At 63.6% G+C, this 56904-nt stretch carries 50 protein-coding genes (1 of these 50 only partly in view); 22 read left to right on the forward strand and 28 right to left on the reverse strand.

Annotation, left to right across the window (positions count from 1 at the left end):
- Entirely contained in the window at positions 1 to 339 is a 339-nt protein-coding gene (locus CUJ90_RS33000) for a hypothetical protein (RefSeq protein WP_114163597.1), read from the forward strand.
- A 114-nt stretch (positions 340 to 453) separates the two neighbouring features.
- Here CUJ90_RS33000 and CUJ90_RS18420 read toward each other — a convergent pair whose 3' ends face one another.
- A complete protein-coding gene (locus CUJ90_RS18420) occupies positions 454 to 1455 on the reverse strand; it encodes an aldo/keto reductase (RefSeq protein WP_114163598.1) in 1002 nt (333 codons plus the stop codon).
- A 235-nt stretch (positions 1456 to 1690) separates the two neighbouring features.
- Between CUJ90_RS18420 and CUJ90_RS18425 the strand changes: the two genes are divergently transcribed.
- Positions 1691 to 2638 carry a LysR family transcriptional regulator gene (locus tag CUJ90_RS18425; protein ID WP_114163599.1) on the forward strand — a complete coding sequence of 316 codons (948 nt, stop codon included), beginning with the start codon at positions 1691 to 1693 and terminating at the stop codon, positions 2636 to 2638.
- Positions 2639 to 2761: 123 nt separating this feature from the next.
- Here CUJ90_RS18425 and CUJ90_RS18430 read toward each other — a convergent pair whose 3' ends face one another.
- On the reverse strand, positions 2762 to 3922 hold the full coding sequence (locus tag CUJ90_RS18430; protein WP_114163600.1) for a porin: 1161 nt from the start codon (positions 3920 to 3922) through the stop codon (positions 2762 to 2764).
- A gap of 509 nt (positions 3923 to 4431) precedes the next feature.
- On the opposite strand from CUJ90_RS18430, the gene CUJ90_RS18435 reads away from it, so the two are divergent.
- Both CUJ90_RS18435 and CUJ90_RS18440 read left to right on the forward strand, forming a co-directional pair.
- Positions 4432 to 5541 (forward strand): OpgC domain-containing protein, encoded by a 1110-nt coding sequence (locus tag CUJ90_RS18435; RefSeq protein ID WP_114163601.1) that lies wholly within the window; start codon positions 4432 to 4434, stop codon positions 5539 to 5541.
- Positions 5542 to 5613: 72 nt separating this feature from the next.
- On the forward strand, positions 5614 to 6489 hold the full coding sequence (locus CUJ90_RS18440; RefSeq protein ID WP_114163602.1) for an alpha/beta hydrolase: 876 nt from the start codon (positions 5614 to 5616) through the stop codon (positions 6487 to 6489).
- A 78-nt stretch (positions 6490 to 6567) separates the two neighbouring features.
- Here the strand turns inward: CUJ90_RS18440 and CUJ90_RS18445 are convergent, their stop codons facing one another.
- The gene (locus CUJ90_RS18445) at positions 6568 to 7695 is read right to left on the reverse strand and encodes an AI-2E family transporter (RefSeq protein WP_114163603.1); all 1128 of its coding nucleotides are present in this window, start codon (positions 7693 to 7695) and stop codon (positions 6568 to 6570) included.
- A 347-nt stretch (positions 7696 to 8042) separates the two neighbouring features.
- On the opposite strand from CUJ90_RS18445, the gene CUJ90_RS18450 reads away from it, so the two are divergent.
- Both CUJ90_RS18450 and CUJ90_RS18455 read left to right on the forward strand, forming a co-directional pair.
- Positions 8043 to 8327, forward strand: a complete 285-nt coding sequence (locus tag CUJ90_RS18450; protein WP_073431656.1) for a DUF3331 domain-containing protein — start codon at positions 8043 to 8045, stop codon at positions 8325 to 8327.
- A 257-nt stretch (positions 8328 to 8584) separates the two neighbouring features.
- Positions 8585 to 11155, forward strand: a complete 2571-nt coding sequence (locus CUJ90_RS18455) for an adenosylcobalamin-dependent ribonucleoside-diphosphate reductase (RefSeq protein WP_114163604.1) — start codon at positions 8585 to 8587, stop codon at positions 11153 to 11155.
- A gap of 15 nt (positions 11156 to 11170) precedes the next feature.
- Here CUJ90_RS18455 and CUJ90_RS18460 read toward each other — a convergent pair whose 3' ends face one another.
- Complete coding sequence (locus CUJ90_RS18460; RefSeq protein WP_114163605.1) at positions 11171 to 12103, reverse strand: 2-hydroxyacid dehydrogenase; 933 nt, start codon at positions 12101 to 12103, stop codon at positions 11171 to 11173.
- Between the two features lie 266 nt (positions 12104 to 12369).
- On the opposite strand from CUJ90_RS18460, the gene CUJ90_RS18465 reads away from it, so the two are divergent.
- Positions 12370 to 13848: a sensor domain-containing diguanylate cyclase gene (locus CUJ90_RS18465; RefSeq protein ID WP_114163606.1), complete on the forward strand. Its 1479-nt coding sequence runs from the start codon at positions 12370 to 12372 to the stop codon at positions 13846 to 13848.
- 24 nt (positions 13849 to 13872) lie between these two features.
- Here CUJ90_RS18465 and CUJ90_RS18470 read toward each other — a convergent pair whose 3' ends face one another.
- Together CUJ90_RS18470 and CUJ90_RS18475 are read right to left on the reverse strand one after the other, a co-directional pair.
- Positions 13873 to 14196, reverse strand: a complete 324-nt coding sequence (locus CUJ90_RS18470) for a VOC family protein (protein WP_114163607.1) — start codon at positions 14194 to 14196, stop codon at positions 13873 to 13875.
- Positions 14193 to 14414: a hypothetical protein gene (locus CUJ90_RS18475; protein WP_114163608.1), complete on the reverse strand. Its 222-nt coding sequence runs from the start codon at positions 14412 to 14414 to the stop codon at positions 14193 to 14195. Before CUJ90_RS18475 ends, CUJ90_RS18470 begins: the two co-directional genes overlap by 4 nt.
- Between CUJ90_RS18475 and CUJ90_RS18480 the strand changes: the two genes are divergently transcribed.
- Positions 14413 to 14754 (forward strand): zinc ribbon domain-containing protein YjdM, encoded by a 342-nt coding sequence (locus tag CUJ90_RS18480; RefSeq protein ID WP_073431645.1) that lies wholly within the window; start codon positions 14413 to 14415, stop codon positions 14752 to 14754. The genes CUJ90_RS18475 and CUJ90_RS18480 overlap by 2 nt on opposite strands.
- 75 nt (positions 14755 to 14829) lie before the next feature.
- Here CUJ90_RS18480 and CUJ90_RS18485 read toward each other — a convergent pair whose 3' ends face one another.
- Both CUJ90_RS18485 and CUJ90_RS18490 read right to left on the reverse strand, forming a co-directional pair.
- Positions 14830 to 16230, reverse strand: a complete 1401-nt coding sequence (locus CUJ90_RS18485) for a heavy metal sensor histidine kinase (RefSeq protein ID WP_114163609.1) — start codon at positions 16228 to 16230, stop codon at positions 14830 to 14832.
- Positions 16227 to 16898: a heavy metal response regulator transcription factor gene (locus CUJ90_RS18490; RefSeq protein ID WP_073431647.1), complete on the reverse strand. Its 672-nt coding sequence runs from the start codon at positions 16896 to 16898 to the stop codon at positions 16227 to 16229. Before CUJ90_RS18490 ends, CUJ90_RS18485 begins: the two co-directional genes overlap by 4 nt.
- Before the next feature lie 196 nt (positions 16899 to 17094).
- On the opposite strand from CUJ90_RS18490, the gene CUJ90_RS18495 reads away from it, so the two are divergent.
- From CUJ90_RS18495 to CUJ90_RS18505, 3 genes are all read left to right on the forward strand, one after another.
- Positions 17095 to 17724 (forward strand): hypothetical protein, encoded by a 630-nt coding sequence (locus CUJ90_RS18495; protein WP_073431648.1) that lies wholly within the window; start codon positions 17095 to 17097, stop codon positions 17722 to 17724.
- Positions 17725 to 17819: 95 nt separating this feature from the next.
- Positions 17820 to 18452: a cytochrome b/b6 domain-containing protein gene (locus CUJ90_RS18500; RefSeq protein ID WP_114164652.1), complete on the forward strand. Its 633-nt coding sequence runs from the start codon at positions 17820 to 17822 to the stop codon at positions 18450 to 18452.
- Positions 18449 to 19222, forward strand: a complete 774-nt coding sequence (locus CUJ90_RS18505; protein ID WP_073431649.1) for a molybdopterin-dependent oxidoreductase — start codon at positions 18449 to 18451, stop codon at positions 19220 to 19222. Before CUJ90_RS18500 ends, CUJ90_RS18505 begins: the two co-directional genes overlap by 4 nt.
- Before the next feature lie 22 nt (positions 19223 to 19244).
- Here CUJ90_RS18505 and CUJ90_RS18510 read toward each other — a convergent pair whose 3' ends face one another.
- Positions 19245 to 20213: an AraC family transcriptional regulator gene (locus CUJ90_RS18510; protein ID WP_073431658.1), complete on the reverse strand. Its 969-nt coding sequence runs from the start codon at positions 20211 to 20213 to the stop codon at positions 19245 to 19247.
- Positions 20214 to 20535: 322 nt separating this feature from the next.
- Here CUJ90_RS18510 and CUJ90_RS18515 point away from each other — a divergent pair, with 322 nt between their 5' ends.
- A complete protein-coding gene (locus tag CUJ90_RS18515; protein WP_073431650.1) occupies positions 20536 to 21588 on the forward strand; it encodes an NAD(P)-dependent alcohol dehydrogenase in 1053 nt (350 codons plus the stop codon).
- Positions 21589 to 21716: 128 nt separating this feature from the next.
- Here the strand turns inward: CUJ90_RS18515 and CUJ90_RS18520 are convergent, their stop codons facing one another.
- Together CUJ90_RS18520 and CUJ90_RS18525 are read right to left on the reverse strand one after the other, a co-directional pair.
- Positions 21717 to 22955, reverse strand: coding sequence for an IS4 family transposase (locus tag CUJ90_RS18520; protein ID WP_342346033.1), 1239 nt, complete (start codon positions 22953 to 22955; stop codon positions 21717 to 21719).
- Between the two features lie 619 nt (positions 22956 to 23574).
- Complete coding sequence (locus tag CUJ90_RS18525; RefSeq protein ID WP_342346033.1) at positions 23575 to 24813, reverse strand: IS4 family transposase; 1239 nt, start codon at positions 24811 to 24813, stop codon at positions 23575 to 23577.
- Between the two features lie 221 nt (positions 24814 to 25034).
- Here CUJ90_RS18525 and CUJ90_RS18530 point away from each other — a divergent pair, with 221 nt between their 5' ends.
- Positions 25035 to 25991 (forward strand): LysR family transcriptional regulator, encoded by a 957-nt coding sequence (locus CUJ90_RS18530; protein ID WP_073430938.1) that lies wholly within the window; start codon positions 25035 to 25037, stop codon positions 25989 to 25991.
- Between the two features lie 42 nt (positions 25992 to 26033).
- On the opposite strand, the gene CUJ90_RS18535 is transcribed toward CUJ90_RS18530, so the two are convergent.
- Together CUJ90_RS18535 and CUJ90_RS18540 are read right to left on the reverse strand one after the other, a co-directional pair.
- A complete protein-coding gene (locus tag CUJ90_RS18535; protein ID WP_114163610.1) occupies positions 26034 to 27179 on the reverse strand; it encodes a nucleoside hydrolase in 1146 nt (381 codons plus the stop codon).
- 181 nt (positions 27180 to 27360) lie between these two features.
- The gene (locus CUJ90_RS18540) at positions 27361 to 28299 is read right to left on the reverse strand and encodes a hypothetical protein (protein WP_114163611.1); all 939 of its coding nucleotides are present in this window, start codon (positions 28297 to 28299) and stop codon (positions 27361 to 27363) included.
- 125 nt (positions 28300 to 28424) lie between these two features.
- On the opposite strand from CUJ90_RS18540, the gene CUJ90_RS18545 reads away from it, so the two are divergent.
- The 4 genes from CUJ90_RS18545 to CUJ90_RS18560 all read left to right on the forward strand — a co-directional run bounded on the left by CUJ90_RS18545 (position 28425) and on the right by CUJ90_RS18560 (position 35341).
- On the forward strand, positions 28425 to 29270 hold the full coding sequence (locus CUJ90_RS18545; protein ID WP_167449681.1) for a M15 family metallopeptidase: 846 nt from the start codon (positions 28425 to 28427) through the stop codon (positions 29268 to 29270).
- Between the two features lie 257 nt (positions 29271 to 29527).
- Entirely contained in the window at positions 29528 to 33394 is a 3867-nt protein-coding gene (gene tssM, locus CUJ90_RS18550) for a type VI secretion system membrane subunit TssM (protein ID WP_114163613.1), read from the forward strand.
- Positions 33391 to 34383, forward strand: a complete 993-nt coding sequence (gene tagF, locus CUJ90_RS18555) for a type VI secretion system-associated protein TagF (protein WP_114163614.1) — start codon at positions 33391 to 33393, stop codon at positions 34381 to 34383. Before tssM ends, tagF begins: the two co-directional genes overlap by 4 nt.
- A 4-nt stretch (positions 34384 to 34387) precedes the next feature.
- Complete coding sequence (locus tag CUJ90_RS18560; protein WP_114163615.1) at positions 34388 to 35341, forward strand: OmpA family protein; 954 nt, start codon at positions 34388 to 34390, stop codon at positions 35339 to 35341.
- Positions 35342 to 35436: 95 nt separating this feature from the next.
- Here the strand turns inward: CUJ90_RS18560 and tssA are convergent, their stop codons facing one another.
- The 9 genes from tssA to CUJ90_RS18605 form a co-directional block, all read right to left on the reverse strand.
- Entirely contained in the window at positions 35437 to 36543 is a 1107-nt protein-coding gene (gene tssA / locus CUJ90_RS18565) for a type VI secretion system protein TssA (protein ID WP_083086227.1), read from the reverse strand.
- Between the two features lie 72 nt (positions 36544 to 36615).
- Complete coding sequence (gene tssH, locus CUJ90_RS18570; RefSeq protein WP_114163616.1) at positions 36616 to 39291, reverse strand: type VI secretion system ATPase TssH; 2676 nt, start codon at positions 39289 to 39291, stop codon at positions 36616 to 36618.
- Positions 39292 to 39325: 34 nt separating this feature from the next.
- A complete protein-coding gene (gene tssG / locus CUJ90_RS18575) occupies positions 39326 to 40420 on the reverse strand; it encodes a type VI secretion system baseplate subunit TssG (protein ID WP_114163617.1) in 1095 nt (364 codons plus the stop codon).
- Positions 40384 to 42222: a type VI secretion system baseplate subunit TssF gene (gene tssF / locus CUJ90_RS18580; protein ID WP_114163618.1), complete on the reverse strand. Its 1839-nt coding sequence runs from the start codon at positions 42220 to 42222 to the stop codon at positions 40384 to 40386. Before tssF ends, tssG begins: the two co-directional genes overlap by 37 nt.
- 154 nt (positions 42223 to 42376) lie before the next feature.
- Complete coding sequence (gene tssE, locus CUJ90_RS18585; protein WP_114163619.1) at positions 42377 to 42856, reverse strand: type VI secretion system baseplate subunit TssE; 480 nt, start codon at positions 42854 to 42856, stop codon at positions 42377 to 42379.
- Between the two features lie 88 nt (positions 42857 to 42944).
- On the reverse strand, positions 42945 to 43448 hold the full coding sequence (locus CUJ90_RS18590; protein WP_073430926.1) for an Hcp family type VI secretion system effector: 504 nt from the start codon (positions 43446 to 43448) through the stop codon (positions 42945 to 42947).
- Positions 43449 to 43520: 72 nt separating this feature from the next.
- Positions 43521 to 45011: a type VI secretion system contractile sheath large subunit gene (gene tssC / locus CUJ90_RS18595; protein ID WP_073430925.1), complete on the reverse strand. Its 1491-nt coding sequence runs from the start codon at positions 45009 to 45011 to the stop codon at positions 43521 to 43523.
- Between the two features lie 14 nt (positions 45012 to 45025).
- On the reverse strand, positions 45026 to 45574 hold the full coding sequence (tssB, locus tag CUJ90_RS18600; protein ID WP_073430924.1) for a type VI secretion system contractile sheath small subunit: 549 nt from the start codon (positions 45572 to 45574) through the stop codon (positions 45026 to 45028).
- Between the two features lie 37 nt (positions 45575 to 45611).
- A complete protein-coding gene (locus tag CUJ90_RS18605; protein WP_083086234.1) occupies positions 45612 to 46298 on the reverse strand; it encodes a tetratricopeptide repeat protein in 687 nt (228 codons plus the stop codon).
- Positions 46299 to 46682: 384 nt separating this feature from the next.
- Between CUJ90_RS18605 and tssJ the strand changes: the two genes are divergently transcribed.
- From tssJ to icmH, 3 genes are all read left to right on the forward strand, one after another.
- Positions 46683 to 47309, forward strand: coding sequence for a type VI secretion system lipoprotein TssJ (tssJ, locus tag CUJ90_RS18610; protein WP_073430945.1), 627 nt, complete (start codon positions 46683 to 46685; stop codon positions 47307 to 47309).
- 109 nt (positions 47310 to 47418) lie between these two features.
- Positions 47419 to 48765, forward strand: a complete 1347-nt coding sequence (tssK, locus tag CUJ90_RS18615) for a type VI secretion system baseplate subunit TssK (RefSeq protein WP_073430922.1) — start codon at positions 47419 to 47421, stop codon at positions 48763 to 48765.
- On the forward strand, positions 48762 to 49541 hold the full coding sequence (gene icmH / locus CUJ90_RS18620; RefSeq protein ID WP_073430921.1) for a type IVB secretion system protein IcmH/DotU: 780 nt from the start codon (positions 48762 to 48764) through the stop codon (positions 49539 to 49541). Before tssK ends, icmH begins: the two co-directional genes overlap by 4 nt.
- Positions 49542 to 49642: 101 nt before the next feature.
- Here the strand turns inward: icmH and zwf are convergent, their stop codons facing one another.
- From zwf to CUJ90_RS18650, 6 genes are all read right to left on the reverse strand, one after another.
- Positions 49643 to 51124 (reverse strand): glucose-6-phosphate dehydrogenase, encoded by a 1482-nt coding sequence (zwf, locus tag CUJ90_RS18625; RefSeq protein ID WP_073430920.1) that lies wholly within the window; start codon positions 51122 to 51124, stop codon positions 49643 to 49645.
- 227 nt (positions 51125 to 51351) lie between these two features.
- Positions 51352 to 52287: a bifunctional Delta(1)-pyrroline-2-carboxylate/Delta(1)-piperideine-2-carboxylate reductase gene (gene lhpI / locus CUJ90_RS18630; RefSeq protein ID WP_114163621.1), complete on the reverse strand. Its 936-nt coding sequence runs from the start codon at positions 52285 to 52287 to the stop codon at positions 51352 to 51354.
- Between the two features lie 90 nt (positions 52288 to 52377).
- Positions 52378 to 53484: a potassium channel family protein gene (locus CUJ90_RS18635; RefSeq protein ID WP_073430944.1), complete on the reverse strand. Its 1107-nt coding sequence runs from the start codon at positions 53482 to 53484 to the stop codon at positions 52378 to 52380.
- Positions 53485 to 53601: 117 nt separating this feature from the next.
- On the reverse strand, positions 53602 to 53856 hold the full coding sequence (locus CUJ90_RS18640) for a hypothetical protein (protein WP_073430918.1): 255 nt from the start codon (positions 53854 to 53856) through the stop codon (positions 53602 to 53604).
- A gap of 107 nt (positions 53857 to 53963) precedes the next feature.
- The gene (locus CUJ90_RS18645) at positions 53964 to 54602 is read right to left on the reverse strand and encodes a C39 family peptidase (protein ID WP_114164653.1); all 639 of its coding nucleotides are present in this window, start codon (positions 54600 to 54602) and stop codon (positions 53964 to 53966) included.
- 20 nt (positions 54603 to 54622) lie between these two features.
- Positions 54623 to 55963 carry an NAD(P)/FAD-dependent oxidoreductase gene (locus tag CUJ90_RS18650; protein ID WP_114163622.1) on the reverse strand — a complete coding sequence of 447 codons (1341 nt, stop codon included), beginning with the start codon at positions 55961 to 55963 and terminating at the stop codon, positions 54623 to 54625.
- Between the two features lie 341 nt (positions 55964 to 56304).
- Here CUJ90_RS18650 and CUJ90_RS18660 point away from each other — a divergent pair, with 341 nt between their 5' ends.
- Together CUJ90_RS18660 and CUJ90_RS18665 are read left to right on the forward strand one after the other, a co-directional pair.
- The gene (locus tag CUJ90_RS18660) at positions 56305 to 56559 is read left to right on the forward strand and encodes a helix-turn-helix domain-containing protein (protein ID WP_073430916.1); all 255 of its coding nucleotides are present in this window, start codon (positions 56305 to 56307) and stop codon (positions 56557 to 56559) included.
- A gap of 2 nt (positions 56560 to 56561) precedes the next feature.
- Positions 56562 to 56904, forward strand: partial view of a type II toxin-antitoxin system HipA family toxin gene (locus CUJ90_RS18665; protein ID WP_114163624.1) — the 5' portion only. 998 nt of this gene lie beyond the right edge of the window; the window shows 343 of its 1341 coding nt (coding positions 1–343); its start codon is at positions 56562 to 56564; its stop codon lies beyond the right edge, outside the window.

The raw sequence follows: 56904 nt of genomic DNA on the forward strand, positions 1-56904 counted from the left end.
ATGGACTCTCTCAGTTCAGCAAATAGATTCGTAAGTGGTTTTTTCTTCGGGACCCTGGTCGCCGCCGTGATTATGGTGCTGCTATGCAATGCAGGCGAGCTTTCTCCATTTTTTCCTTTTGTCGCCAAACTGCATGCGTTGGAACAGATCGTGTTGACCGCACTGCTTTCCATCGTCATCCTGGATGCGAAGCCGCTGGCCTTTAAAACCGTTTGGCGTGAGCGCCGTTCAGCCTTCGTACTCGACGAGGATTTGAGCGCCACGCTGAGCGGCCGAACCTTCGGCATTCCGGCCGGCATACTCGTTGGCATTCTGTTTCAGCACTACCTCATGAACTGAAAGCGACTACGTCGTCCGATATTCGTTAATCACAAAAACGCGCCTTGGGAATCGGTTTCCCAAGGCGCGTTTTCATTCCCGCGTTTCAACCCGGTCGCTCGATCGATTATTCGATCAATGCCCGCCGCGCTCGCTGTCCAGATGCGCCATTTGCACCTCGTTATAACGCGTGCCGGCCACGGCTTCCGGCGGAATGGCGGCGTCGATCAGCGCCAGTTCGTCGGCGCTCAACTTCAACGCCGTGGCGGCGAGCGCGTCGGTCAACTGCGCGCGGCGGCGCGCGCCGACGAGCGGCACGATGTCGTCGCCGCGTGACAACGCCCAGGCCACCGCGAGTTGCGCCGGGTTCGCGTTGCGCGCTTCGGCAAGCGTGCGCAAGGTGTCGACGAGCGCGAGATTGCGCTCCAGGTTCTCGCCCTGAAACCGCGGGCTGACGCTGCGGAAATCCTTCTGCGCGCCGCGCTCTTTCGACCACTTGCCGCTCAGCAACCCACGCGAGAGCACACCGTAGGCGGTAATCCCGATGCCGAGTTCGCGGCACACGGGCAAGATGCCGGCTTCGATCCCGCGCGACATCAGCGAGTATTCGATTTGCAGATCCGCGATCGGCGCGACCGCTCGCGCGCGGCGCAGCGTGTCCGCACCCACTTCCGAGAGCCCGATGTGGCGCACGTAGCCTTCCTTCACGAGATCGGCGATCGCGCCGACGGTGTCCTCGACCGGCACGGACGGGTCGAGTCGCGCCGGCCGGTAAATGTCGATATAGTCGGTGCCGAGCCGCCGCAGCGAATAGGCGAGGAAGTTGCGCACGGCCTGTGGCCGGGCGTCGTAGCCGATCCAGTTGCCCGCCGGATCGCGCAACGCGCCGAATTTCACGCTGACCGCCACGTTCTCGCGCTGGCGCCCTTGCAGCGCGTCGCGGATCAGCATTTCGTTGTGGCCCATGCCGTAGAAGTCGCCGGTGTCGAGCAGCGTGATGCCGGCGTCGAGCGCCGAATGAAGCGTGGCGATGCTTTCGTCGCGGTCGGCCGGGCCGTACAGATCGGACATGCCCATGCAGCCGAGGCCGATGGCGGAGACTCGCGGGCCCTGGCGGCCCAGTTGACGTGTGTTCATTGCGTGCGTTCCCAAGGTCGGTTGATCCGGTTGAGGAAGGTGGCGAGGCGGTCGAACGGTTACCGGGTTCGGTGCGCGGCTCGCCATGCTCGAAGGGCATTCTGCGCCTTGCCAACACGCGGATAAAGGCATGGCCGTCAATCAGATTGGTCGGCGGCGCCTAACAATCCATGCCATCGATTGGCAATCAAAACCCGAACCAACGCGGTTGACTATTTGACGGAGAGCAGTATCGATGGATCACTTGCAGGCCATGAGAATCTTTGCCCGCGTCGCGCAGTTGCGCAGTTTCACCAAGGCCGCCGAGCAGATGCAGTTGCCGCGCCCGAGCGTCAGCGGCGCGATCCAGTATCTCGAGACGCACTTGCGGGTGCGGCTTCTCCAGCGCACCACCCGGCGCGTCGCGCTCACGCCCGAAGGCGCCGCCTATCATGAGCGCTGCATGCAGGTGCTGGCCGATATCGACGACGCCGAAGCGCTGTTCGCCGACGTCGCCGCCGGCCCGCGCGGCGTGGTGCGCGTCGATCTGCCGGAGCGGTTGGCCTTGCACGTGGTGATACCCGCGCTGCCCGCCTTTTTCGCGCGCTACCCCGACATTCGCGTCGTGCTGAGCGCGACCGACCGCATGATCGATCTGATCGAGGAAGGCGTCGATTGCGCGGTGCGCGTCGGCAATCTCGGCGACACGACGCTGGTGGCGCGGCGCATCGGCGAGTTCGAGCAGCTCAATTGCGCTTCGCGCGGCTACATCGAAAAGCATGGCTTGCCGCGCACGCCGGCCGACCTGCCCGATCATCTCGCCGTCGGTTTCTTTTCCAGCCGCACCGGGCGCGATCTCGATTGGGAATACGAGGAGCACGGCGAGCTCAAGACGCTGGTGATGCGCAGCGCCGTCTCCGTCAATAGCGCGCATGCCTATATCGGCTGCTGCCTCGCGGGTCTCGGCTTGATGCAGGGGCCGATCGGCAAGGGCGAGGCGCCGCTCCTCGAAAGCGGCGAACTCGTCGAAGTGCTGAAGGACTGGAAGGCGCCGCCGCTGCCGGTGTCGGTGGTGTTTCCGCATGGGCGTCATCTGGCGCCGCGCGTGCGGATTTTCGTCGGCTGGATCGCGCAACTGATCGCCGCCACCACGCCGGCCGCCACCGCGCCTGCAAGAAAACGGACGCGCCAAACCGCGAAGTGAAACGACGCGGCGAACGGCCGAATGAGAGCGGCCGAATAAGAACGGCCGAATGAAGCAGCGAAGTCAAGCGACCAGGTCAAGCGCGCAAACAAAGCAGCCCAGCGAAGCGGCCAGGCAGCGCCACTAAAACTTATGCCGGATCGCCGCCCGCACCACGACCTGCCTCGACGTGGACGACGGCGCCTGGGTGCCGGGCGTGAAGGCTTCATCCAGGATCGAATAGGTGGGGTCGCCGGTCACCTGCTGATACTCGCCCTGAATGTAGACGTCGGTGCGTTTCGACAGGTTGTAGTCCGCCATCAAGCCGAACGAGTGAATCTTCGGCTTCACGCCGCCATTCGAGGCGTCGTAGTTTTCCATCGTGTACACGTACTGCGCGCCGACGAACAGCATCGGCGAGATCTGATACTTGCCGTTCACCTCGAAGTTCTGATACTTCAGCGAGTTCAGCAGGACGCCCGGCGGTGCGAGCGGCGTCACGCCGAGGTAGCCGTTGCCGGTTGGGTCGAGATATTTCGAGTTGGTGTAGACGAAGCCCGCCGTGGCCGGGCCGAACGTATAGGTGATGCCGCCGCCGAACACCCGCATGCGCGCCGCGATGAAACTGGCGTCGTTCGCCGTGATCGCGCCGTTCGCGCCGTTGCCGGGATGGTTGGCCTGCATCCAGGCGGCCGTCACGAGCAGGCCGCCATACGCGTACTGGCCGCCGACACTGTACGCGCGGTTGTTCGCGAAGTTCGTGTCGTTGCTGAAGCTGTAGGTGCCGCCGAACTGGAAGCCGGAAATCGACGGACTGGTGTACTTGACCGTGTTGTCGAGGCGAAACGAGTTATCGGTGTTGTCGTTGTCGTAGGGGTGCGAGAACAGCAGGCCGGCCCAACTGCCGTTGGCCGTGGTCTGAGCCAGATAATCGACCACCGAATCGTACTGGCGGCCGAACATCAATGCGCCGTAGCGCTCGGCGCTCAAGCCGACGAAGGCCTGGCGGCCGAACATCCGGCCACCTTGATTGAGCCGCCCCGAACTCACGTCGAAACCGTTTTCCAGCTGGAAGATCGCTTTCAGGCCGCCGCCCAGTTCCTCGGCGCCTTTCAGGCCCCAGCGGCTGCCTTGCGCGTAGCCGCTCGTGAGCTCGTAGACGTGCCCGCGGCCGGCATTGTTGGTGTAATTGATGCCTTCGTCGAGAACGCCGTACAGCGTGACGCTCGTCTGAGCCGACGCCGACGCGGCGAAAGTGGCGGACACAGCGGTGGAGACAGCCAGCGCGAACACTTGCTTGTTCATGAATATCTCCCAGCACACGAGGAATGGGAAACCTCGACCCGACCGCTTATGTTTTAACGCCTCGCCACGCTTTCCCAAGATTTCCTGGACCCGGCGTTTTCGGGAAATCGTCACACGCCTTTAGCCGGCCGTCCATCGGCTGTCGCTCCCGCATCTCAAAACGTTGCTAAATCTCCACTGCGTGCGACGGCCGCTTTTTTCATCGCGAGTATTGGAGTAGACGGCGGGGCCAGGCGGCACCTCATGACCCCGGACGCGGCGCGGCTCCGTCGTATTTGTCAGAAAGCAATATAATCCACGGTCTTTGCGGCGCCGCAGCGGAACTCCGGCGCCGCCGAACGGGTCACTTCAAAGCCCTTGCAACCGACCTGGCCGAGCCGGCCGGTTGAAAGCGGCGACGCGGGTCACGCATCCGCCGCACCACCCAATCCAATTTCAAAAAGCCTTGTGAGACGCCTGCCGCGCTGGACTAGCGCGCCGTCGCACGGGGCTGCTTTTGGCGCCAAATAATGCAAAAGTCGCAATCCCGCCTGATCGAGCTTGATTTCTTCCGCGGACTGGTCCTTCTGATCATCGTCGTCGACCACATCGGCGGGAGCATTCTGTCGCGCATCACGCTGCACGCCTACGCGTTGTGCGATGCCGCCGAAATCTTCGTGTTCCTCGGCGGCTTCGCCACCGCCACGGCCTACGCCGCACTCGCCGCGCGGCGCAACGAGGCCACCGCGCGCAGCCGCTTCTTGCGCCGGGCGCTCGAAATCTATCGCGCATTTCTCGTCACCGCCGGGTTGATGCTGCTGGTCAGCGCGGTGCTGAGCGCGTTCAGCATCGACGGACCGAATCTCGCCACCACCGACCTCGACGATCTGATGGACGCCCCCGCCGCCGCGCTGCGCGACATCCTGCTGTTCCGGCGCCAACCCTATCTGGCTTCCGTGCTGCCGATGTATGCGTTCTTCGCGCTGCTGGTTCCCATGATCCTGCCGCTCGCGCGCAGCAAGCCCTGGCTGCTGCTGGCCGGCAGCGTCGCGCTGTGGGCGGGCGCGCCCGCCATCGGCGCTTATCTGCCCGCCGCACCCGACATGCACTGGGATTTCAACCCGTTCGCCTGGCAACTGCTGTTCGTGCTCGGCGTGCTGGCGCGCTGCCAGCCGGTCTATCAGCGGATGAGCGAGCACCGCCTGGGCTGGCTCGTCAGCGTGCTGGCGTTCGCCGTCGTGATGGCCGCCGCTTACTACAAGCTCTTTATCGAGCGCGAGCCGCTCGATGCCAGCTTCAAGCAGAATCTCTCCTATCTGCGCGCGGTCAATTTCCTCGCGATCGCGTGGCTGGTCGCGAATCTGATCCAGTTGGGCTGGGCGAGGAAACTCGCTCAATGGTGGCCGTGGGTTGGCGTGATCGGCCGCAAGGGGCTGCTGTGCTTTGTCGCCGGCGCCGTGATCTCGCTGGTGGTCGATTCGGTGCTGTATGCGGCGACCGACGGCTATCTGAACTACCCGCTCGGCCTGATCGCGGACGCCTGCGCGCTTGGCGCGCTGTTCGCGGTTGCCCTGGCGACCGAACCGCTCAAGCGCTTCGCCGCCCGTCTTGTCAGCATGCGCCTGGGCATCGCACCCTGAGCGCTGCCCGGCTGGGCGACAGTGATAGCATGACGGCCGCGCGCGACTTGCGCGGCGGCCTCCTACTCTGACATGCGCGCATTCCTACATTCCGCACTCCTTGTGCTGTGCGCCGCCGCCGGCGCGCCGACGGCTCTCGCCAGCACCGTCGTCAGCCGAAGCTTCCACTCCAGCGCGCTCGGCCGGGACTGGGCTTACACCATCTATCTGCCTACCGGCTATCGCGCAGACGCCGCCCGTATCCCGGTGCTCTACCTCCTGCACGGCAACAACGGCGACGCCAACGACTGGATCACGCAAGGCCGCCTGCAAACCACCGCGGACACGCTGATCGAGCACAAGGACATGCCGCCGGTGGCGATCGTGATGCCGCAAGGCGGCACGGACTGGTACGTCGACCGCAAGGAGAAGATGGAGACCGCGTTCTTCGACGATCTGCTGCCCGAGATCGAAACGCACTACGCGGTCTCCACACAGCGTGGCGCACGGATGATAGGCGGCGTATCGATGGGCGGCTTCGGCGCGTTGCGCTACGCGATGACGCAACCCGAGCGCTTTTGCGGCGCGCTGCTGCTCAGCCCCGCGATCTATGCGAACGAGCCGCCGCGCGGTTCGGCCGCGCGCCGCGTCGGCGTGTTCGGCGAGCGGCAGTTCGATCCGCGGGTGTGGCATGAACTCAATTATCCGGCGCAATGGGAGCGCTACCTGAGCGGGCCGTATCGCGTGCCGATGTTCATCGCCGCCGGCGACGACGACCTCACGATCCAGGCCGAGGCTTCATCGCTGTACACGCACCTTCGGATGGCGGGCAATCCGGCGGCGCTGCGCATCATCGACGGCGGGCACACATGGGATGTGTGGCGCGCGCTGCTGCCGGCCGCGCTGAAATACACGCTCGGCTGCGTGAAACCGCCCGCGGACGACCATCCGTCGAATCAGCGGCCCTGATCACGCGCGAGCCTCGCGCCCTGTTCCCGCTCTTTTCCGTTTCGTGCCCAAAACCAGCGCCTGAAATCGGCGCGCTGGCTATTGCACGAACTCGGTCCACAACACCATCAGCACGGTCATGAGCGCGGGCCCGATGAACAGCCCGAGCAAACCGAACGTCTCCGCGCCGCCGAGAATGCCGAACAGCACCAGCAGGAACGGCAGGCGCGTCGAATTGCCGATCAGCACCGGCCGCACGAAATGCTCCGCGACGAACACCACGACGGACCCGAACACCACCAACCCGACCGCCCCGGCCACCGAGCCTTGTGAAAACAGCCACAAGGCCGCGAGCCCAAAGGTGATGGGCGCGCAGAACGGCAACATCGCGGCGATCGCGGTGATGAGCGCGAGCAACGCGACATGCGGCAAGCCCGTGACGAAATAGGCGACGCCCAGCAACGCGCCCTCGCCCAGTCCGACCACCACCAATCCCGACACCGTGCCGCGCACCGCCGCGGCCATGCGTTGCACGAGCAGCGCGCCGTCGTCGCCGAAAGCGCGCCGCACGCCTTTGATCAACGAGCCCGACAAGCGCGGCCCCGCCTGAAAAATCACGAACAGCGTGACCAGCATGAACGCGAACACCATCACCGCGTGCACCGCGCGTGCGCCGAAATGGCGGCCCAGCGTCATCACCGTGGTGCTGTGCAGACCCTTCATCGCTGCGGAGTCGCGCAGCGGTTGAGCCAGATTGGCCTGCCACCATGCCGATATCGGGTGCACGCCGAACGGCAGACGCTGAATGAAATCCGGCATCGCAATGCCGTTTTCCTGCGCGAACCTGAACCACTCGTTGACGTCGTGCGCCTCGCGCAACGCCTGGGCGATGCCGATGCCGATCGGCAACACCACCAGCAATGCGATCGCGAGCGTCAGCGCCGCGGCGATCAGCGTCGTGCGGCCGGTGAACCAGCGGCTACCCTCGACCTTGCGCAACAGCGGCCACAGCGCGATCGCAATCACGCCGGCCCACGCGACCACCGCGATGAAATCGCGCACGACCCACAACGCCAGCAGCACGAGTCCGACATAAAGCACGAGTGAGGCCGGCTTCTGCTTTTTCACGCTAGCAGGCGGCGACGGCGAGTCGGGCGATTCGGGCGATCCAGGCGTTTGCGGCGCTTCGGGAGAAACGGCCGGCCGGACGGGTGGGCGTGAAATCATGTGAACTCGTTGGTTATGCGGCGGGTGTGCGCGAGCCGACCGGAAAAATACAAACCCATTACACTGGCGTCGCGCGGTCGCTCATCGCTAAACCACATCTTAAAGGAAGCGCCGCAGCCCTTTACAGGCGGGCGTTTTCGTCTCACGGGGAACAACACTGCGTTGCAAAAAATCGCCCTATCCGAAATTCATATTGGATATCCCTCGCGAAGCCCCGCCATTTCGAGACAGTCGGAATGTCAAGTTTCATTGTTGCTGTTTGGAGAACAGTGTTTCAACGGCGGCACAATGGCTATCGCACGCCCACGGGACTACATTCGGCACACCACAATACGGAGCCGATGATGATGACCCTGGAGTCCATCCCCCTTGACGGTACCAATGGCGTACGCATCGAGATTCTCGAGCGCTCCGACACGACGGTGGTGATCCGTTGGGTCGAACCGGGGCGATGTCATTATGGCGAGCAACGGTGGCGGCGCAGATCCGCGCATACGTCCGGCACGTGCGCGGTGACGCGGCGCAAGATTCGCCGCGGCGACGCGGTGTTCAAGCCGGCCGAACGGCCCGCGCCTTCGAACGCTTCCGCGATGATCTGCGCCGAAGTGTTCTGCGAACTCGCCGAGGCTTGACGCGTTAGTCTTGTCGCCGATCGTTTTGGCCCGTTCGTTTGCCCCGTTTATCCCAGGCGCCCTGCGCAACCGGGCGCACCGCTCGACCCGCCGCGCGCCGCGGGTGAAAAACTCCCCCCGATTGCAGCCCTTCGCCACGTGCGTTAAGGTGGTTCCACATTGCGCCAGGTCATTTGTCCGCCGCATGCACGGCGCTATAGTGACCCGCATTTCCACCACCTCGCCGTGCCCGTCACGGCGCCGTTTGAGGGCATGACATGGCAGAAGACACGCCGGATACCCGCGCGCCGGCCGCATCCCCCGCTGCGCTGGTTGCACCGCAACAGTTCTCCCTCGACGTCCTGATCGAAAAATACGCGAAAGGCGACGAGCAATCCGCCGACGACGTCTACCAGCGTGTCGCCCACGGCGTGGCGCAGGCCGAACCGGAAGCGCTGCGCGAATCGGTGGAAGCCCTTTTTGCCGACAATCTGCGGCACGGCGCGCTCGGCGCCGGGCGCATCATGAGCGCGGCGGGCACCGGCATCGCCGCCACGCTCATCAATTGCTTCGTGCAGCCGGTCGGCGACGCGATTCAAGGCGTCGACGACCAGGGCCTGCCCGGCATCTACGTCGCCTTGCTGCAAGCCGCCGAAACCATGCGGCGCGGCGGCGGAGTCGGCTACAACTTTTCCGCGATCCGGCCCAAGGGCGCGCGCGTTCGCACCACCAGTTCGTCGGCATCCGGTCCGTGCAGCTATATGGACGTGTTCGATGCGTCGTGCCGCACCGTCGAAAGCGCGGGCTCGCGGCGCGGCGCGCAGATGGCCGTGCTCGATTGCAACCACCCCGATCTGCTGGAGTTCATCGAGGCGAAGCATTCGAAAGGCCGCTGGAACAATTTCAACGTTTCGGTCGGCGTCACCGACGAATTCATGCGCGCCGTCGAGGAAGACCAGCCCTGGCAACTCGTTCATCGCGCCGAGCCGTCGCCGGCGCTGCGCGCGGCGGGCGATGTGCGGCAGCGCGAGGACGGCTTGTGGGTCTACAGCGAACGCCCGGCCCGCGAGATCTGGGATCGCATCATGCGCTCCACTTACGACGTCGCGGAGCCCGGCATCGTGTTCATTTCGCGCATGAACGAGGACAACAATCTGCGCGCCGTCGAAACGATCCGCGCCACCAACCCGTGCGGCGAACAACCGCTGCCCGCCTATGGCTGTTGCAATCTCGGACCGCTGAACCTCACGCGTTTCGTGATCGATCCGTTCGCGCAAATCAAAGGCCGCAAGCCTTCCTTCGACTGGGACGGGCTCGCCCAACGCACTCGCACGCAGGTCCGCTTTCTCGACAACGTGCTCGACGTCACGCTCTGGCCGCTGCCGCAGCAATACGACGAGTCGCGCGCCAAGCGGCGCATCGGCGTCGGCTTCACGGGCCTGGGCGACACGCTCGTGATGCTCGGCTTGCGCTACAACTCGCAGGAGGGCCGCGACTTCGCGGTGCGCATCGCGCAACTGATGCGCGACGAGGCCTATCGCGCGTCGGCGGACCTGGCGCGCGAGCGCGGCGCGTTTCCGCTATTCGACGCCAAGCGCTATCTGGAACCGGGCACCTTCGCCTCGCGCCTGCCCGACGACATCCAGCAGGCGATTCGCCGCGACGGCATCCGCAACAGCCATCTGCTGTCGATCGCGCCGACCGGCACCGTGAGCCTCGCGTTCGCGGACAACGCGTCGAACGGCATCGAACCCGCGTTCTCGTGGACCTATACGCGCATGAAGGTCATGGCCGACGGCAGCCGCGAATCGTTCGACGTGGAGGACTACGCGTATCGCCTCTATCGCGAACTGGGCGGCGACGTCAAAAAGCTGCCGGACTATTTCGTCAGCGCGCTGGAAATGTCGGCGCGCGACCACCTCGACATGATGGCCGCCGTGCAGCCCTACGTGGACACGTCGATCTCGAAGACGGTGAACGTGCCCGCCGACTATCCGTTCGACGCGTTCGAAAGCCTCTACTTCGACGCATGGAAAAGCGGTCTCAAGGGACTCGCCACTTACCGGCCGAACGAAACGCTCGGCGCGGTATTGAGCGTCAGCCCGCCGCAAGCGGACGACACGCTGGCCGAGTCCGACCTCGATCCGCTGCGCATCGCAATCGACCATCGTCCGAAGGGTGAATTGCCGGCGATCATCGAGAAGGTCGAGTATCTGACCCAGGCCGGGAAAAAATCGCTGTACGTCGCGGTCTCGTTCATCGAGGTCACGGGGCGTCTCGGCGGCGAAGACGTCACGATCGAGCGTCCGATCGAGTTCTTCATTCCGACCGGCCAGCGCGACGAATCGCAGCAATGGATCACGGCGACCATGCGTTCGCTGTCGCTCGCCGCGCGCGGCGGTTTTGTCGCGCGCAACCTGCAGGATATGCGCAAGGTATCGTGGGATCGTGGCCAGGTGCGGCTCGGTGAAGTGCAGCGGCTCGACGGCCACCGCACGCCGCGCTGGCACGATTCGGAAGTCGCCGCGCTCGCGTTTGCGATCCAGCAGATCCTGCACCGGCGCGGCTTTCTCGATGCCGAGGGCAATCAGGTGCCCTCGCGCATGCTGGCGCGCTTGCCGCGTGGGCAAATGAAGGCGGAGACGGCTTTGTCGGCGGATTTCGGCATTCGCCCGCATCCCGGCGAAGCCGACGCGGCCGCATTGACCGCGTTGACCCAGGAGGGCGGCGGGCAAGGCCTGCACACCATGCTCGGGCGCAAATGCGGCTCTTGCGGCGCGAACGCGGTGATTCGTAAAGACGGCTGCGATTTCTGTACCGCGTGCGGGGAAGTCGGCGCATGCGGATAAGCGTGCCGCGCGCTTTCAGATCGGCGTCAGCACGGCCTTGCCCGCAAAATGCCGCGTGGCGTTGGCCAGAAAGTTATCGACGGAAGCCGTGATCGCCTCCGGCGAACGGCCGCCGACATGCGGCGTCAGCACCACGTTGCGCAACGTCAGCAAAGCCTCGGGCGGGTGCGGTTCGCTCTCGTAGACATCGAGCGCGGCGCCGGCAATCGTCTGTGCGACGAGCGCCTGCGCCAGCGCGGCGGTGTCGAGCACGCTGCCGCGCGACACGTTGACCACGAAACCGTTCGGCCCGAGCGCCTCGAACACCGGCTTGCCGATCAGATGATGCGTGCCCGCGCCCCCCGGCGTCGCCACCACCAGAAAATCGCTCCATCGCGCGAGCGCCACCACGCTGTCGAAGTAGCGCCGCGCCGAGCCTTCACGCGGCTTACGGTTGTGATACGCGATATCCATATCGAACCCTGCGCCGCGCCGCGCGACCTTTTCACCGATGTTGCCCAGCCCGACGATGCCGAGCCGCTTGCCCGACACGTTCGGCTGCATCGGCAGCGTGTCGCGCCAGATGCCGTCGCGCGTGGCCCGATCGAGTTGCGGCACGTCGCGCACGATCGCGAGCAGCAGCGCGAACGCGTGATCGGCCACGCAATGGTCGTTGGTGCCCGCGCCGTTGACGAGCACGATGCCGCGCGAGCGGGCATGGTCGACGGCAAGGTTTTCGTAGCCGGCGCCAAGCGCGCTGATCAATTCCAGTTGCGGCATCCGGTCGATTTCGGCGGCCGTCAGCCCGGTCGTGCCATTGGTCAGCACGGCGCGGATCGTATCGCCGCGCGCGGCGATCGCGGCGGAGCGCCGGGTGGAATCGGGCGCGTAGACGACGTCGAAAGCGGCCTCGACACTCGCGCGGCTCGCGTCGTTCAGATGAATCAGAATCAACAGGGATGGCTTCATGGCGGCGCTTTTTCTTAACGGCATGGGCGAAGGGCATGTGGAACAAGCATGCGACCAGCGAGTGTAGCAAGGCGCTAAAAAGCGCGTTGAGCCCAACGCGCTACCGCGGCGCGAGACATGTTTGAAGGCATGTTTAAAGTCCACTGTGGCGCAACCGTCGTATTGCCCGCTCCAACAGCGCAAAAAAAGGATTCACGCTCCCGCTTTGTTTTCAGCCGACGCCGAACCCGCCTTAAAATAGCGGCAATTCCGATCCCGAGGCTCTCATGCTGGATACATTCCCGCGCGACCCCGCGTCCGCCAACGACGACTCCGAGATGTTCGAACTCGCGCCCGTTTCGCTCTGGCTCGAAGACTTCAGCGGCGTGCGCGCGTTGTTCGACGCATGGCGAGCCGAGGGCGTGACCGATCTGCGCGCGCACTTCGCCGCCGATCCGAGCCGCGTCGCGGACTGCGCGCACAGCATTCGCATCGTCAAGGTCAATCAGAAAACGCTGACGCAATTCGAGGCCGCCGATTTCGACGCGCTCAACACCAATCTCGCCTCGGTGTTCCGCGACGACATGCTCAAGACCCATCTCGAAGAGCTGTGCCAGTTATGGGCGGGTCAATCGCAATTCACGAGCCAGACGGTCAACTACACGCTCGGCGGCCGGCGGCTCGACGTGTTGCTCAAGGGCGCCGTGCTGCCCGGCCACGAAGCGCGCTGGGACCGCGTGCTGGTCTCGGTCGAGGACATCACGGAGCTGGAAGGCGCGCGGCATCGCGTGACGGTTGCCGAACAGTACGTGCGCGGGCTGTTCGAACATTCGCCGGTGTCGCTGTGGGTGGAAGATTTCAGCGCGGTCAAGCGTCTGCTCGACGATGCCCGCGCAGCCGGCATTTCCGATTTTCGCGTGTTCACCGACGTGCATCCCGAGTTTGTCGAACGCTGCATGCAGGAAATCCACGTGCTCGACGTGAATCAGCACACGCTCGACATGTTCGCGGCGCCAGACAAAAAGACGCTGCTGTCGCGGCTGGCCGACGTCTTTCGCGACGACATGCGCCCACACTTTCGCGAGCAGTTGCTCGACCTGTGGGACGGCAATCTGTTCCAGCATCGCGAAGTGCTCAACTATTCGCTCGACGGCAGCGAGGTGCACGTGCATTTGCAGTTCTCGGTGCTGCCGGGGCACGAAAAGAACTGGGACCTGGTGCTGGTGGCGCTCACCGACATCACGGCGCGCAAGAAAGCCGAGGCCTACCTGGAATTCCTCGGCAAGCACGACGTGCTGACCAAGCTCAGCAACCGCTCGTTCTACGTGGACGAGCTGAACCGGCTCGAACGCAAGGGTCCGTGGCCGGTGACGATCATCATGGCCGATCTGAACGGCCTGAAACGCGTGAACGATCAGCTCGGCCACGCGGCGGGCGATGCACTGCTGCGGCGCGCGGGCGAAGTGCTCGCGAAAGCCATGGAGCCGCCCTTTCACGCCGCACGCATCGGCGGAGACGAGTTCGCGATCCTGATGCCCGACACCGACGAGCGCGGCGCCGCCGCGATGATCGACGCGATCCGCCAGTTGGTCGAGATGAACAACCAGTTTTATCCGGGCTCGCTATTGAGCTTTTCGATGGGCGCGGCGACGTGCCAGCGCGGCGACCGGCTCGAAGCTGGCGTGCAGCGTGCCGACCTGTTGATGTACGAGGAGAAGCGCCTGCACTACGCGAATCAGCCGGCAGCCGACGCGCGCGGCGGTTGATCTCCTGGCGCGTCGAAGCCCGGCTCAGCCCTTGTCGGTGCGTACCGCCTCGCCATAAGTGCTGACGATCCGCCGGTCCTGTTCGTCGGCCGAAAACCACTCCCATTCGAGCCCGTTGACGTCCTTGCTGCTCGAATAGCCCTCTACCGCGTCGTCCTCGAAACCGAGGTGCCGCAGTGTTCCTGCTTTGTCCGGCATTGGGTTGATCGAAAAATTCAGCAGATCGGTGCGCCACATCGCGTAACGGCCGGGCACGACGGCCGTGGGCGGCTGCGCGAGGCGGCGGCTGTAATCGTCGATCGAAGCGTCGAGATCGGCCACGGCGAGGGCGATATGGAAACGTTTCACAGCGGTTCTCCCAAGTGTGCGATGAAGTGCCCTGCATCGTATCCGCCGCCCGCCGCGGCAACCAGTTGCGCGATCATTCCGGTATCCGCATTACCTGTTTGCGCAACGGCGGCGCCCTGCCCGCAGGCCTCGTGACCGCGGGCCGCCCGGCGCGCGTCGGCTATACTCGCGGCCTTGGACATCACCCGCGGCGATCCGCGATCCGGAAACAACATCATGTCGACAATTCCCGCCTGCCCGCAATGCGCGATGGAAAACACTTACCCGGACGGCGAGAACTACGTCTGCCCGGATTGCGCGCACGAGTGGCCGATGAACGCCGCCGCGTCCGCTGACGACAGCGACGAACGCGTCGTGAAGGACGCCAACGGCAACCCGCTCGCCGACGGCGACGCCGTGGTGCTGATCAAGGACCTGAAAGTGAAAGGCTCGTCGATCACGCTGAAAATGGGCACCAAGGTGAAGAGCATTCGCCTCGTCGGCGGCGATCACGAAGTGGACTGCAAGATGGACGCGGGCAGCTTCATGCTGAAAGCCGCGTATCTGAAGAAGGTTTGAAGAAGGTTTGAAGAAGGTCTGAAGCGGCGGCTCTGAAATTCGAACCGCCGTCGCGCGCGCTGGCGCAGCCCCGCATCACGCGCGCGGAAAATGCAATTCGAAGCGCACTACACCGGGCACCGGACACACCACGCGCGCCGTGCCGCCATGCAGATGCATGATCGCCCTGACGATCGCGAGCCCCAGTCCGCTCGATTCGGTGAACTCGCTGCGCGCCGCATCCGCGCGATAGAAGCGATCGAACAGACGGTTTAGCTGCGATTGCGGAATCGGCTCGCCGTCGTTTTCGACCACCACGGTTGCGCCCTTTTCGTCCTCCATGCCGCGCAAGCGTATGACCGTATCGCACGCGCCATAACGCACCGCGTTGACGACCAGATTGTTGATCGCGCGGCGGCATAGCATCGGGTCGACCGCTGCCGCGCCTTCAGCAACCACTTCGAAGCGCATGCCGCGCTCGTCGGCGAGTCCTTCGAAATAGTCCGCGATTCGGGTGAGTTCGCCGCGCAAATCGACCGGCTCGCGTTCGATGCACAGCGCCGCATGATCCGCATGCGCAAGAAACAGAATGTTCTCCGCGATGTGGCTCAAGCGGTTCAGTTCCTCCAGATTCGATTCGAGTACCTGCTGATATTCCTCCGGCTCGCGCGGCTTGGCGAGCGTCACCTGGCTCTGCCCGATCAATGCGCCAACGGGCGTGCGAATCTCATGCGCCAGGTCGGCGGAGAACTGCGACAGGCGCTGATAGCCGTCGGCAAGACGGTCGAGCATCGCGTTGAACGCTTGCGTGAGCTGGCGCAATTCGACCGGCGCCGCCTCGCTGTCGAGCCGCACGGACAGACTCGCCGGACTGATCTGCGCCGCTCGCGTGGCGATCTCGCGCACCGGCCGCAACGCGCGGCGCAGCACGCAGTAAGCGAGCAGCGTCGCGGCCAGCATGCCGATCAGCGTGGCCAGCAGGATGCGATCGCGATACGCGGCCAGCATGCGCACTTCCTGAGTCATCGGGTGCGCGGCGATCACCTCGACTTCGGTGCCGTCCTCGCGCGCTCTCGCGCTAGCGATCGCCCAATGCACGGGCACGCCGTCCGGCAAACGGGTCTGCCGGATGTCCGCGAAGGTCGGCAAGCGGCCGCCTTTTGCGGCTTGCAACGCGGGCACCGCCACGTTCGCCGGATTCACGTCGATAAACGGCGGCTCGCCTGGGCGGCGAAACAGCAGCACGTCCTGCTCCGCGCCGAGCATGGTCTCGAACAATAAAGGCCGGCTCTTCAGATCGCTGACCGAATACAGATCGTGCACGATGCGGCTGAAATGCTCGACGCGCCCGCTGAGCACCACGTCGGCGCGACGCTGCAGCGACAGTTCGGCCGAGCGATAGAAATACGCGCCGAGCGCGCCGATCACCACGCACGCGATCAACGCGAACAGCAGCGTGGTGCGAACCGTCAACGAACGCTCGGTCCAGAGTTTCATGAGCCGTCGCCAAACGTGTAGCCAATACTGCGCACGGTATGAATCAGCTTCTTTTCGAACGGATGGTCCACTTTCGCGCGCAGCCGCTTGATCGCCACGTCGACCACATTGGTGTCGCTGTCGAAATTCATGTCCCACACTTCCGAGGCGATCTGCGTGCGCGACAGCGCCTCGCCCTGGCGCCGCACCAGCAGATGCAGCAGCATGAATTCCTTGTTGGTCAGGGGAATCTCGATGCCTTCGCGCGTCACCTTGCGGCGCAGAACGTCGAGCTTCAGGTCGGCGATCTCGAACACGTCGCGCTCGCGGATCACGCCGCGGCGCAGCAGCGTGCGGATGCGCAACACGAGTTCGGTAAACGAAAAGGGCTTGACGAGATAATCGTCCGCGCCGAGTTCGAGGCCGCGAATGCGATCGCTCACGTGATCGCGCGCGGTCAGGAAAATGACCGGCAGATCGCGCCGCGCGCGCAGTGTGCGCATGATTTCCCAGCCGTCGATGCCCGGCAGCATCACGTCGAGCACCACGAGATCGTAAGCGTGCTCCAGCGCCATGTGCAAACCATCCGTGCCGGTGCGCGCGAGATCGACCGCGTAGCCGCTTTCACGCAGACCTTTTTTCAGGTAGTCGCCGGTTTTCGGGTCGTCTTCGATGACGAGAATGCTCATGACGCTTGGCGCTCCAACTCGGACTTGCGTTCGGGCTTCAATGTGCGTTTTCGCTGAAGCCCAGGACGTGGATATGCCGGCCATTCTACGTGGCCGCGGCGCGCCGTTCATTACGTTTTTGTCATTCATATGTCATTCCGCGGAGCCGATCGCGCGCTTAATCTGGGCGTTATCGTTCACCACCTGGAGCCGATCCATGAACATCGTTTCAGCGCGCATGCTGCGCGCCTTCATCGCCCCCGCACTCGCCGCCGCCCTGCTCGCCACGGGAACCGCCGCCCATGCGCAGAACGCCATGCCCACCGGCGTGCGCGGCACGGTGACCTCGCTCACGGGCGATCTGCTGAAGGTGCATACGCGCGACGGCAAGGACGTCGACGTGAAGTTGCCCAAGGACACACCGATTCGCGGCGTCACGATCGCGGACGTGAACGACATCAAAGCGGACAGCTATGTCGGCACCGCTGCGATCCCGCAACCCGACGGCACGCTGAAAGCGCTCGAAGTGCACGTGTTTCCGCCGAGCATGCGCGGCGCCGGCGAAGGCTTTCGCCCCTGGGATCTCGGCTCGAACAGCACGATGACGAACGGCACGGTCGGCTCGCTCGTGGTCAGCAACGGCCGCACGATCACCGTCAAGTACAAGGACGGCGAGAAGAAGATCGTGATTCCGCAGGATGTGCCCATCGTCAGCCTGCAACCGGGCGACCGCTCCTTGCTGGTGCCGGGCGCGAAGGTCGTGCTGTTCGCACACAAGGAAGCCGACGGCACGATGGCGGCGAACTTCATCTCGGCAGGCGTGCATGGCGTGACGCCGCCGATGTAATACGGCGCCTGTTCAGCCTTGCCTCGGCTACGCCGGCGGTCGCGTTGTTCGGCAACGCGGCTTTCCCGCTCCCTATTCGTCTCATGATGCCCGCCATGACTGAAGCCAAAGCGCGCCTGGTCGTTCACCCGCTCGTCGTCCGCATCACGCACTGGATCAATGCGTTTGCGATGGTCTGCATGGTGATGAGCGGCTGGGCGATCTATAACGCGTCGCCCATTTTCCCGTTCAGGTTTCCCGTCTGGGCGACGGTGGGCGGCTGGCTCGGCGGGTCGATTGCATGGCATTTCGCGGCCATGTGGCTGCTGTGCGCGAACGGCTTGCTGTATCTCGCGTACGGCATCGGACGTGGGCATTTTCGCCGCAAGCTGTTGCCGGTCCGTCCGCGCGATGTCGTGCACGATGCGGCATTAGCGCTGCGATTCAAGCTGCCGCACGATACCGGCCAATACAACGCGGTGCAGCGCGCGCTCTATCTGCTCGTGTTGTTCCTCGGCGTGGTGCTGGTCGCGTCGGGATTGTCGATCTGGAAACCGGTGCAGTTCTCGTGGCTCACCGCGGTGCTCGGCGGCTTCGATTTCGCGCGGCGGGTGCACTTCGTCGCGATGGCGGGCGTGGTCGGTTTCGTCGTCGTGCATCTGGCGCTGGTGCTGCTGGTGCCGCGCACTTTGCCGCCGATGTTGACCGGTCGCGCGAGACATTGCGCACAAGAAGGAGATCGCGCATGAGCGCATCCAAACCCACCGACGCGGACAAACCCCGCATCGTCCTCGCGGATCACCAGCCGCAAATCGAGCGCCTGCAGCGGCGTCTGTTCTTGCGTTCGTCACTGTCGATCGGCGCGCTCGCGATGCTCTCGGGCTGCAACATGCAGGACGGCGATTCGGTCGACAAGGTGCTGTGGGCGATGTCGCGCTGGAACGATCGCGTGCAGGGCTGGCTATTCGACCGCAACAAGCTCGCGCCGACCTACGCGGCGAGCGAGATCACCGACCCGTTTCCGTTCAACGCGTTCTATCCCGAGTTCGACGCGCCGGACATCGACGGCTCGACGTATCGGCTGGAAGTGTCGGGCCTCGTGTCCGACAAGCGCACGTGGAATCTCGATCAACTGCGCGCATTGCCGCAGACTTCGCAGATCACGCGCCATATCTGCATAGAAGGATGGAGCGCGATCGGCCAATGGCGCGGCGTGCCGTTTCGCACGTTTCTGGAACGCGTCGGCGCCGATCTGAGCGCCCGCTATGTCGGCTTCAAATGCGCGGATCGGTATTACTCGAGCCTCGACATGGCGACCGCGCTGCATCCGCAAACACAGCTCACGCTCGATTTCCGCGACGCGCCGCTGCCCGCGAAATACGGCTATCCGCTCAAGCTGCGCGTGCCGACCAAACTCGGCTTCAAGAATCCGAAGCATATCGCCGCGATCTTCGTCACCAACACGAACCCCGGCGGCTATTGGGAAGATCAGGGCTACAACTGGTTCAGCGGTTTATAGCGTTCGCCGCGGGAATGAACGCTTATACGGCCGTCACGTAACGCGCGACCGGCTTCACCACGCGCGGCGTCGGGGCATCGTAGATGGTGCGCATGCGCTTGACCTCATCGACCGGGCTCAGGCCGAACAGCCGCTTGAACTCGCGGCTGAATTGCGACGCGCTTTCATAACCGACGCGCGCCGCGGCCGCGCCCGCATTCAAACCGTCCTGCACCATCAGCAAACGCGCGTGATGCAAACGCGTGGTCTTCACGTATTGCATCGGCGAGGTGGACGTCACCGCCTTGAACTGCGCATGAAACACCGCGAGGCTCATGCCTGCCTCGGAGGCGAGCGTATCGACGTCGAGTTGCCCGTGGTAGTCCGCATGAATGCGTCGCAGTGCCTTCGCGATACGGCCGAAGTGATTCTGATGCGTGAGCGCCGCGCGAATCGCATCGCCCTGCTCGCCGGTCAGCACGCGATAACAGATTTCGCGGACCACGCCGGGCGCGAGTATGCGCGCGTCGAGCGGCGAAGCCAACGCATCCATCAGACGCTGCACCGCATTGCACAGCGCCGGGTCGAGCGGCGTCGAATAAATGCCGGCCGGTTCGTTTCGCGTGGCGCCTTGGGTTTCGTTCAGCGCCATCAGCAACTCGGCCACCATGGTCAGATCGACGCGCACCGAGATCGCGAGAAACGGCGCTTCCGGACTGGCCTCGGTCTCGCATTCGAACGGCAGCGGCACCGAAAGCACGAGGTACTGTTGCGCGTCGTACTGAAACACCTGGTCGCCGAGATAACCGCGCTTGCGGCCCTGACAGACGATCACGATGCTCGGCTCGTACATCACCGGCATGCGCGGCAGCGGATGATTCGCGCGCATCAGGTTGACGCCTTCGAGACTCGTGCGGGTGAAGCCCGGATTGGGCGCGAGCACATCGAACAATTCGATCAGACGCTGCTGGGCGGCATCGGCCGAAAGGGGTTCTACTGAGGGAGCTGGCATGACGGTATAGTGACGTGCAAGAGAATAATGCTTGAAATCTAGCATCAAACGGACTACCGCGCTCCTTGTCAGGAGTTTTAGGCAAATCTTCAAGACATTCAGGTATTCCCCGCCTCGTGCCCGGCTTCTATCATGGGAACCCTGCCGGATCACTTTTCTCCGCGCTGCGCCGGGCCCGGTTGTCGATTCACTGCTTCGGCGAATTCGGCAGCCCTGCCGGCGCCGTGATCCCGGTTCATCACAAGGTTCGGCCGCATCGGCGACGCGCGTCGCCCATCGCCGGCGGCCTTGCGACATCACCACCCCTTTGCTGGAGCTACTCATGAGCACGACGTATGCCTATGCAGCGACCGACGCCACCGCGCCGCTCGCCCCATTCGAATTCCAGCGCCGCGCACTGCGCGCCCACGACGTGCAGATGGAAGTACTGTTTTGCGGCGTGTGCCATTCCGATTTGCACCAGGCGCGCAATGAATGGAAGAACACGGTGTTCCCGGTCGTGCCGGGCCATGAGATCGTCGGCCGCGTGACTGCCGTTGGCCCGGACGTGACGAAGTACAAGGTAGGCGATCTGGTCGGCGTGGGCTGCCTTGTCGATTCGTGCCGCACGTGCGCGAGTTGCGAGGAAGGACTCGAGCAGTACTGCGAGAACGGTTTTGTCGGCACCTACAACGGTGTGGACCGTGTGGACGGCCAGATCACTTACGGCGGTTATTCGACGCAACTCGTCGTCGACGAGGAATTCACGCTGCGCGTGCCGGACAATCTCGACCCGGCGGGTGTCGCGCCGTTGCTGTGCGCGGGCATCACGACGTACTCGCCGCTGCGCACGTGGGGCGCTGGTCCTGGCAAGAAGGTCGGCATTGTGGGCCTCGGCGGTTTGGGCCACATGGGCGTGAAGCTCGCACGCGCGATGGGCGCACATGTGGTGTTGTTCACGACTTCGCCGTCGAAGATCGAGGATGCGAAGCGGCTCGGCGCGCATGAAGTGGTGATCTCGAAGAATCAGGAAGAGATGGAAGCGCATTTGAACAGCTTCGATTTGATTCTGAATACCGTTGCCGCGCAGCACGATCTGAATCCGTTTTTGAATCTGCTGAAGCGGGATGGGACCATGACGTTGGTCGGTGCGCCCGAGCACGATCATCCGTCGCCGCAGGTGTTCAATCTGATTTTCAAGCGTCGGCGTTTGGCCGGGTCGCTGATTGGCGGTATTGCCGAGACGCAGGAGATGCTGGATTTCTGCGGCGAGCACGGGATCACTTCTGATATCGAGGTGATTCCCATGCAGGGGATTAATGAGGCTTATGAACGGATGCTTAAGAGCGATGTTAAGTATCGGTTTGTTGTCGATCTGGATTCCTTGCGGAAGTGAGTGTTTTTTTGGCCTGCGCGGCGCTTTGGGTTGTGCTGCTTGGTGCCGTTGGCCTTTCCTTGTGGTCTTAGTGGTCTATTAGTGTTGCCCCTGTGCGGGGCAATGCTCTCAACTTAAGCCCCGCTGCATCAAGCGAGTTTGTACGCGAGATGGAAGTGGGGCTTGGCTTTTCTGGGTGGTCTTGGATAGGAGCGTGAGGGCTGTATCCGGCATCGGGTCTGGTGGATCATTTCCAGCACACCGGCGAGGCCGTCCAGACAGCGCTGGATGCGCAGAAGACACGCGCCGAGGATGGGCTTGAGTGCGCCCAGTGCATACACCCGGTTAGGACGGCTGGCATGTCTGTCGTCGTGCGGCGCATCGAGATCGCTGAGCAGTGTGCACAGGTTGTCGGCGAGGATTTTTGCGCCGAAGTCCTGCTGTAACGCCAGGTAATCGAGGCCTGTGACGGCTTCCAGCCGCAGCCGGTGCTTGAGTCGTTTGAATGCTTCCTCGACCCGCCAGCGCTGGTGATAGAGCGCGCCGAACGATGCCGCCGGATAACGCCCGCCATCGAGCAGCGAGGTCATCAGCACACGCACGCGACCGCCCGGCGTGACGTCGCGGATCAGGCGCACAGTCGTGGGCGTACGCGCCAGTTCATAGGCGCGGGCATCCGGTTCGCTGGGCGCTTCCAGTGTCACCACATGCTCGGCTTTACCGCTGCGGGTAAAGGCGCTGACGCATTTCCAGTTACGCGCATCGACGCGCATGCAGAACGGGATTTCGCGCTGTGCGAGCGCCGCCACCATCGCGTTGCCGATATAGCCGCGATCGAGCAGCAGCAGGTCGGTATGCGGTTGCAGTACATCGAGGGCTTCGAACAGCATCTGCCGCTCGCCGCCGTCGGCGGGATGAAGTGCAGCGTGCAGGGTCAGTTCGGAACCCGGCAGGAACAGCGCAAACGCGTAGTGATCGGCGCGCAGTTCATGGCCGCGACGCGTGCCCACACGCAGGCGGCTACCGTCAGCGGCGACCAGCCTCAGGCCGTGCCAGCGCATCGAATCGATATGGGGTTGGGCCAGCGAGATCAGGCGGGCGCGGGCCAGTTCGAACAGTTCGGCAGACACTCCCCGTCGCGCCTTGCTGAAGGCCTGTGCGCTGACAGCGCGGGTGCGCCCGCCGCTGCTTCCCAGTGCGCCGAATAGCGCGTCAAGTTCGGCCTGCACACTGGCGCACATGCCGGACATCATCAGCGCGGCCATGCGCGGCAAGGTCAGTGTGCGATTGCGGGTAAAGGCAGTGGGAGAACGACGCACGCGATCGGCGAGCGCCGGATCGAGCAGGAAATCGGAGAACTCAGCCAGAAGCCGCGAGGACGCTGGTATTTGAGTTCATATCGTTGATTTATCAGTGAGTTATGCGATGAAGTTTACAGGGGCAATGCCTCGTTTACAAGCTCTTTGAGGCTTAAGTTGAGAGCATTGCTGTGCGGGGCGGCACCTACTTTTCTTTGCCGGCCGCAAAGAAAAGTAGGCAAAAGAAAGCGGCTCACACCGCTAATTCTGAAGCGGGTCCCTCGCTCGGAGGGGGCAGTGGCACATCTGGAATCCGTGCACTCGCACACTCCGCATCAGTGACAAAGCCATCATCAGTTCCCACTCCGCACTGCGTGCGTCGCGGATGGGTCTGCCGGGGAAAACAGCGAAAACAGCGGTCATTCTCGCGCCGTGGGGGCCGTCGGCTTCGCCTCGGCGACACGCCGTAAACGAAGGGGGAAGTACCGCTTCGGCGCGCGCAGCGCCGCCGGAAGTACGACTGCCTTGTCACTCGCGCGGAATGCGCGAGAGCACCGATTCCAGATGCACCACTACCTCCTCCAAGCGAGGGACCCGTTTAAGAGTTAGCGGTGTGAGCCGCTTTCTTTTGCCTACTTTTCTTTGCGGCCGGCAAAGAAAAGTAGATGCCGCCCCGCACAGCAATGCTCTCAACTTAAGCCCCGCTGCATCAAGCGAGTTTGTACGCGAGATGGAAGTGGGGCTTGGCTTTTCTGGGTGGTCTTGGATAGGAGCGTGAGGGCTGTATCCGGCATCGGGTCTGGTGGATCATTTCCAGCACACCGGCGAGGCCGTCCAGACAGCGCTGGATGCGCAGAAGACACGCGCCGAGGATGGGCTTGAGTGCGCCCAGTGCATACACCCGGTTAGGACGGCTGGCATGTCTGTCGTCGTGCGGCGCATCGAGATCGCTGAGCAGTGTGCACAGGTTGTCGGCGAGGATTTTTGCGCCGAAGTCCTGCTGTAACGCCAGGTAATCGAGGCCTGTGACGGCTTCCAGCCGCAGCCGGTGCTTGAGTCGTTTGAATGCTTCCTCGACCCGCCAGCGCTGGTGATAGAGCGCGCCGAACGATGCCGCCGGATAACGCCCGCCATCGAGCAGCGAGGTCATCAGCACACGCACGCGACCGCCCGGCGTGACGTCGCGGATCAGGCGCACAGTCGTGGGCGTACGCGCCAGTTCATAGGCGCGGGCATCCGGTTCGCTGGGCGCTTCCAGTGTCACCACATGCTCGGCTTTACCGCTGCGGGTAAAGGCGCTGACGCATTTCCAGTTACGCGCATCGACGCGCATGCAGAACGGGATTTCGCGCTGTGCGAGCGCCGCCACCATCGCGTTGCCGATATAGCCGCGATCGAGCAGCAGCAGGTCGGTATGCGGTTGCAGTACATCGAGGGCTTCGAACAGCATCTGCCGCTCGCCGCCGTCGGCGGGATGAAGTGCAGCGTGCAGGGTCAGTTCGGAACCCGGCAGGAACAGCGCAAACGCGTAGTGATCGGCGCGCAGTTCATGGCCGCGACGCGTGCCCACACGCAGGCGGCTACCGTCAGCGGCGACCAGCCTCAGGCCGTGCCAGCGCATCGAATCGATATGGGGTTGGGCCAGCGAGATCAGGCGGGCGCGGGCCAGTTCGAACAGTTCGGCAGACACTCCCCGTCGCGCCTTGCTGAAGGCCTGTGCGCTGACAGCGCGGGTGCGCCCGCCGCTGCTTCCCAGTGCGCCGAATAGCGCGTCAAGTTCGGCCTGCACACTGGCGCACATGCCGGACATCATCAGCGCGGCCATGCGCGGCAAGGTCAGTGTGCGATTGCGGGTAAAGGCAGTGGGAGAACGACGCACGCGATCGGCGAGCGCCGGATCGAGCAGGAAATCGGAGAACTCAGCCAGAAGCCGCGAGGACGCTGGTATTTGAGTTCATATCGTTGATTTATCAGTGAGTTATGCGATGAAGTTTACAGGGGCAATGCCTCGTTTACAAGCTCTTTGAGGCTTAAGTTGAGAGCATTGCCCCGCACAGGGGCAACGCCAATAGACCACTAAGACCACAAGGAAAGGCCAAAACCCAAGGCAACCAACGAATAGCGCCGCACAGGCAAAAAAAACCAAACACCTAACACCAGGAGCCCACCATGATCGACAGAATAACCGCCATGCGCACATTCATCCGAATCGTGGACACCAACAGCTTCACCCGCGCAGCGGAGTCATTAAACATCCCGCGCGCGACGGCGACCACCATCGTCCAGAATCTGGAAGCCCTGCTCGGCACGGCGCTCCTCGCCCGCACGACGCGGCGTCTGAGCGTCACCCCAGAAGGCGCGGCCTACTACGAGCGCTGCGCGCAAATCCTCGCCGACATCGACGACATGGAAGCGAGCATCCGCCACGCAACCGACAACCTCACAGGCCGTCTGCGCATCGAAATGCCCAACGCGGTCGCGAACGCCATCGTGCTGCCGGCACTCGACGACTTCCACACGCGTTACCCGAATCTCGATCTCGCCATCGGCATCAGCCCCCGCACAGTGGACCTGATCTCGGACGCAATCGACTGCAGCATCCAGCTAGGCGAATTGCCCGATTCGAATCTGGTCGCGCGGCAGTTGGGAACCCTCGAACACGTGACCTGCGCGAGCCCTGCCTATCTGGAGCGCCACGGCACACCCACCGATCTGGACGATCTGCGCGGACATCTCGCGGTCAATTGCATGTCGCCGCATAACGGTCGCGAAGTCGACTTCGACTTCGAGGTGAACGGCGAGGCGCAAACGGTCAAGGTGAGCGGCTTCGTCAAGGTCAGCGACGAACAGGCCTATCTCACCTGCGGACTGCAAGGTCTCGGCCTGATTCAGCCGGCGCGGATCGCCGCGCAACCGTACCTGGATTCGGGACTGCTGCGCGAAGTACTGCCGCAATGGAAACCCGTGCCGATGCCGGTCTCGGTCGCGTTCGTGAAGAACCGCCGCGTGTCGCCGCGCGTGCGCGCGTTCGTCGACTGGCTCGCGGAGTTGTTCGAGAAAACGGAGCACGTCGATCAGGATCTCTCGCGCGTGCGTCAGTTGTTGCGCGGCCTGCATCCCGCCTGAGGCGGTTTCGTGCAGACCGTTCGCAACGCCGCGACAGGTGCGTCAGTTCCGTAGTGTGACCGGCACCGGCCGCGTCAGCAGATCGACGTAGAAGTTGAAAAAGTTCGGATTGTCGAAGCGTTTGACGATCGTCATCTTTTGCAAACCCGCCGGCGGCGAACTCGTGTAACCCGTGGACTTGCCGTCATTGGCGCCGAAACTCGTGTCCACGTCCAACCACTCCTCCACTGTCTGCGTCGCGAACGACGGGCGCATCAGATACGCGAGCGTCAGCGTGTCCCAGATGTTCGTCGTGTAATTCGGGTTGGTCTCGAAACCGTTCTTGCCGTCGAAGCCGTAACCGTTCAACGTTTTGAACAACTGCGTGATGATGGTCTGCTTCGTGGGATCGTGCGCGACACGATCGTAAAGCGCCTTGTCCATCTTGACGGTATCCGTCACGTCGAGCGGAATCACCACCTGCTTGATCGGCAAACGCAACACGGTTTTCGCCGCTTCGGGATCGAACCACCAGTTGAATTCCGCTGTCGGCGTGGTGTTGCCCGGCACGTCGATCGCCCCGCCCATGTAGACGATCTGCTTGATCAGCGGAATGATCTCCGGATGCTGGCGGGTGGCGAGCGCGATATTGGTCAGCGGCCCGATCGCCAGGATCGTCACCTGACCGGGATACTGCTTGACCGAATCGACGATGAAATCCACCGCGCTTTTGCCCTGCACTTTCGTATGCGTGGCGAAGCCGTCCGGCGGCGCGACGAGGTCGCTATCCGATTGCGGCTCGGGTGTGCCCCATGCGCCGAGATAACCGTCGCCGCCGGGGAATTGCGCCAGTTCAGCCTGAATGGTCGGGAAGTCATGCGACAAAGCGCGGTTGGCGCCGGCGTACACGCCGATCTGATTTTCAACGCCGAGGCGCTCGACGGATTTTAACGCATCCGCCACACCCTGCTTCAACCATTGATTGCCGGAGACGACCGTAATGCCGAGTACTTTCAGCGAACCTTGCGCCTGCAATTGCGCGGCCATCACGCCGAGCTGACCGTCGTCGCTCAGTGTGTTGTAGTCGCTGTCGATAATGACCTTGGGAGGGTCGGCGGGCAGATTGAGATGACCGCCGCCACATGCCGAGATGGACAAGACGGTCGCCACGGTTGCCAGCCATGTCGATGCCAGGAGAAGTCGCTTCACTGATGCCTCCTTGTTTTAGCGCTGTGCTGCGCTGCCGGAATGAGGAGGCCATCATAGGCGCAAAACTAGCGAAGCAGAATCATCATGTTCGCGGCGTGATTCGTGGAATCAGCGTGGCGATAAGACGGCAGGCGTCATCGTGCTGCTCGACGCGCTGCCTCGCCGTGAAGGCGATCTGAAATCAAGGCTGACGAGCCTGTGCCGACGAGCCGGGGCACGCGGGGTCTTTACCCCAATGACCATCGCACACGCGCCAGCGGCACAACTGGTCTTCGAAAAAGCCGCGCTGCCCGCACTCTTTCACGCGCTCGGCGAGCTTCGCGTTGCCGGGCGCAGCCGATGCGCTGACCTTGGTGGCCGTGTTGCCGCCGGCCGCCTTCGCGTCCGCCGGTTTGGTCCGCGCAACGAGCGCCGCCAACAGATCCGCATCCGAATCGTCTTTCGAAGCGCTACCGCTGCGTGATTTCTTCGACTGCGCGACCGTGCCCGATGTGCTCTCGCGATGATTGCTCGTACTCGCCGCCGCGCTTTCCTTCTTGCCGTGGGCCGCCGTCTCGTGCTTCGCGTTGCTGGCGACAGCCGTGGCGTTCTTGCCGTGCTTCGCCGCCGGCACGCTGGCGGCGGAGGCTGCCGATGCCGATGCAACCAATGCCGACGCGCTGCTCGGTTCCGCACCCTCGGCGAGCGCGCGGGACAAGCGGTTTTCGTCGCTGCTAGCGGGCGTTGCGGCGGACGCCGCCGCGGCTTTGCCGTCGCTATCGTCGGCCACGATCGTCGCCGCTTGCGACGACGCCGCAGCCGGCGCCTCGACCTTCGCGACGACTGGCGGCGCACCGCTCGCGGCGGCGGCCGCTTTCTCGACGTTGGCCGGCGTGGCCGAAGCCAACGACGCGCTTTGCGTGCGCTGCTGCATATGCCACGCGGCCCAGCCGCCAGCCGCGATCACCAGCAAGGCAACCAGCACGAGCGGCGTTTTCGACCGGCGTGGATTATCCGTAGGCGGCGCGACGCGGCCTTCGAGGTTCGCGAGAATTCGCGAACCATTGCCATCGGCGCCTTTAGCCTTATCGGATAACAGGCTGGGCGGGGCTTTGGAATTCGAACTTTCCGGCGCACTCATTCACTGTCTCATTGAATCCTGGATTATTTCGCCGTGATAATACCGTTCCGGCTCGTCTTCGAGCAGGCCTGATTCTAAGAGCAAGCATTACAAAATACAATTGTTTCCAATTTCCGGGGTCGCCTTTGATTGCCGTAGTACTTCTCGCCTATTTCGCCGTTGCCGTCGTAATCGCCGCAATGCTGCTATTGCCGCCGGTGCGTGCCTATTTATTAGGCGCGGCACTCGCTATTCATGGCCGCGTTATGCGCGGGGCATCGCGTCGCGCAACGCGCGCTCGTGGTCAATTAGTACGCTCGGCAAAAATTTCGCAATCGACCGTAGTCGATATGCAAAACTTACTGGCAAAGCGGCGCTTGCTGATTTTTACCACCGCGGGTATTCTTGCGACGCCGCCATTGGTGGCATTGGCATTACGCGGCCGGCAATTATTCCAATTCGATGACACCGCACGGGTTCCGGACGAGAAAATTGCTGCGTTATTGAACGGCGAACAGCTCGTGCCCCCGCCGCCGCTGCCTCCCGAGGTATTCGCAACGCGGGAAGTCGAGCAGATTCGGCCCGCGCTAAAAGACGCGAGCCGCGACTGGAATTTGCTCGATGCCGATTTCAGAACGCGTTTATTGCTCGTTTACAAAATCATGCACGAGCAGTACGGGTACGAAATGGCTTTGCTGGAAGGTTATCGCAGTCCGGAGCGGCAAAACCGGCTCGCGCAAATGGGGGGCAACGTCACCAATGCCGCAGCATTCCAGAGCTATCACCAATACGGCCTTGCCGCGGACAACGCGTTTTTGCGCGAAGGCAAGCTCGTCATTTCAGAAAAAGATCCCTGGGCCATGCGCGGCTATCAGTTATACGGACAGACGGCCGAACAGGTCGGGCTGACATGGGGCGGCCGCTGGAAATTGATGGATCTCGGGCACGTCGAATATCACAAACCGGGCTTCGTCCTCGGGCGTGGTCATTAAGGCGAAGCAGGTAATAAAGAAGGTTAAAAGGGTTGACAATGGGGCGTTCAATCAATTTCTCTGGCGAAGAGCGGCAATTCCGCGAGCATATCGGCATTGGGCCATCCGTGATCGGCAGCGGTCAGTGTCGATTTGACAATTCAGCCTTTTTCGCTGTCACCTGAAAATGCTTTCGCTTTATTTCAAATGCCATACGCGCGCCGCGCTGCCTGCCACACCACGCGCCACAACACATCTCATCAAGACCTGAACGGCCTATGCGACGCATTCTCAACGTGTTGACCCACACACGCACGCTCTCGATCATCGGCTTGCTCGCGCTCGCTGCTGTTTTATTCATCGGCGCGGATACCTTGCAGATCGACCCGATGTGGCCTGCGATCGCACTCGGCGCGATCGTCGCGCTGTGGCTGCTGGTGTGGGCGGTGCGCCGCCTGCGCGCGCGCCGCGCGAACAACAAGCTCGGCGAAATGCTCGAACAGCAGGCCGAGAAGCAGGCGGAAAGCGGCCCCGCGCCCACGCCCGCGCGCCAGGCCGAACTCGACGTGCTGCGCACGCGCCTCGTCGACGCGGTCAAGACCATCAAGACCTCGAAGATCGGTCAGGTTTCGGGCGGCTCGGCGCTGTACGAGTTGCCGTGGTACATCGTGATCGGCAATCCCGCCGCGGGCAAGAGCAGCGCGGTGCTGAACTCCGGCTTGCAGTTCCCGTTCGCCGACAAGAACAACGCGGTCATCCACGGCATTGGCGGCACGCGCAATTGCGACTGGTTCTTCACGACCGAAGGCATTCTGCTCGACACCGCCGGCCGCTATTCGGTGCACGAGGAAGACCGCACGGAGTGGCTCGGCTTTCTCGGCCTGCTCAAACGCTTCCGGCCGAAGGCGCCGATCAACGGCATCATCGTCACGGCCAGCATTGCCGAACTGACCAGCAGCAAGCCCGAGTTCGCGATCAACCTCGCGAAGAACCTGCGCCAGCGCGTGCAGGAGTTGACCGAGAAGCTCGAAGTGTTCGCGCCGGTGTACGTGATGTTCACCAAGGCCGATCTGATTACCGGCTTCACCGAGTTTTTCAGCGGCAGCGACCGCCATGAATACGACCGCGTGTGGGGCGCCACCCTGCCCTACGAGCCGGATGAGAAGCGCGACGTGGTCGGCCTGTTCGACGACCACTTCGAAGAACTGTACGACGGCCTGAAAGAGATCAGCGTCGCGCAGATGTCGATCAATCGCGGCAACAAGCTCTCGCCGGGACAGTTGAGTTTCCCGCTCGAATTCTCGACTATCAAGCCCGCGTTGCGCGCGTTTCTCGCCACGCTGTTCGAAACGAACCCGTTCCAGTACAAGCCGATTTTCCGGGGCTTCTATTTCACCAGCGCGTTGCAGGAAGGCGAAACCAATAGCGCCGCCGCCACGCGCATCGCCAACCGCTTCGGCCTCTCCGCCGAGAGCCTGCCCAAGCCGCACAGCGCGTTCTCGAAGAACGGCTTCTTCCTGCGCGACCTGTTCTCCAAAGTGATCTTCGCCGACCGGCAGACGGTCAGGCAATTCGCCAGCCCCGCGAAAACGCGCATGCGCTATGCGACGTTCTTCGGCTTCGTCGCGGTGCTCGCGTTGGCGCTCGGCGGCTGGACATGGTCGACGATCGGCAATCAGCAACTCGCCGACAACGTCAAGGCCGACCTCGACAACGTCGTGCGTTTGCAGCAGAACCGCAACGACCTGCAATCGCGCCTGCAGGCCATGGACATTCTGGAAGACCGCATCGACCAGCTCGAACAGTTCCGCCGCGACAAGCCGCTGGCCGTTTCGCTCGGGCTGTATCAGGGCGATCGGCTCGAACAGCATCTGCTCACCGAGTATTACAACGGCGTGCGCCAGATCCTGCTCGCGCCGGTCTCACAGAATCTCGCGTCGTTCCTGAAGGACGTCAACGCGCATCCCGATCAGCTCGCGCCGCTGAACCGCACGCCCGATGCCGCCGCGATTCCGGTGTCCGCGCACACGGCGATGGCGACCAACAGCCAGGGCGGACTCTATAGCGATGCGTCGCCGACCAACGTCGAGGACGCCTACAACGCGCTCAAGACCTACCTGATGCTGAGCGACAAGCGCCACGCGGAAACGGCTCACCTGACCGACCAGGTGGCGCGCTTCTGGCGCGGCTGGCTCGAAACGAATCGCGGCAACATGCCTCGCGACGAGATGATCCGCAGCGCCGAGCGCATGATCACGTTCTACCTGTCGCGCGTGTCGGACAACGACTGGCCGATGATCGACCAGAACCTCGGCCTCGTCGATCAAACGCGCGAGAACCTGCGCCGCGTGGTGCGCGGCATGCCGGCCCGTCAGCGCGTCTACGAGGAAATCAAGGCGCGCGCGTCGACCCGTTTCGCGCCGATGACGATCGCGCGCATCGTCGGCGAGAACAACACCGGGCTGGTGGCGGGCAGCTATGCGATCCCCGGCACCTTCACGCGTGAGGCGTGGTTCCAGTACGTGCAGCCCGCGATTCGCGACGCCGCCACCAAGGAATTGCAGGCGAAGGACTGGGTGCTCAACACTTCCGCGCACGACGATCTGACGTTGGAAGGCAGCCCCGAGCAGATCCAGAAAGCACTGGTCACGATGTACAAGACCGAGTACGCGATGCACTGGCAGAAGTTCATGCAGGGCATTGCCGTGCAGAGCTTCGGCAGCTTCGGCCAGGCCGTGGATGCGATGAACCGCCTGGGCGATCCGCAGGACTCGCCGATCCGCAAGGTGCTGCAAACCGCCTACGACCAAACCTCGTGGGACAACCCGTCGCTCTTCAATGCGAATCTGAAGCGCGCGCAAAGCGGCGTCACGAGTTGGGTCAAGCAATGGTTCTCGCGCGCGCCGACCGGCCAGTTGAACGCGAACATCGACATCAACGGCAATCCGGTCGAAATGCCGATGGGTCCGATCGGCCAGGAGTTCTCGGCACTCGGCCGTATCGTGGTGAGCGGCGACAACGGCTCGATGCTCAAGGGCTACATGGATACGCTCTCGAAGGTCCGCACGCGCTTTAACGTCATCAAGAATCAGGGCGATCCGGGACCGGGCGCGCGTCAGTTGATGCAGCAGACGCTCGACGGCAACGGCTCCGAGCTGGCCGATTCGCTGAAGTACGTCGACGAGCAGATGCTCACGGGCCTCACCGATTCGCAACGCAAGGCGCTGCGCCCGCTGCTGGTGCGTCCGCTGATAGCCGCGTATTCGGTGGTGATCCAGCCGGCCAGCGTCGAAGTCAACAAGGTGTGGAATGCGCAGGTCTATCAGACCTTCCAGGGATCGCTCGCGAACAAGTACCCGTTCGCGGGCGATGCGAAGGTCGAGGCCGGCGCCGGCGAGATCGCCCAGGTGTTCGGACCGGACGGCGCGATCGCCAAGTTCGTCGGCACCACGCTCGGACCGCTCGCGGTGCGCCGCGGCGATACCCTCACCGCTCGCACGTGGGGCGACATGGGTCTCGCGCTCACGCCCGACTTCACCAACGGCTTCGCGCGCTGGGTGGCGCCGCTCGCCGGCGGCGCGGCCTCGACCGGCCAAAGCTCGTCCGAACCGCAGACCGTGTTCCAGATCCTGCCGCAGCCGAGCAGCGGCACCACGGAATACACGCTCGCGATCGACGGTCAGCAGATGCGCTACCGCAACACGCCGCCGCAGTGGACCAACTTCGTGTGGCCGAATCCGTCGGGTTCGCCAGGCGCGACGCTTAGCGCCACCACGTTCGACGGCCGCACGCTGCAACTCGTCAACGAGCCGGGCCGCTACGGTCTGGAGAAGCTGATCAACTCGGCGCAGCGCAAGCGTCGTCCGGACGGCACCTTCGATCTGTCGTGGACGCAAGGCAACGTGACGGTGGCGGTCAGCATGCGCATCATCAGCACGTCGCAGGCATCGAGCGGCGGCGATGCGCCGCAGCAACAGAGCCTGCGCGGCTTGCGGCTGCCGTCCTCGGTGGCGGACGTGGGCTCCGCAGCCAACCCGGTCAATGCAACGGCAGCGGGCGGCGCGCCCGCAACCGCGCCGGCTTCGCCGACGGCTCGGCCGGCCACGGCCGCCGCCGCGGTTTCGAACACAGGGGGTGCGCAATGACGCAAACCGTGCAGGCGCAGATCGCCTACTTCGGCAAGATTCCGTCGCGCGGCGACTTTGTCAAAAGCGCGCATAACCCGCAATTGCTGGCCACGCTCGACCGCTGGATCGCCGAGGCCATGGAATTGCTGAGCGACGATCCGCGCTGGAAGATCGTCTACGAAAACGCCAAGCCCATGCACTTCGCGTTCCTCGGTTCGCGCAGCAAGCTGGCGATTGCCGGGCACATGGTGGCGAGTCACGACCAGTCGTCGCGGCGCTTTCCGTTTCTGGCCGCGACCGCGCTGGAAGTCGAAAAGCCGCTGACCTTCCTCGCGCACAGTCCGCTCGCGTTCGCGCGGCTGTGGTCGCGGGTCGCCTCGCAGATGAAGCCGCTGCTCGGCGCGAGCGAGCCGCCCGGCGCGTTGCAGGCGCTCGGGGAAACGCAGGTGGCGATCGAAATCGGCGGCGGTCCCGACAATCCGCACGACGGTACCTTCAACGATTTCGTCGAGCACCAGACGCTCGCCGGCCTCGAACAGATGCTGCTCGCGAGCGGTCATCCGGTGCGCTTGCGCGGCGCGATGCTGGCGCTCGGCTCGCTGCTGCGTCCGGTCATGCAAAGCGGCTCGTCGCATCTCGAACGCGGGCTCACGTTGCCGTTGCCGAACGATCCGTTTTATCGCAGTCTCGTCGCCGCATTCTGGCTCGAACTGATCGCGCCGTTCGTCTCGCAGGCGGATTTCGAACTGGCGATTTTCATCGGCACGATCGCCGAGCGCGAGCGGCTCATCATCGGCTTTAACGGCGCCTCGGCCAAAACGCTGCACAGCGTGGTCGATCCGCAGGCGTATGCGGCACACAACATCGATATCGACGATCCCGAGTGGATCGACGAACACGCACAGAACGATCATGGCATCAGCAAGCTCGTCAGTTACCTCGACCAACCGCAACTGTCGCTGCGCGTCAGCATCGACACGTTCCGCGAAGCATTCACGGGAGCGTGACACGATGCTGATTAAACACACTCGCATGGCCGCGCTGCTCACGGGTCTCATGATCGGCGGTCTCGCCCATGCCGACAATGACGGCCCGGCGCGCGTCACGCCGGTCGACAACAGCGGCGTGTCGATTCGCACCACGGTCCTGCCGGCGTCGTCGGCGGCTGCCGGAACTGCCGGCCCCGCCGTGAACACAGCCGGGCTCGCCAGCGGCACGACCGGTGCGGGCACCGGCGCGGTCACCGCCGCCCCGCCGCCCGCCAATGCAGCGCCCGGCCAGGTGGTGGTGGGCGGCAAGGTGCCGGATGAAGCAACCAAGTCCGCCGTGCTGACCAAGCTGCGCGACACGTATGGCACGGCGAACGTGGTCGATCAGATCGAGGTGGCGGACGTGGCGACGCCGCCGAACTGGTCCGCCAACGTGCAAAAACTAATTGGCCCGCAGTTGAAGCAGATCAGCAAGGGGCAATTGAAGATCGACGGCACGCAGATCGACGTGAAGGGCGAAGTGCACAACGAATCGCAGCGGCAGCAGCTCGCGAGCGACATGGCGAATGCGCTGAATCCAACCTATACGATCAAGAACGGCTTGCGCGTGAGCGCGTCCGAACAAGGTCTGCTCGATCAGACGCTCGCGAACCGCACGATCGAATTCGAAACCGGCAGCGCGACGCTCACGCCGCAAGGCCGCGCCATTCTCGATCAGATGGCCGCGGTGCTGTTGAAAATGACCACGAAAATGGTGGCGATCATCGGCCACACCGACAACTCGGGCAACCGCACGTCGAACATCGCGCTGAGCCAGGCGCGCGCGGATGCGGTGAAGGGTTATCTGGTCGCCAAGGGCTTGCCGCCGCAGCAAATGACCACAACCGGCGTCGGCCCGGACCAACCGATTGCATCGAACGATACGAGCGATGGGCGCGCACGCAACCGGCGCATCGAGTTTCGCGCGGGGTCGTGAGTCGTTGCTTGCGCGCCTCCGCGCCGCCGCGCATGAAAAAAGCCTGGCTTCCTTGAAAATCGAAGCCAGGCTTTTTTGTTTCCCTTGTTGATGCTTTAGCTTTTCTCGTCGGGCTTCACGCCCAGCAGCTCGCGAATATGGGCGAGCGATCCGTCGTCTTTCACCACCGTCGAGAGCCATTGATGCAAGGGCATGTCCGCGCACTCGGCGGCCTTCTCGGCGAAATAGGCGGCCGGATTGTGCGGCTCGGTGCCGCGAAAGAATTTCGCCACCGCGCGCAACTGCGCAACCGCTTGCGCACGGCTCTGGATTCCTGCAATCGACGTGGTCGGCATGGTCGTCAACACGGGTTCCTCGCGTTGCGCGGCGGTCTTGAAGGTGGGCTCGGCGCGTTCGAGCTCGTTGGGCGTGGAGGCTTTCGGCGTAGGCGCCGCTTCCACGCCCACGCCCAGGTCGCGGGCGAAGCGTTCGGCCAGACGGTAGACGCTTTCATACGCGTCCTTCACCTGGCGAAAGCTCGGCGCGGAATCGGCGGCACGGCGATCGAGCTCCTGTTCGAGCGCGAGCATCGCCGCTTCGAACGCTTTGAGGTCGACCAGCAGCGTCGAATAAAACGCCGGCGGCGTGCTGCGCTTCGATGCCTCGATCTGCTCGATCGAAGGCTTGCCGCGCGCGATGTCGTCGGCGTGATCCGGATCGCGCTTGACGGCTTGCGCGACATGCGTGGCCACGTCCCAGTCGATCGTGCTATACGAGTTGCCTTGCGACGACGTGAGCGGCATCGCGCGCAGCAGATCGCCGGTGCGGCCCACCAGCCACGCGACGTTGCCGAGACGGTACTCGGTGTCGTCGCCTTCCGGCAGCGGATGCACGTGGTCCCAGTACTTTTCGCACAGCCCCGTCAGCAACGCATAGCCTTGCGTGAGACCGGTGACGCCTTCCTCGATGGCAAGCGCTTCCGTGAGCCATACGGCGAGCCGCAAATCCTTGGTCTGCGTTTGCAGCAGACTGCTCGATCGTTCGACCACGAACGGCCAGTCCGCCTCCTTGATGTCCGTGACCCATTCGCCCTGATCCAGCGACGGGTCCTCGAAACGGCGCGCGTGCTGGATCGCGTCGAAGTCGGCGGAGAAAAGCAGATCGTCGCCGCAGGGCGAGGTTTCGCTGATCGGAGCCAGCAGCGTAGTCAGATTAGTCGGCATGGCAGAAAGCGATAAGTATCCGGTACGGCGTTAAAACAGATCGACTGGCGAACGACGCGTCGACGCGCCGCCTCACACAACCACGTATTCGAATTCGCCCGCTTCGCTCGCGCGCACCGAAATACGTTCGAGCGCGGCGCCGTTCGCGATGCGCTCCAGCACCTGCTGCGCGACTTCGGGCAACAGCGTGCCGTTCAGAATGTGATCGACGTTGCGCGCGCCGGAATCCACCTCGGTGCAACGCGCGAGCACCGCGTCGACCAGCGACTCGTCCCACTCGAACACCGCCTTATGGTTCGACTCGATGCGGCGGCGAATCCGCTCCAGCTTCAGCTCGATGATTTCCGCGAGCACGTCATCGGAAATCGGATAGTACGGCACCACTTTCATGCGGCCGAGAAACGCCGGCTTGAATGCCTTGTAGAGCTGCGGGCGCAACGCTTCCGCGAGTTCGTCGGCGCTCGGCAGTTCTTCGGCGCTCCTGTTCAGGCACGCCTGCATCACCGCTTGCGAGCCGACATTCGAGGTCAGAATGATCAACGTATTGCGGAAGTCGATCTCGCGGCCCTCGGCGTCGTCCATCGTGCCCTTGTCGAACACCTGGAAGAACATTTCGAGCACGTCGGGATGCGCCTTTTCGACTTCGTCGAGCAGCACGACCGAGTACGGATTGCGCCGCACCGCTTCGGTCAGCACGCCGCCCTCGCCGTAGCCGACGTAGCCCGGCGGCGAGCCTTTCAGGCCCGATACGCTGTGCGCTTCCTGATACTCGCTCATGTTGATCGTGACCATCTTGCGTTCGCCGCCGTACAGCACGTCGGCAAGCGCGAGCGCGGTTTCGGTCTTGCCGACCCCCGATGGCCCGACGAACATGAACACACCGCGCGGCTTGTTCGGGTCTTCGAGATTCGCGCTCGCGGTGCGCACGCGTTGCGCGATCGCATCGAGCGCATGGTCCTGGCCGATCACGCGCGCGCTCAATAGCGGTTGCAGGTTCAGCACGGTCTGGATTTCGTCCTTGACCATGCGCCCGAGCGGGATGCCGGTCCACGACGCGACGATTTCAGCGACCACGTGGCCGTCGACCTGCAACGGCACCATCGGCTGACCGCCTTGCAACGCGTGCAATTCGGCCACGCGCGTGGCGAGCGTTTCGCGCGCCTGCTGCGCTTTTTCGGCTTGCGCGGCAGCGGCGCTGCTCACACGCGCCGCGTCGATTTCCGCGCGCAGGCCGACGATCTCCGTGACGAGCGCGCGCTCCTTGTCGTAGCGCGCTTCGTCTTCGGCGAGATCCTTGAGGTCTTGTTCCCGTTCGCTGCCCAGTTCCGCGAGCCGCTCGTCGTGCAGCGCGCCGCTCGCCACTTCGCGCTCCAGCGCGGCGATTTCAGCGTCGATACGTTCGAGGCGCTTTTTCGTGTCGTCGATCGCAGCCGGAGTCGAGCTATGCGCCAGCGCGACTTTCGCGCAGGCGGTGTCGAGCACGCTGATCGCCTTATCCGGCAGTTGCCGGCCGCTGATGTAGCGATGCGACAGGCGCACCGCTTCCGTGATCGCGTCGTCGAGCACGCGGACGTTGAAGTGTTTTTCCATCAACGCCGCCATGCCGCGCAGCATCGAGGCGGCGAGCGTTTCGCCCGGCTCCTCGATCTTCACGACCTGGAAACGCCGCGCCAATGCCGCGTCTTTCTCGAAGTACTTCTTGTACTCGCTCCACGTGGTCGCCGCTATGGTGCGCAATTCGCCGCGCGCCAACGCGGGCTTCAGCAGGTTCGCCGCATCGTTCTGCCCGGCCTGGCCGCCGGCGCCGATGATCGTGTGCGCTTCGTCGATGAACAGAATGATCGGATGCGGGCTCTTCTTCACTTCGTCGATCACGTTCTTCAGGCGGTTTTCGAATTCGCCTTTCACGCTCGCGCCCGCTTGCAGCAGCCCCATGTCGAGTACGTGCAGCGCCACGCCTTTCAGCGGCGCCGGCACGTCGTCCGCGGCGATGCGCAGCGCGAGACCCTCGACCACCGCCGTTTTGCCGACGCCCGCCTCGCCCGTCATGATCGGATTGTTTTGCCGACGGCGCATCAGAATGTCGATGGTCTGGCGAATCTCGCCTTCGCGGCCGATCACCGGATCGATCTTGCCGTCACGCGCGCGCTGCATGAGGTTGCTGGTGTACGTATCGAGCGCGGGTGTTTTGGACGGCGCGCCGGGCAAGCTGTCGGCCGCCGCCGTATCGCTCGTGCTTTCGTCTTCGTTCTGCGCCGCATTGCTGCGCTCGACTTCGCGCGATCCCGCGGTCAATTCATCGAACTTGTGCTTGAGATCGGTCACTCGCACATCGCGCAGCAATGGCGACATGCGCTCGGCGAACTGCGCGAGATCCGGCGCCGTCAGCAACGCGAGCAGCAAATGCCCGGAACGGATCCGCCCGATCTGCGAATCGAGCGACGCAATCAACCACGCCTGTTCGAGCAATTCGATCAGATGCTTCGAAAACACCGGCGTGCGCGTATTGCCGGTCTTCAGGCGCTGCAATTCGCGCTCCAGATCGGCACGCAATGCATGAGCATCGACCCGGCACGCGCGCAGCACGAGCGCGACGTCGCTCGCGGGTTCATCCAGCAGCGCGAGCAACAGATGCTCAAGGTCCACTTCGTAATGACCGCGCGCGAGACAGTTGTTCGCCGCCAGCAATGCCGCCTGCCGGCAGGTCGGATTCAGTTTGGCGATCAGGGTATTGAGGGACGTGCTCATGTCGTGCGATCCGGTCCAGGTTCTATCGTTATGGTCAGTGAATCACGTGCAATTCGTAGCGTGCATCCGCGCGGTCGCAGTCGGCTTCCCGGGTGCACAGGAACGCGTCCCAGCCGAGGCGCGCGCCGTTGCTCAGAATGCTCGGCCCCACTTCCTCGCGGCGCAACACCAGCGAGACTTCGTATTCGAGCGTGACGCCGGCAAGCAGCGTCAGCATGCGCTCCAGCGCCACGGCGCGGTCGGCGCCGGGCAAGAATGCTTCGTAGTCGGCCTTGCCGAGCGGTCCTATCACGAGCCGCGCGCGCATGTCGCGCTGCCAGACCCGTTCGCCCGCCAGCGCCGTGGCGCCGAGCGTCGCATTGATGCTGCCGAGCACGGTCAATTGATCGCGCGGCACGTCGTACCATTTGCCGACGAACTGCTCGACGCGCACCGGCACCTGGAAGTACTCCGACAGCGTGCGTTGCAAGTAGGCCGCCGACACCGGCCGATGCCGCGCGGCCAGTGCATAACCGGCGATCGCTTCGTCGAACAGCGCGCCTTCGCCTTCTTGCAGACTGTTGCGCGTGTCGTCGTCCGCGACGCCGGCCAATGCCAGCAATAGCGGCAGATAGCGCTCGTCGCGGTCGAGCTCGTAATGAAACGGCAGGCGGTATTTCTTCCACGCCGCGTAGAATAGCGCCGTCGCGCGATTCGAAAACACGTCGAAGAATTCGCGCGCGGCGCGGTCGCGCCTGATCTGCTCGCGCGCGATGATCTGTTCGGTGTAATGCAGCGGCAATGCGCCCTGCCCGCCGAGCAAACCGAAAAATGCCGGCGTGATGTCGACCTTGTCGAGCGAACCGGCTTCGAGCGCCGCGCTGCGTTGCGGCTTCTCTTTGAGCGCCGCGCCTTCATTGTCGTAAGACTGCGCGCCGTGGATCTCGCTGGGCGGAAACGACATCGACAGCGAATTGCGAAAAGCGATTCGCCGCGCGACGACTTCGCCGGGACGCCCGCGATGTGACGGCGTTTGCTGCGCGAACCACTTCTCGAGAATCCGCACCGCCTGAAAAAATTCGAAGCGATGCGGTTCGTCGAGAAGTTGCTCGACTACGCCAGGATCGATTCGCCGCTGCGCGGTTTGCATCGCAGAATCTCCTCGCCGGTGCGCTTCGACACGACGACCAGTTGCACAAAGCTGTTCAGATGCACGTACAGCCCAAAAAACGTGTCGATCACTCGCACGAACGATGCGAGACTCGTGCCGACGAAATGCTCCTCGTCGATCGTCAGGCGAATCTCGATGCCGCGCACGAACGTTGCGAACGGTTTGCCCGGCAGCCATTGCACGGCCGCGCGCTGCTCGATGCCGACGAGCCCGTCGATATGCCGCGCCGACACCGCCGTGCGCCGCAAATCGTAGAGCACCAGCATTTCCTTGAGCGCCGACAGCCCGCTATTGGCGAGCGACACATGATTCAACGCCAGATGCGAAATCAGCCGCCAATGCACCGCGCGACCGCGTTCGAAACGCACGCTCGGCGTGGGCCTGCGCAGCATCGTGATGCTGCCGGTCAACGAACCGCCTTCGAGAAACAGATCGCCGCCTTCGAGACCCACGGCGAGCCCGGCGGGCAAGTCGCGATTGGTGCAGGTCAGGTCGATGCTGAGCGTGTCGGTTTGCGGCGCGGCCGGTTCGAAGTCGATATCGACGATCGAGATCTCGGTCTCGTAGCCTGGGCTTTTCTGCGCGACCCAATCGTTGCGCCGCGCGAACCAGTAGTGCCCCGCACGCGCCGCTTCGCCGTGATGCAACGAATAGAACGGCCGGAATTCGATCACCGATTCTTCATGCGCCTGCTGCCGGACCAGTTTCACCGAGTCGATCGAATAGACCTCGTAGGCGAAGGCGCGGCGCGCCTCGGCAATCACCGGATATGAAATCGCCTGGTGACTGACGCGGATCGGCTCGCCGTGCTGCTCGAACAGATTCACCACCGGCGTGCAGAACAGCCGGAAATGATGCGACGAGAGCGAATCGAGCAGGCGCGCCATGTGCGAATCGCTGCGCACTTCCTTCAGCACGACATGCAGCGTGAGGCGCTGGCAGCGGCCGCTCGCGCGCGTCATTGCCGCGAGGTCGAAGTCGGCGAAGTTGAATTTTTCGGGGAACGCAAAGTACTCGGTCAGCAGCCGATAGGCCGGATGCGATTTGGCCGGATAGTCGATGAGCGAGTCGTCCTCGTCGAACCCCGCTTGCACCACTGGCGATGTGCGCAATTGCGTCCACGCGCCACGCCGGTCGGGCTCGACATAGGTAGCCATCGCGTTGACGAACAGGCAGTCCGCCAGCGCCGCGATAAAGGATTGCTCGCCGTGCAGGTGCGCGCGCAGCGTGCCGACTTTCGGCGCGGACAGATCGAGTTGCGCGGCGGTCGACTCGAACGTGATCGACACGATGGCCGTCGCGTTGCCGGGCAACACGGTGGCGCTCGGCGCCATCGCCACCGACGTGTACTTCGCCTCCGAAATGCGGACCGGCGCGAGCGTCACGTCGTAGGCGGTCCGAAAACGGCATTGCACGCCGCGAATCGGCCGCGACTTGAGTTCCGTGCCCCGCTCGACGAGCACCGGTTCGGTCAGGTGGCTGAGCGCCGCGGACGTACCCAACTGCGCGATCGAGCACGACGGAAAGGGCCGCAGATAGTGCGGATACAGCACTTCCAGCAGCGCTTCGGTGAATTCGGGGTAGTCGTCGTCGAGCTTCTTGTTGATGCGCGCGCCCAGCAGCGCGAACGATTCGATCATCCGCTCGACGTGCGGATCTTCGCAATGCTCGCCGGACATCGCGAGACGCGCGGCGATCTTCGGATAGCGCTCGGCGAAGTCGCGCGAATAGCGCCGCAGAAATGACAGTTCGCGCTCGTAATACGGCAGCAATTCTTCCATCGATCTATCCCCGGACCTGAACCCTCTCCGCCTGATCTGGCGCCGCCGTTGCGCGTAACGGCGGTGAGAGCGGTAATAAAAGCGCGGTACTAAAAGCGCGGTGCTAAAAATGCGGTGCTAAAAGTACTTCAACGCAGCGATTAAAAAACCGCTGCTACAGCTTCGCGCGTGCGCGCGTCACCGAGTATTGCAACGTGGAAGGCTGCAACAGCGCGTCAAAGCTCACCGGTTCTTCCGCCGGATGCACGACCAGCAGCGCCTGAATCGCGAAGTTCAGCGCATTGGTCGATTGTTCGTTCAGTTCGAGCGTGACCGCGACCTGCTGTAGACGCGGCTCATGCCGCGCGATCGCCTGTTGAATCGATTTGCAGATGAACGTGCGGTCGTAATGGCTCGCGAGGCTCAAGCCCGCGAAATCGTTCAAGCCATACGAGAGCACCGAGCGCTGACATTCCGGCAACGCCGCGAGTTCGTGCTCGGTTAGCGCGATCCGCGTATTCAGGATCGCCTCGACGTCGCGCGCGACCGTGCTCTTCAATTCCTCCAACGACAATTGCCGCATCGCCGGGGAAGCCGGCAGATGCGGTTCGTCGTCGAACAGCTTGTCGAGAAAGCTGGGTTCGAAGCGTTTCATCAGAGATCGAAGAAGCGGAGCGCTGCCTGACGCGCGCGGCGTGCGTCACCTCGTGCAAGGCGTTGCGCGCGCCGCGTGCGTCCTTGCATCAGACCGCGTACGTCTTGTCGTTCTTCGTCAGGCTCCACGCGCCTTGCGCATTGCCGCCCTGGTTGCCGCCGATTTTCTGCTGCGTGTACTTCCATTGCACCGCGGCGTACTTCAGCGAGAACTGCTCGCTCGGCAGACCTTCGCCCACCACGCTCGGCGTCACGCTCGAGATGATCACGTACTTCAGCTTCACTTCCAGGTACTTGATGCGGTTGCCTTCGCCGTCCGAACGCATGAAGTCGATCGTCACTTCGTCGAACGTCGTGCCGCCCGATGCGTGTTGATAGATCAGCGGGCTGACCACGTCGATGTCTTTCGTGAACTGCATGTCGGCGTGCTCGCACCGCTCGGACGTGTGACCGCCCGCCGTCGAGGCCGTTGCCGAACGCGGTTGCGTGATCGCGTGGCTCCATGAATCGATTTCGATCCAGCCAGCGTGATCTTTATCGGCGGACTCGCCTTTGATCGCCGGATTGCCGAATTTTAAATAAATATCCTTCATGACTCATCGACTCCCCAAAGAGGTGGTTTTAACAGCCAACCCGTGCGGCCCGCACGGGTTTTTTGACTTCGTTTATGAATTTGCCGGTTTCGGCAGGTCAGCGACAAGACGCAAGGAAATCGACAGTTCGTCCAGTTGAAAGTGCGGACGCAGGAACGCGACCGAACGATACGCGCCGGGCTTGCCGGGAATCTCCGAGACCTGTATCGACGCCTCGCGCAGCGGAAACTGCGCCTTCTGCTCCTGCGTCGCGTTGTCGTCGAGCAGCACGTACTGCGAGATCCAACGGTTCAGGAATACCTCGACGTTCTGCGCGGACGCAAAACTGCCGATCTTGTCGCGCATCATCGCCTTCAGGTAGTGCGCGACGCGCGATACCGAGAAGATGTATTGCAGTTGCGCGGACAGCACGGCGTTGGCATTCGCGCTATCGGTGCTGTATTTCTTGGGCTTCTGCACCGATTGCGCGGCGAAGAACGCGGCGTAATCCGAGTTCTTGCAATGCACGAGCGGAATGAAACCGAGGTCGCTCAGTTCCTTTTCGCGGCGATCGGTAATCGCGATTTCGGTCGGGCATTTCAGCGCGACTTCGCCGTCGTCGGTCTTGAAGGTGTGAGTGGGCAGATCTTCCACCAGCCCGCCGCCTTCCACCCCGCGAATCGCCGCGCACCAGCCGAAGTCGTCGAACGCGGCCGTCAGGCGTGCGGCGAACGCCCACGCTGCGTTACACCACAGGTATTTGCTGTGATCGGTGCCGTCCACGTCTTCGACGAAGTTGAAGCCCTCCGCCGTCGCGCCGTCTTTCGGATTGAACGGCAGGCGGCCGAGAAAGCGCGGCAACGTCAGGCCGACGTAGCGCGAATCTTCGGCGTCGCGGAACGACTTCCACTTGGCGTATTCGACCGTGTCGAACACCTTGCCGAGATCGCGCGGCTTGCCGAGATCGGCGAAGCTTTCGAGGCCCAGCAATTCGGGCGACGCCGACGCGATGAACGGCGCATGCGCGGCCGCCGCGACGTGCGACATCTGCTCGATGAAGTACACGTCTTCCGGCTGACGCGTCACTTCGAAGTCGCCGATGATCGTGCCGAACGGCGCGCCGCCGAAGGTGCCGAATTCTTCTTCGTAGATCTTCTTGAAGAGCGCGCTCTGGTCGAATTCGATCGCGGTCTTGAAGTCGCGCACCAGATCGCGCTTGGGCGCGTGCAGCGCCTTGATCTTGACCGTTGCGCCGGTATTGCTTTCCTTGCACAGATAGTCGAGACCGCGCCACGTGCTTTCCATGCGCTGGAATTGCGGCGCGTGCATCACCGCGCTCAGTTGCGCGGAGATCAGGCGGTCGAGTTCCGCGACGCGCGCGTCGATCGTGGCCGACAGGTTGTCGGACACGACCACCGTGCCGTCGAGCACCTGATGCACGAGTTCGCCGATCAGGTCTTTCGCGCGCGCATGCTCGGACTCGGACTTCGCCACGCGGCTTTTCTCGACGATTTCGTCGAGCAGCGTGGATTCCGTGCCGCCTTGCGCGGTGGCGAGTTGGGCTGCTGCCGTTTGCTGGTTCATCTCACACCCCGTGCTTATTCGCCCTGCTTGTCGTGATCCGGCGCGCCGGCATGCTGATCCGCCGCGTTGCCCTGGTCTTTCGCCAGGGTTTGCAACTGCTGCGTGTTGTTGAGCACTTCGCTCAGCAGGTCTTCGAGTTTGTCGTTGCCGGCCAGTTTGTTGCGCAGGTCGGCGAGCTTCGAGCGCGCTTCGAGCAACTGCCGCAGCGGTTCGATTTGCGCGACCACTTCGTCGGGATTGAAATCGGCCATCGACTTGAAACGCAGGTCGACGGCGAACTTCCCGCCCGCTTCGCTCAGGCGATTCTCCACCTGGAACGCGGCGCGCGGCTCGATCGCCTTCATCACGTCGTCGAAATTATCGCGGTCGATGTTGACGAACTTGCGGTCGCGCAGCTTCGGCTGCTCGACTTCGGACTGCCCCGCCAGATCGGCGACCACGCCGACGACGAACGGCAGTTCCTTCACCTCGATCGCATCGCCGAGTTCGACCTCATACGTCAGTTGAACGCGGGGCGGCCGCACTTTTTGCAAGCGTTTCTGGATACTTTCTTTCTTCGCCATCGTCGGCTCCCGGATGCTGATGGATCAGGCGTGTGGATCAGCGCAGCGCGCTGAACGGATCGGACGCGCCGCCGCTTTGAGCGGCTTTGGCGGGGGCCGCGGGCGCGGCCGGCGCGACAGGCGCGGGCGCCGCCGCGGGCGTTGCGGCCGGAGCCGCCGTGCTGGTGGTCACATCCGGCGTATCGCCGGACTTGGCCTTCGCGACATGACGAACCACGCGGCGCTTCTTCGCCGGCTTGTCGCTCGGGTCGGGCGGGAACAGCGTGGCTTCGCCGAGCGTGTCGCGCAACTGCCTGGCGAGCGCTTGCGCATCCGACTTGGCGTCGCCCGCGAGCGACGCGTCCTGACGCAACTCGCCGAGCGATTGCGTGGCGACGCGCAGACCGGCTACCGCCAGAACGCTCTTCGCTTGACGATCGGTCTGGTCGCGTTGCAAGGCTTCTTGCGCGGCGACGATAGCCTGACCGTAATGCGCCTGCGCGAACTGGATCTGCGCAATGCGCGACCACGGTTCTTCACGCGTTGGATCGGATTTGGCGAGTTGCTGATAAAGCGCGATGGCGCGGTCCTGATCACCGCCCTTTGCAACGGTATCCGCATCCGCGAGTTGCTTATTAAAAGCCTCCGGTGTGGTCGCCACGTTGTTGCCCTGTGTCGCGCAACCGGCCATCACGCCGCATGCCAACACAACCCCAGATAGTTTTACTAACAGACGCTCATTCATCGTTTTTCACCGACGTGCGAATTTTTTATTTCAAGGAGAAACCGGAGTTTTGCTTTGCTTCAAGTGCGCGGGTATAGTACAGGCCAATTTTCGATAATTCAACTTTCGTTTGAAGAAGGATTGCACAAAAAAAATGCACCGGGATGTTTTTAACAATGCAGGCAGAAATTGTTTCCTGGTGCAATAGAGGCAATGCAAAGAGCGGAAAAAATTTCCGTCATGGGAAAGAAAGGCAAGTGCGGCAATGAGTTAGCGGCGGTAAGCGTCGCAACTTCCATGCGGCTCGCATAAAGCGGCATTAGGCGGCATTACGGTGCTGAAAATTTGCCGGATCGATTTCGTTATTGTGTTTTGACGGGGGCGGCGTCGAGCCGGTCGATGTATATGAATTCGCGCTTTGTTCGCCATGCATCGCTATTGATTACACACGTTGCCGCATGCGCGCTTCTGGGGGGCTGCGCGGCCGGCGTGACGGTGCTCGGAGCCGCCGCCAACGCGGCTTTGCAGGCAAGCGGGCTCGGCAAGCCGGAGTTGCCGGACGCGCAAAAACCGCCGCGCAATGTCGGCCTCACGTTATATGCCGCGCCCAATCTGAATGCCGCCAATGATAGGCGTCCATTCGCGCTGGTGGTTCGACTTTACACATTGAAAGATCCCACTTCATTCCAGCAGGCGCCATTCGACGCCTTTACCGACCCAACAAAAGAAAAGACCGCGCTCGGCGGCGATTTGCTGGGCGTGCGCGAAGTGACGCTGATCCCGGGCCAACGTTATGTCGTCACCGAAAAAGTCTCGCGTGAAGCGCAGGCATTCGGTATCGTCGCCCTATTTCGCGATCCGGCGCTGCAGCGTTGGAAATTCGCCTTCGACCCGGCGAAGTCGGAGAAATCCGGCATAATGATTGGCCTGCATAACTGCGCAATGACAGTCACCAACGGCACTGTGATCCCACCTGAACAGGGATTGCCCGCGCAGCCGCTGAATATGCTTTCTTCGGTGAGTTGCGGATAAAAGATGTCGGAAATACGGCATTTAACAGTTCTTAGAGAATTAACCCTGCGGCGCCCGAATCGGTTATCTCCGGGCGCGCCACACGCTGAACGCATATAACAGGTTTGAGATGAGTTATTCCGCAAAAGTGCTCTGGGGGGAAGGCCTGTTTCTGAGGCCGCAGCATTTTCAGCGTCAGGACGCGTATCACGAGGCGCGCCTGTTCGAATCGATCCAGGCGATCCAGCCATACAACTGGGGCGTGCGCTCGGCGCGCTTCGACCGCGACGCGCTCGGCAGCAACGTGTTGCGCGTGAGCGAACTGTCGCTGGTCTTTCCGGACGGCGCGCTCTACTCCGCACCGCAAGCCGACGACCTGCCGCCGCCGATCGCGCTGGATACATTGCCCGACGGCATCAACGAATTCATTTTTTATCTCGCGCTGCATCCGCTGCGCGAGACCGGCGCGAACTATTCGCAAGACAGCAACGCGGGTTTCGTGTCGCGTTACGTCAGCGAGCAAACGCCGGTGGCCGATCATTTCACCGACGCCGCCGAAGCCGACATCACCTTCCTGAAAACCAGCGTCAAACTCATCGCGCATAGCGAGCCGCGCGATCAACTGCTCTCCGTGCCGCTCGTGCGCGTGCGCCGCACCGCCACCTCGGGCTTCGAAATCGACGACACCTTCGTGCCGCCCTGCCTCGCCATCGACGCTTCGCCGATCCTGCATCAGCGGCTGCGTCAACTGATCGACGCGTTGCAGGCCAAGGTGAATGCGTTGTACGGCTTTCATCGCGAGCCGACCAAGAACATCATCGAGTTCCGTTCCGGCGACATCGCCTCGTTCTGGCTGCTGCACACGGCGAGCGCGGCGTTCGCGTCGCTCGCGCATCTGTATCAGCATTCGGCGCTGCATCCCGAGCGTCTGTTCCAGGAGTTGCTGCGCCTGGCCGGCCAGTTGATGACGTTTTCGAAAGGTTATGCGCTGTCCGACTTGCCGGCTTACCGGCATGACGATCCGGGTCCCGGCTTCGCGCGGCTCGATACGATCCTGCGCGATCTGCTGGAAACGGTGATCTCCACGCGCTACTTCGCGATCGCGCTCGAGGAAGTGCGCCCGTCGTTCCATTCCGGTCGCCTCGACTCCGGCAAGATCGACGACAAGACCATGTTCTACATCGCCGTCTCCGCGGACCTGCCGACCGCGGAACTCGTGGAGGCGGTGCCCGCGCGCTTCAAGGTCGGCGCGCCGGACGACGTCGACAAGCTGGTGCTCTCGGCCATGCCGGGCGTGCGGCTCGTCTACACGCCGCAAGTGCCGCCCGCGATTCCGGTGCGGCCGGGCGCGTGCTACTTCTCCTTCGAATCGCGCGGCGCATTGTATGACCGCATGTTGCAGGCTCAATCGGCAATGATCTATGCGCCGTCGGGCATCAACGATCTTCAACTCGAACTGATCGCCGTCACATCATGAGCTACGCGCCCTCACTGTTTGGCGGCAGCACGCCTGCCGCGACGCCCGCCCCCGCCGCCGAGCCGACCTATCAGGTGCGCTCGCTGCTCGATCTGCTGTACGACGGCTTCTTCATGCTATTCCTGTTGAAGAACGGCCGCGAGCCCGGCGAGGCGCATGAATTCAGCCAGCGTATCCAGCAGTTTCTCGGCGACTTCGAACGCGGCGCGAAGAAGCTCAACGCATCGGCGGAAGACGTCTACGCGTCGAAGTTTGCGTTCTGCGCCGCCATCGACGAAGCGGTGCTGTCGTCCACGTTCAGGATTCGTACCGAGTGGGAGCGCCGGCCGCTGCAACTGGTGCTGTTCGGCGAGCAACTGGCGGGCGAGAAGTTCTTCCAGTATCTCGAGGAATGCCGCGCGCAAGGCGCGGCGCGGCTGCAATCGCTCGAGGTGTTTCACATGTGCCTGTTGCTCGGCTTTCAGGGCAAGTATCTGCTGGAAGGGCCGGAGAAGCTCGCGTATCTGACCGCGCGCATCGGCGACGAAATCGCGCATTTGAAAGGCAAGCGCGCGCCGTTCGCGCCGCATTGGCCGCTGCCCGATCAGGTCGCGCACCGCCTGAAGCGCGAGGTGCCGCTGTGGTCGATCGGCGCGGTGTTCGCGCTGGTTGGACTGCTGGCTTATCTCGGCCTGAATACGTATCTGCGCGATCAGACGTTGCGCACGCTCGCGCCGTATTCGCAGGTCGTCAAGCTCGGCCCGCAATCGGCTACCTTGACGATCTCGTTGCCGTAACGACGCTGGAACGACGCCGGCGAAATAACGCTGGCCGGTCACAGCAAAAAGGGCGGCCCGCTCGATGCGGGCCGCCCTTTTTTATTGCGCCAGCGAACCGCTTATTGCGACTCTTCCGCCCACACCGCGTTTTCCCGCGCCATCAGCGCAGTGGATGCCGCCGGCCCGAACGTCCCCGCCGTATAACCGCGCGGCCGCTCGCCCGACTTGCTCCAGCCTGCCAGGATCGGCTCGGCCCACGCCCAGGCGGCTTCCAGTTCGTCGCGGCGCATGAAATGCGTGAGGCGCCCGCGAATCACGTCGATCAGGAGACGCTCGTACGCTTCGGCGCGGCGCTCGGTGAAAGCCTGCTGCAAATCCAGGTTCAGATTCACCGGCAGCATGTGCATGCCGCTGCCCGGCTCCTTCGCGAGCATCTGCAACTGGATCGACTCTTCCGGCTGCAACTGGATCACGAGACGGTTGCCGTAGTTGCGCCCGCCGCTCGGAATGATCGAGAACGGCAACTCGGAGAACTCGATGACGATCTCCGACACCTTCTTCTGCATCCGCTTGCCGGTGCGCAGGAAAAACGGCACGTTGGCCCAGCGCCAGTTGTTGATATGCGCGCGCAACGCGACGAAGGTTTCGGCGCGGCTGCCGGCCGGCACGTTCTCTTCCTCCAGATAGCCCTTCACCGCCTCGCCGTCCACCGCGCCCGCGGTGTATTGGCCACGCACGGTATCGCGAGCGATGTCCTCGGGGGTCATGGGCCGCAGCGAGCGCAGCACCTTGAGCTTTTCGTCGCGCACCGCATCGGGGTCGAGCGACACCGGCGGCTCCATCGCGACGATGCACAGCAATTGCAGCAAGTGGTTCTGCACCATGTCGCGCAACGCGCCGGTCTTGTCGTAGAAGCCCGCGCGGCTGCCCACGCCGACCGTTTCCGCGACCGTGATCTGCACGCGCTTGATATACGGCGCCTGCCACAGCGGCCCGAAAATCGGATTGCCGAAGCGCAGCACCATCAGGTTCTGGACGGTTTCCTTGCCGAGGTAGTGATCGATCCGGTAGATCTGCGCTTCGCTGAAGTGCTTGCCGACCGCCGTGTTGATCTCCTGCGCCGACGCGAGATCGTGGCCGAGCGGCTTTTCGAGCACGACGCGCGAATGCTCGTCGACGAGACCGGCGGCCGAGAGGTTGTCGCAGATGTTCGTGAACAGATCCGGCGAGGTCGCGAGATAGAACACGCGCCGCACGCCGGGGCGCGATGCTTCGCTCAGGCGTGTGTAGTCTTCGATCGAGTCGACGTCCATGCGCACGTACTCGAACAGCGCCATGAATTTGTCCCAGGCGGCGGCATCGAACGCCTTCTTTTCGATGAAGGGCTTCGCCTTCAGCTCCATGAATTCGTTGATGTACTCCTCGCGCGACCAGGGCTTGCGGCCGATCGTGAGAATGCGGGTATCCGTCGGCAGATTGCAGTGCAGATGCGCCATGTAAAGCGCCGGCAGCAGCTTGCGGAACGACAGGTCGCCCGTGCCGCCGAAGATGATCATGTCGAGCGGCAGGTCGGGAGTGGCTGAAGCGTGTTGGGTCGTCATAGCGCGAATCGCAGCGTCGTGATGGAGAAGGCGTCGGTCAAGGGGCAGAAAAAGCGAAGCACGAGCGCCGGGGACCGGCACTTTTTTCTGGCAAACGCCTATGGTGCAACGTTTTGAGATTGTTTGCACGGCAACATCTGCCGCAGCTTGGCGCAATATGCCAACCGGCGCTGTTAAACCCCTGTTTTTGAGGCGCTTTCAAATGTGCGGCGTCGCGGCCGTGAGCGTCAAGCGCCGGACAAAGCCTCGCGCGCCACGCGGCAGGCCGCCAGATCCCACGCCGCGCAACCGACGCTTTTGAACACGACCGGCTTCTCCCCTGGCAGCGACGCCGGGTTTTCCACCACGGCGGCAATCCCGCCGACTTTCGCCCAGTCGACGCCGGCCTGAATCAAGTCGCCGGCTTCGTGCCTCGCGCCTGCCAGGTCGTCGACGAAAAGCGCGCTGCCGGCAATGGTGCGCGCGCCGATCTCGACCATGGCCGGCGTGAATGCGCCGACGCCGATCACGAGCCGCCCGGCCCGCGCCGCTTCGTCGTAGACAGCCTGCTTGCTGGTGGTGAGCGCGATCAGCACGTCGATCGAAGCGGGGATCGTCGCGTCAGGCTCGATGAGCGGCTTCAGTTCGTGTGCCTTGCCGCGATGCGCGGCGCAAAACGCCTCGGCGCGCGCGGGCGCACTGCCCTTCACCCATACGCGCGCGCCGGGAAACAGTTCACCGATCGCTTCCAGATGGTTGAGCGCCTGCGTGCCGGTGCCGATCAGCAGGAACTCGCGCGGCGCGGCCGCGGCGAAAGTCTCGACGCCGAGCATCGACATCGCAGCGGTCCGGCGTCCGGTCACGGTCGGACCGTCGAGGATGAAAAGGGTCTCGCCGGTATCGGCGTCGAACGCCATCACCTGGCCGTGGATCGTCGGCAAGCCGCGCGGCCCATTGCTCGCGCATACGTTGACCAGCTTGTGAATGGCGAGATCGGGCGCGGTGGCCGGCATCGACAGCATGACGCCGCCTTCGTTGAGCGGCACGACGAGCCGCTCGGGACTCGCGATGCGCTGCCGTGCATAGTCGATGCTCGCGCGCTTCAACGCATCGACGAGCGTCGCGTAGGGAATCAGCCGGGCGGTCGCGGCGGCGTCGAAAATCTGCGTGGTCGAACGGGTCATGAGCGGGACGGTTCCGATTCTTGTGAAGGTTGAGTTCGATTGCGACGCGCACGACGACGCATTGTTCTTCATGCGTCCTCGCGCACGGCGCTAGGCAACGGGCGTGCCGCTCGTCTGACGCGCGGACTGGATCAGCATCAGCAGATCGCCGGTCTCGATCGGACACGGCTCGTCATCGTAAAACGACAGAATGCGCCCGGCGCGCACGAGGCCGACCACCACCGCGCCCGGCAGCGCGTTGCTCCAGCGGCCCACTTCCTCTGCCGACGCCTCGCGCTCGATCAGGTTCACCCGGCCGCGCGCCGACAACAGGTCGTTGATGAAAGGCACGATGTAGTCGCTGTCCACGGCGTCGGCGAGCAGCAGCCCGCCGATCCGCGTCGACGAAACGATCACGTTGGCGCCGGCCTGGCGCAACTGGCGCTGGTAGGTCTGCTCGCGGATACGCACGACGATCTTGGTTTGCGGCGCGACGCTGCGCACGGTCAGCGTGAGCAGGATCGCGGTGGCGTCGTCGGCCACGGCGATGATCACGGCTTTCGCGATGCGCACTTGCGCCTGCTGCAACAGGTCCTCGCGCGACGGATCGCCGAGCAGGCCGGCGACGCCCAGCGAGGCGGCCGCTTCGAGCGCCGCCTGCTGCGGATCGATCACGACGATCGACGTCGCGGCGAAGCCGCTTTCGAGCAACTCGCGCACCGCGACCGAGCCGCTCAAACCATAGCCGCATATGACGACGTGATCGCGCAGCTGTTTTTGCAGGCGTTTCATGCGGAATTCCTCGATGACGCGTTGAATGACGAACTGATAGGCGGTGCCGAGAAACACGAACCAGATGATGATGCGGATCGGCACGATGAAAAAGGCGTCGATGAGACGCGCGCGGGCGGTGACCGGCACGATGTCGCCGTAACCGACGGTGGCGACGGTCACCATCGTGAAGTACATCAGATCGACGATGCCGAGCACCTTGCGATTGGCGTCGCGCAGGCCGTCGCGGTCGAGATAGAGCACGACGAAAGCGAGCACGCAGAGCGCCGCCACCAGACCGATGCGTTGCAGCAGCACACGTTGCGGCGACGCCGCCGGCCGCGTGAACAAGATGCGGGCGCGCGGCGCCTGCCAGGCCGAGCGAGCGCGGCGCGGCAGACGAAAGCGCGGCGCACGCGGTTTCGATTTGAGCTGCGGGTGTGGCACGTCGGGCACGCGGCGGCTCCGGGAGTCGGGAAACAAGCGATTCTACGACGCCCGGCGCGCCGTTGGCCCGGATCGCAAACTCCGCGCCGACGCGGCGTTGCAAGCCGCGCCGCCGGTTCACTGCGTCGCGGCTTTGTCCTCGTCTTTCTTGCCGTTCTTGAACATGGCGCGGCATGCCGGGCTTAGTTCGTCGATGTGCTGCTTCATGCAGGCCGTGATCTTTTCCTTGTTCGGAATGTGGGCTGCGCAGAAATGCATTGCGTCGCCGCGACAGGCCTTGGCTTGCTGGTCGCGGCTGGCGGCGTCAACCGGGACGGCGGCCGCACTGAGCGCAAGAAGGCTGCCGGCAAAGAGCGCGTAAGTTCGATTCATGTCGGGCTCCCGTATCTCCCATATCGCAAGGATGCGCAAGGATGCGCAAGGCTCCGTGCAAGCGGTTCAGCAGAAAGCGGGCCCGATCATCGCGCAACCGGAGCCGCTTACCACGCCGCGCGCCCGTGCGTGAGCGTCATGCCACGCCCCGCGTAGAAACGCGTCATGGTCGCGAATGGCAGATAGGCATCCGCCTGATGCGGCGCGATGCCCGACGGATTGTGAAACCACACGCCCTCGCGATCGCGCCCGTGCAGCAGGATCAGATGGCCGCCCTGGCGTTGATTCGGCCGTGCGGGATAGCGAATCTCGGGGCTCACGGAAACGATCGCCAGCGTGTCGGCGTTCAGGCGCGCGGCGATTTCCTCTAGCGGCGCTTGTGGCAGCACATCGACGTGAAGACCGAAGGCGGCGCTTGCCCAGTCGGCGAACGGCCGGTAGATCAGACCGTCCACGCCGCCGTCCGCGCGCACCCGGTACACGCCATGCCGCAACGCTTCGTCGAGCAGCGCGGCGCGCGGCGCGTGGCCGATACGCCAATAGTCGAGCGCGGATTCGAGGCACGTCAGACCGCACAGGCGCTTCGCCCAGAAGCGGTAACGCTCGGGATCGTCGAAGCCGCTGCGCCGCCAGGCCGGATCGTCGCACGGGTCGCCCTGCTGCTCGACGATATGGCGAACCCATTCGGGACTGCCCCATTGCGAGTAGTACGGCACGCCGGCGTGGCGCAGTGTCGGGTCGTTCATCGTCGTAAGCGGGAGCGAAGTCATAACATGCTGCGAGGCCGTTGCATCGTGCCGTCGAAGAAACGCTGCAAACGGAAAGCCGACAGATCGAGCGACGGTTCTCCGCCGTCGTTCATCTCGGCGAGCAGCTTGCCGACGATCGGACCCATGGCGAAACCGTGGCCGCAAAAACCGGTGGCGATGGTCAGGCCGCCGACCTGCGGCGGCGCGTCGATCACCGGTAGGCCGTCGGGCAGCACGTCGATCAGGCCAGCCCATGCCTCGACCACCTGGGCCTCCTTCAGCGCGGGAAACAGCGCACGCAGCTTCTTCAACGCGCGCGGCGCGTGGCTCGCGTTCGGCTGCGGATGCGGGTCGCGCGGATGCAGGACGCGTTCGCCTTGCGGCACCACGCCCGGCAGACGGTCACGCAAATCGCGCAGGCATGCGCCGTTCAGATGGAAGCTGAACTTCTCGCGCTGGCTCCACAGTTCCGGCAGAAACCATTTGAGCGCGCGGAAATGGCCGAGGGTCATGTCGACGTCGACCTGCATGTCGTCGGCGAGATTGATCACGCCGTTCGCGCGTTGCCGAATGCCGAGCCCCTGCCCCCAGAAAGTGGATGCGGTGACGCGCGGCAGCGGATTGGTGCGCATGCAGGTGCCGCGCACCGCTTGCTGCGGCAACGCCAGTCCTAGCGTGTCGAGCAGACGCCAGCTACTCGCGCCGGCCGCGCAGATGAAGCGCGACGTGCGAATCGTGCCGCGCTCGGTCACCACGCCGGCGACCGCGCCGGCCGCGCGCTCGACGCCGGTCACGCCGCAGCCTTCGAAGAACAGCGCGCCGGCCTGCGCCGCCCGCGCGGCAAAGGCCGCGGCGGCGCGGCGCGGTTCCGCCTGGCCGTCGCTGGGGGTGTAGAGGCCGCCGAGCGCCGGGCCTTGCATGCCGGTCACGATGGTGTCGATCTGCTTGCGGTCGAGCACACGGGTGTCGAGCCCATGCTGACGCGCGACGTCCATCCATTGCTGGAACGAACTCCAGTCCTTCTCCTTCGTTGCCACGTACAGGCAGCCGCCCTGACGCCATTCGAGATCGAAGTTCAGCTCGCTTTCGAGCCCTTTCCACAGCGGGATGCCCGCCATCATCAGCGGCACTTCAGCAGCCTCGCGGCCCTGCTGGCGCACGAAACCCCATGCCCGCGACGACTGCTGCCCCGCAATGCGCGACTTGTCGAGCACCACCGCCGACAGGCCGCGGCGGGCCAGATAGTAGGCGGCCGCGCAGCCCATGATGCCGGCGCCGGCGATCACCACATCGGCACGTTTCGGGAACGCCTGATCGGCGGGCGTGAAGCTCGCGTGCAGCGGATAGGTCGTGGTCATCGGGCAGGAAAGGTTTTAAGTGGAGGAATAATCTTCGCAGGCGGCAGCGTTGTCCGCAATGCCGCGGCGGTCGCGAGGCACGGGGCGCATGGGCTCGCGGCGTCGTTGCGTCTGCGGTTTGCGGTTTGCGGTTTGCGGTTTGCGGTTTGCGGTTTGCGGTTTGCGGTTTGCGGTTTGCGGTTTGCGGTTTGCCGGGAGCACGCCAGCGCGGTTTATTCGCCATACGCATATTCGCCTTTTATTCGCTAGACAGATATTTGCAGAATATGTGCCACACGAATATTTGACAAATATCCGCGTGACGCATAAAGTGCGTTTATTCGTCTCGCGGATATTTTGCCATGCTCCATCTCATCGCCACGCCGGGTCAAATGGCCCTGCTGCTCGCCGCCGGCCGGCGCCAGGCCGGCCTCACGCAGGCGCAAGCCGCGGCGCGGGTCGGCATCAGCCAAAGCCGCATTTCGGCGCTCGAAACCGACGCAGCGGCCATTACCCTCGCGCAATTGCTGGCGCTGTGCGGCGCCTACGGCCTGCAATTGCAGGTACGCGACAAGAACCAGCCGGTGTCTGATCCGGCGCCGTTGATCGAGTGGTGAGCATGGGTCGGCAAACGCATTCACGGGCGCTTTCAGTGTGGGCCAATGGCGAGCGCGTCGGCGTGTGGCGCCTTCCCACGCGCGGTTCGATGGAGTTCGCCTACGATCCCGCGTGGGTCGCCTCGCCCGCGGGCCGGCCGCTTTCGCTGTCGCTGCCGTTCACGCCGAGCAACCTGCCGCAGAAAGGCTCGCGCGTGCTCAACTATTTCGACAACCTGCTGCCCGACAGCGAGGCAATCAGAAAACGCATCGCCCAACGCTACCAGACCGAGACGCTGGATGCGTTCGATCTGCTGCAAGCGATCGGCCGCGATTGCGTGGGCGCCGTCCAGTTGCTCGCCGAGG

The organism is Paraburkholderia terricola (assembly GCF_003330825.1).
GTDB lineage: Bacteria > Pseudomonadota > Gammaproteobacteria > Burkholderiales > Burkholderiaceae > Paraburkholderia > Paraburkholderia terricola.

Excerpts from the sequence above, each read along its gene's own strand:
- CUJ90_RS33000 (WP_114163597.1), top strand. The coding sequence starts at position 1 with ATGGACTCTCTCAGTTCAGCAAATAGATTCGTAAGTGGTTTTTTCTTC.
- CUJ90_RS18420 (WP_114163598.1), bottom strand. The coding sequence starts at position 1,455 with ATGAACACACGTCAACTGGGCCGCCAGGGCCCGCGAGTCTCCGCCATC.
- CUJ90_RS18425 (WP_114163599.1), top strand. The coding sequence starts at position 1,691 with ATGGATCACTTGCAGGCCATGAGAATCTTTGCCCGCGTCGCGCAGTTG.
- CUJ90_RS18430 (WP_114163600.1), bottom strand. The coding sequence starts at position 3,922 with ATGAACAAGCAAGTGTTCGCGCTGGCTGTCTCCACCGCTGTGTCCGCC.
- CUJ90_RS18435 (WP_114163601.1), top strand. The coding sequence starts at position 4,432 with ATGCAAAAGTCGCAATCCCGCCTGATCGAGCTTGATTTCTTCCGCGGA.
- CUJ90_RS18440 (WP_114163602.1), top strand. The coding sequence starts at position 5,614 with ATGCGCGCATTCCTACATTCCGCACTCCTTGTGCTGTGCGCCGCCGCC.
- CUJ90_RS18445 (WP_114163603.1), bottom strand. The coding sequence starts at position 7,695 with ATGATTTCACGCCCACCCGTCCGGCCGGCCGTTTCTCCCGAAGCGCCG.
- CUJ90_RS18450 (WP_073431656.1), top strand. The coding sequence starts at position 8,043 with ATGACCCTGGAGTCCATCCCCCTTGACGGTACCAATGGCGTACGCATC.
- CUJ90_RS18455 (WP_114163604.1), top strand. The coding sequence starts at position 8,585 with ATGGCAGAAGACACGCCGGATACCCGCGCGCCGGCCGCATCCCCCGCT.
- CUJ90_RS18460 (WP_114163605.1), bottom strand. The coding sequence starts at position 12,103 with ATGAAGCCATCCCTGTTGATTCTGATTCATCTGAACGACGCGAGCCGC.
- CUJ90_RS18465 (WP_114163606.1), top strand. The coding sequence starts at position 12,370 with ATGCTGGATACATTCCCGCGCGACCCCGCGTCCGCCAACGACGACTCC.
- CUJ90_RS18480 (WP_073431645.1), top strand. The coding sequence starts at position 14,413 with ATGTCGACAATTCCCGCCTGCCCGCAATGCGCGATGGAAAACACTTAC.
- CUJ90_RS18475 (WP_114163608.1), bottom strand. The coding sequence starts at position 14,414 with ATGATGTTGTTTCCGGATCGCGGATCGCCGCGGGTGATGTCCAAGGCC.
- CUJ90_RS18485 (WP_114163609.1), bottom strand. The coding sequence starts at position 16,230 with ATGAAACTCTGGACCGAGCGTTCGTTGACGGTTCGCACCACGCTGCTG.
- CUJ90_RS18490 (WP_073431647.1), bottom strand. The coding sequence starts at position 16,898 with ATGAGCATTCTCGTCATCGAAGACGACCCGAAAACCGGCGACTACCTG.
- CUJ90_RS18495 (WP_073431648.1), top strand. The coding sequence starts at position 17,095 with ATGAACATCGTTTCAGCGCGCATGCTGCGCGCCTTCATCGCCCCCGCA.
- CUJ90_RS18500 (WP_114164652.1), top strand. The coding sequence starts at position 17,820 with ATGACTGAAGCCAAAGCGCGCCTGGTCGTTCACCCGCTCGTCGTCCGC.
- CUJ90_RS18505 (WP_073431649.1), top strand. The coding sequence starts at position 18,449 with ATGAGCGCATCCAAACCCACCGACGCGGACAAACCCCGCATCGTCCTC.
- CUJ90_RS18510 (WP_073431658.1), bottom strand. The coding sequence starts at position 20,213 with ATGCCAGCTCCCTCAGTAGAACCCCTTTCGGCCGATGCCGCCCAGCAG.
- CUJ90_RS18515 (WP_073431650.1), top strand. The coding sequence starts at position 20,536 with ATGAGCACGACGTATGCCTATGCAGCGACCGACGCCACCGCGCCGCTC.
- CUJ90_RS18530 (WP_073430938.1), top strand. The coding sequence starts at position 25,035 with ATGATCGACAGAATAACCGCCATGCGCACATTCATCCGAATCGTGGAC.
- CUJ90_RS18540 (WP_114163611.1), bottom strand. The coding sequence starts at position 28,299 with ATGAGTGCGCCGGAAAGTTCGAATTCCAAAGCCCCGCCCAGCCTGTTA.
- tssM (WP_114163613.1), top strand. The coding sequence starts at position 29,528 with ATGCGACGCATTCTCAACGTGTTGACCCACACACGCACGCTCTCGATC.
- tagF (WP_114163614.1), top strand. The coding sequence starts at position 33,391 with ATGACGCAAACCGTGCAGGCGCAGATCGCCTACTTCGGCAAGATTCCG.
- CUJ90_RS18560 (WP_114163615.1), top strand. The coding sequence starts at position 34,388 with ATGCTGATTAAACACACTCGCATGGCCGCGCTGCTCACGGGTCTCATG.
- tssA (WP_083086227.1), bottom strand. The coding sequence starts at position 36,543 with ATGCCGACTAATCTGACTACGCTGCTGGCTCCGATCAGCGAAACCTCG.
- tssH (WP_114163616.1), bottom strand. The coding sequence starts at position 39,291 with ATGAGCACGTCCCTCAATACCCTGATCGCCAAACTGAATCCGACCTGC.
- tssG (WP_114163617.1), bottom strand. The coding sequence starts at position 40,420 with ATGCAAACCGCGCAGCGGCGAATCGATCCTGGCGTAGTCGAGCAACTT.
- tssF (WP_114163618.1), bottom strand. The coding sequence starts at position 42,222 with ATGGAAGAATTGCTGCCGTATTACGAGCGCGAACTGTCATTTCTGCGG.
- tssE (WP_114163619.1), bottom strand. The coding sequence starts at position 42,856 with ATGAAACGCTTCGAACCCAGCTTTCTCGACAAGCTGTTCGACGACGAA.
- CUJ90_RS18590 (WP_073430926.1), bottom strand. The coding sequence starts at position 43,448 with ATGAAGGATATTTATTTAAAATTCGGCAATCCGGCGATCAAAGGCGAG.
- tssC (WP_073430925.1), bottom strand. The coding sequence starts at position 45,011 with ATGAACCAGCAAACGGCAGCAGCCCAACTCGCCACCGCGCAAGGCGGC.
- tssB (WP_073430924.1), bottom strand. The coding sequence starts at position 45,574 with ATGGCGAAGAAAGAAAGTATCCAGAAACGCTTGCAAAAAGTGCGGCCG.
- CUJ90_RS18605 (WP_083086234.1), bottom strand. The coding sequence starts at position 46,298 with ATGAATGAGCGTCTGTTAGTAAAACTATCTGGGGTTGTGTTGGCATGC.
- tssJ (WP_073430945.1), top strand. The coding sequence starts at position 46,683 with ATGAATTCGCGCTTTGTTCGCCATGCATCGCTATTGATTACACACGTT.
- tssK (WP_073430922.1), top strand. The coding sequence starts at position 47,419 with ATGAGTTATTCCGCAAAAGTGCTCTGGGGGGAAGGCCTGTTTCTGAGG.
- icmH (WP_073430921.1), top strand. The coding sequence starts at position 48,762 with ATGAGCTACGCGCCCTCACTGTTTGGCGGCAGCACGCCTGCCGCGACG.
- zwf (WP_073430920.1), bottom strand. The coding sequence starts at position 51,124 with ATGACGACCCAACACGCTTCAGCCACTCCCGACCTGCCGCTCGACATG.
- lhpI (WP_114163621.1), bottom strand. The coding sequence starts at position 52,287 with ATGACCCGTTCGACCACGCAGATTTTCGACGCCGCCGCGACCGCCCGG.
- CUJ90_RS18640 (WP_073430918.1), bottom strand. The coding sequence starts at position 53,856 with ATGAATCGAACTTACGCGCTCTTTGCCGGCAGCCTTCTTGCGCTCAGT.
- CUJ90_RS18645 (WP_114164653.1), bottom strand. The coding sequence starts at position 54,602 with ATGAACGACCCGACACTGCGCCACGCCGGCGTGCCGTACTACTCGCAA.
- CUJ90_RS18650 (WP_114163622.1), bottom strand. The coding sequence starts at position 55,963 with ATGACCACGACCTATCCGCTGCACGCGAGCTTCACGCCCGCCGATCAG.
- CUJ90_RS18660 (WP_073430916.1), top strand. The coding sequence starts at position 56,305 with ATGCTCCATCTCATCGCCACGCCGGGTCAAATGGCCCTGCTGCTCGCC.